Origin of the sequence: Pseudomonas syringae (genome assembly GCF_002157375.1) — a bacterium.
GTDB classification, from domain to species: domain Bacteria; phylum Pseudomonadota; class Gammaproteobacteria; order Pseudomonadales; family Pseudomonadaceae; genus Aquipseudomonas; species Aquipseudomonas syringae_T.
Genome location: NZ_MTSA01000021.1, coordinates 1 through 57671 on the forward strand (window position 1 = coordinate 1; position 57671 = coordinate 57671).

Genomic DNA, 57671 nt, shown 5'->3' on the forward strand with positions numbered 1-57671 from the left:
AGCAAGCTGGAGCGATACGTCGAGGAAGGCTACCTGCCACTCGACAACAACGCCGCTGAGCGCGCGATCCGTCCCTTCGTGATCGGAAGAAAGAACTAGCTGTTTAGCGACACGCCCAAGGGCGCAACGGCCAGTGCTCAACTTTACAGCTTGGTCGAGACTGCCAAAGCCAATGGCCAAGAGCCTTATGCGTGGCTGCGCCACGCACTGGAACGCCTGCCGGCGGCCTCATCAGTTGAAGACTACGAAGCGCTGCTACCGTGGAACTGCTCGCCGGTATCACCTAGCTAAGCGCACCACCCATCATGAAGCCGGTGGGGTTTATGGAGCGCTTACGATTGTCTTCGGCGTGTAGATACGAATCTGGGAGCAATCCGCTTCGTTAGCACGAACATTAATGGAAGGCTCCATTGAGATGCGCCTCGTAGATGAAAACTTCCGACCCATAGTGTGTAAAAAGTGTTTTGCCAAAATTGAAGTATGCACCTCCACGTTAAATCTGAAATTTATCGCCAAGCGAGCAGATACAGATTCTGCGTAGGGACGAGATTTTCAGATCTTTTTTACACACTTTTGACCCAATTCAGCCGATGTATAAATAGCTTCTCAATTGTGGACTCAGAAGTTATGCGACCCACAGACCATCAGTATTGCTAAATTTAAAAATCTGACTGAATTCGACTTTTTAAGGACGCAGTCAGATTTTTTCAAAAATACTAGTCGAAAAGTTCAAGTTGCGGCTTAACTGTCAACTTTACGGCTATTAGCGAACAGTCATCCGTTGGTTCCAGTCGAACAATCCGTCTGCGGAGATTTGCGGCAAAACGGTTGGGATCCTCTAGAGTACTCTCCAAAAAGCGCGGCCTCAACTCCCAAGAATGATAAGCGCCATCCGACATTATAAATAAATTAACACTTCCATCATGTGCGCAGATTTGATCATACCGCAAGAAAACCTCTTGAAAATGAAGGTTGATTTTCTTTGATATGGCTGAAAATAGCGTATTCTTTCCGCTAGCCTCTTTAAGTTCAGAAGGCTTGTATAATCCTTCGTCTATCAGCATCTGATGCTGGGTATGATCTTTAGTAATCTGAAGAAGCTTGCGATCCAACTTCAGATATACCCGACAATCGCCTACATGACCAATTTTTATTCCTTTCTCTCCCGCATAGCAAAAAGTCAAAGTCGTCGCGGCATCAAAGTAGCTAGGATTTTCATGGATCAAATTTGAAACGCGAATTTTGATCTGATTGAAAATTTGCTCAACGGCGTCAGCACTTTCAAATGCCGTCGATTGCAAGCTTGTCAAATATTCAATAGCTGACTCTGATGCGCTGCTTGCACCAGCATAAGAGCCTACACCATCTGCTACAGCCATCAGAAAACCGCCACCTAACTTGCGTGGAGGCAGAATAGAGTCCTCATTTTTTCGCGCTAGCTCTTTGGGAAATGAGAATACACTTGAGCTTAAGAGCTTGATCATATGTGTACTCCTGAGACGGCGGCAAGAAATTCATTTCGCATATCTTGGACTTCTGAATAACGATCTAGAGGACGACGAGCAGTGCTCTTCTTAAACACTTCATGTACGCCTGAATCATCTAACATATCCAGATCTTCCAATAGGACACCTAGCGCAAAAATATCGGTTCTCTTGCTATACTCTCCCGCAATTGCTATCTCGGGAGCCATGTACTTCGCGGTGCCCATCGCTGTTGCGATTTTAGTGATAACCTCGGACTCGGAGCTTTTGTCTAAGTTTTTCACTAACCCGAAGTCTGACACCTTATAAACTCCATCCTTGAATCTCAGAATATTGGATGGCTTTATATCGCGATGGAGATAGCCCAAAGAATGCAAGTAAATAAGACCATCCGCCACCATGAGCAGCACACTGATTTTCTGGGAGGTAGTGAGGTGCCCCTTATCAATATCCTTTTGCAGATCTCCTGCCGCAAGATCCATAATAAACCACGGCTGATCTGACTTTAGATCGCACAGATAGATGTTGGCTACATGGGTGTGTACGCAAGACGCTTGGTATGATACCTCACGTGCAAAACGTCTTCGAAATTCTTCGCGGAGATCAGGTTCTAGATCACTAAGCGACTTGCGGGCATACTCGCCACATCTGTGGTCGGCAATATTGAACAGCTCAATTTTTTCTACAAACCCAAAGCCGCCTTCGCCAATTCTGCCAACTATCTTGTATTTGTAGTTTCCGTGATAGCCATCCATTCCCTGATCCACGCTATAAAAGTTCAAGCCGATTAAAATAAAACGCGATGATGCTGATGTTGGTACCCCTGGGTAGACAGGTGCGCATACAGACAGTGTCATGATGCCACACTTCACGTGCGCTGGGTGCCAACATAAGAAGCCCCAGTCACCACCCTCGTTTTGCGCCCCGGACGAGTCGGAGAATTTCACCATGCCGGATGCATGTCGTAGCCTGGCCGAACTGAAAAATTTGCTGCTAACAGACGTCGATAGCCAAGTGCCCGAACGCCTCGGTTTCCTCTGCGAGGATGACGGTTTTGGCCGAAGACAGCCACAGTACCGTTTTGCTTCGGGTGACATAGGTAAGAGCGACGTTACACAGTTACGCGTTGTTACATGAGATACGTCAGAACTTTTACAGTGGTGTAACGGTAATTTTATCCTTTTATTTCAATAGGTTAAAAAATAATTACACTCGTAACACCTGTTACACTGCATTTTTCATGCATCTCCCCCCCCCTAAGAAACAGGCTCCACCAGCGGAGTGATCCAACAGCGACCGGGGACCCTAGAGACTTACGCTGCATACGGGGCAGGGAACCCGCGCATCTTGAGTAGCCGACGTTTTCACAGCTTAGTGAACTGGTGAACCCAGATGTTCATTCCTTCAGCTACTGAACTGCTGCTGTCAACCCGTCAACTGTCAACCAACGTCAACCGATCAGTAGCTACCAAAGCCACGCGGGTTTCCGCCCCCGTATCATTCGAAAATACTCAGGGTCCCTGGCACGTTTGGGAACCCGGTCGGATCAAGCCAAGCGCTTAAGAACGTTGAAGCCTGCGTATCCATGTGTCCCAGGACTCAACCCTGATTGGTGGAGTGAAGTGGTGTTCGTAGTCGTGCCTTTTAGCACTTTCCGCACGATCATCCCCCGTCCGTCCTCCTATAAGCACAGTACGAATGTTGATGTCCTTCTGAGGGTCGACCTCGAGCCCATCGTGCGGCCCTACGAAAGCGTTGTGAGTTAGATCTCCTCGCTCAGCTCGTGCCCTCGCGGAATGGACGTGATCTCTGAAGGTTGAGAGCTCTCGATAAATGTGACCTAAGCGGTTCCTCAGTTGGCCTGCTGCCTGATGGATCTTGTAATTAAACTCCTTGTAATGATCCGAATTCAGCAAGTTGAAGTCAGCTCCCTTTATCTCGATCAGAATTACGTCCATACGCGATCGCCCGGTCAGCACCACAAAGTCAACGTATCCGTCTGCTAAAGGAAACTCCGAGAAACAAATGTATTCATCATCTGGCTGAGCGTAGGTCTCTGCGAAAATTGAGAGGTCCTTTTTCAAAAGACATTGGAGATCTCGTTCGCCCGCACCTGCACTGATCAACGCCTGAACTTCCGCCCTAGAAATCATTCCACCCTCGATTTCCAGGCGACGTTTTATTACCGCATTGCTCCCTCGATGAGGAGAGTCGAAAAATCGGTTTCTAGAAAAACGTAGCCGATCCGCTTCCTCAACGATGCGACCGTTTGCCCAGCTCCGTTCATCCAACTCGACTGGTGGACACCCCATCAATCGACATGCCTCCTCACGACTAATCGTTTCCCAATGCGTCCCACCAGGAGAATTCACGGTGACGATGTCAAAGGTATCGCCTCGAGGGTCTTCCCGCTCGTAGTGTTCCAAAAATGTTGCCGGTCCAATGACAACACCTAGTACATGCAGCGAATTAATAATGCACTCGATGGCATTAGTAACTGACTGGCCATCATTTTTATTGCCCAAGTCAGTAAGCAGAACCACTATTCCTGATTCGTTCACGAATGATCTAACCCGACATAAACCTCGAGCCAAGCGCGAGCCATCAGGGTAGTTATGGACAATATCCGTTACCTTCATACGTAGAGTCTCCTTCTCCATGGTGTGGGCCAAGCGAAAGCTCATCGACGATGCGCAAAACGCAGGCGATATGCAGAATCGCTGATCAAGGATCAGTTAAGCAAACACCAGCGTGTATCCCTAAGAGTTACTGAAAGCACAAAAACCAATGAATACAGCCAATTCTGGGTCCAGTTCAAATGACCCCGGCCCACCAAATTGCAAATGAAGACGCCCTAGGGCGTCTTTTTTTGTGGCTGGGATTCGGTGGGGACGGCCAGGATCTGCACCAGAAGTCGACGAGCGAAGGTCAGGCATCGGAGTCGCACACGACCCTGTTTTTTACGAGCTCAACCACTTTATGTCCTGAGCCTGGCTTGCGCGCCGCACGCCGCACGCCGCACGCCGCACACGAAGCATTCGGGCTTCATCGCACGGGCAACGCCAGTTATCGAATGCTCCTATACTGCATATGAACTTGGCAACATGCAGATAAACAAGATCAGGCTTAAAAAAATGGGTAAAGGCGATCTAAATTACGAAATAATTAACTATCTCATAGAGAGCATTAACTCTTATGCAGGATTTGGCCGAAAAGCATTTGAGACCCTCAGCCTCGCTACTAGAGTCAGCTGGGATCTAGGACTGGACGGTGACGACGCCAGTGACTTTATGGAGGTTTTTTTTGACCACTTTGGCATTGCCAACGGCGACTACGATCACTATCGTTACTTTAAGCCTGAAGGGACTGATATCTTCGTATTTTTCAGATCTAAAGATCGACGCGCCAAGACGGAAATGACGTTAGGCATGCTGTATACCGCTGCTCACATGAAAGCATGGGACTGTAGTATTCTTGAAAAGACAACCTCTAGCACTTTGCCAATCTACAATCGAACTGAAGATATCCCTATTGATGGTTTTAGCATAAGGTGACTTCACAGATAACTGAGCGGATAGTCGAAGAGCGCAAAATGAGCCCACTTGAAATCAAAGTCTACGAGGCAGGAGACTCGACGGTGTGGATCCCCGTCAGCAGCCGATCCCCTGCGAAGGAAGCTCGAGCACTTCTGCCGTTTGCAGGATTGACGGGGCTCTACAATCACGGCTTTAAAGCTGCTCCTGAGTCGTCTACGTTTTTCAAAGCACTTGCATCCGTACAGAGTGCATACCTTCGGAAGGAGAAAAAGACCTTTAAAGTGGAAAAAGGCCTAGAGTCTCAGCGACGGGACGCTTGGCGTCATGGCCAATCCAGCTCTTCCTCGCTTAGCCCTACGCTTGGATGGGTAGAAATCCCCATCAGGCAACTGATGGATATGTCCCAAGAGGAATTGGCATCTGAGCTCGAGCGCTCGGAAGATAGGTTGGTCTCTTCAACACGAATTCAGAAAGATCCTGAGGGCTCGATGTTTCGTCAGGCTGTTAGAGAGGAGCGGACATTTCAGCTCGAATTCAGGACGCGAGCCCTAGACGTGTGGGAAGCCAAATGCGCTCTATCGGGTGCAACATGTATGTTGGAGGCAGCTCATATAAAAGGGGTTGCCGCATGCAAATCAGATCTCATCGCCGAAGCGAAAGACCCGTTTAACAGCATTATCTTGAACGTAGCACTGCACGCTTTGCTTGACGCAGGCTTAATCTCATTCACTGACGATGGGACTCTATTGGTGTCAGAAAATATCAATACACATGATCGAACGGTTTACGGTTTAGAGCAGCCTCGAAAGGTTCGCTTCCACATCAAAGCCCTTCCCTATATCCAGTATCATCGAAACCATGTTTTTATGAGTAGCTCTTAAGCCTTCATTAGCAAAACGGCTTCTAACTCCAAGAAACATGTGTCCCCAATAAAATCAATACCCTTTTTTGCCAATGAAAGCCGGGGGTTTTGAGCTGATTTCAAACGACCCCGGCAATTCGCAGAGAAAGGCGCCTTGGGCCGTTTTTCTTTACCCCAGATCGACCTGAAGCCGCTGGCTACATGAACGGACACTACGATGGCGAACGGGCATGTTATGTGCCGACGCGCACCCCGATGGACTTCCGAAGCGCGCACCCAATAACCCGCAGCCCCTCACCCCCCACAACCATTAACCCCCGGCACCCGCCCCCGCCAAGGCCTCACCCGCTCCAACTGCCCAGCCAATCCCAACAACACCCCCTCCTCCCCAAACCGCCCAGCAAAATGCGCCCCCATTGGCAGGCCCGCAGCACTCCAGTACAGCGGCACCGACATCGCCGGTTGACCACTCGCATTAAACAGCGCTGCAAAAGGCGAATACCGATGCGAACGCTCGATCATGTCCTCAAGGCTCAGGCTCATGTCTGGCACAACAAGCTCACCAATCCGCGCCGGCTCGCGTGTCAGCACGGGCGAGAGGATCACGTCGTAATCCTGCATGAACGTTGCCAGTTGGCGGCCCAGGGCGTGCATCCATTCGACGGCGGCGGTGTATTGCGCGCCGCTGACGTTGCCTTTGTCGCGCAGGATGATGCGTGTGCGGGCTTCCAGTTCGGCGTCCTGTACGTCAAAGCCGCGCATGCGGCCGAGCATGTCGACGTGGTTGCGGGTGTTGGCGCCGATGATGGTGAAGACGTGGTCGAGGAACTCCGGCAAGACGACCGGCAGGCTGACCGGTTCGACTCGGTGCCCGAGGGACTCGCACAATTGCGCGGCTTCTCGCACGGCGGCCAGGCTCTCGGCCGAGGTGGGCCAAGTGCCTGATTGTTCGATCAGTGCGATGCGCAGGGTTCCGGGGTCGCGTTGGACGGCGCTGACGTAAGGCAGGTTCTGGACAGGCCCTGCGTAAGGCGCGCCAAGGTCCATGCCGGCGGTAGCGTCCAGCAAGGCTGCGCTGTCGCGTACGGTCAGGGTGATGGCGTGCGCGGTGCTCAGGCCGGCCCAGCCCTCGCCGACCATCGGGCCGGAAGGCATCAGCCCGCGACTGGGCTTGAAGCCGAATACGCCGCAGCAGGACGCCGGCACTCTCAACGAGCCGCCGCCGTCGTTGCCGTGGGCGAAGGGCACCACTCGCGCCGCCACGAGTGCAGCAGCCCCGCCACTTGAGCCTCCGGCGCTGTGATCAAGGCTCCACGGGTTGCGGGTCGCCCCGAAGCGGGTGGACTCGGTGGAATAGGACGTACCGAATTCGGGCGCAGTGGTCGTCCCGGCGAACACGCAACCGGCACGCCTCAGGCGGCTGACCACTTCGGCTTCGAAGGGGGCACGAAACTCGCCCATGGCCAGGGAGCCATTGCTCATCCGTGCGCCGTTGACCGGGGTAAACAGGTCCTTGATGAGCGTCGGTACGCCCGCAAAAACGCCTTGGCTTTTTACAGCGTCCATAGCCGCGCTGCGGGCCGAGTCATACAGTCGCTCGGCGACGGCGTTGAGCTGCGGTTCGACGTGCTCGATGCGCTGAATCACCGCCTCCAGCAATTCGACCGGCTGGACCTCGCCGCGCCTGACCCATTCGGCCAGGCCGGTCGCGTCTTCATCGTTCAACAGGTTCTGAATGTCTTTCATATGAAGGTTCCTGATGGTCTGGATTCGTGCTGAGAAAAAATCGCCTATCTCGCAACCGCTCTAAAAACTGTGGCCCACACGCAACGCCACGGTGTAACCCTCTGAGCGGTTGCGCGCGTCGAATTCCTTGTAGAGGTGAAACCACGCCGCAGGCATGCCGGGCGTGAAGTAGCTGATCGCAGGACCGGCGGCGACCACTCGGGCGCGGTTGCCGGTTTCCAGCCCTGGCGCATCGTCGTCGGAGAACTGCCGGTAATAGAACCCGCCCAATCCCAAGGTAAAAGGACCGACGTGCTGGCCCACGGCAAACTCATGGCGGTATTCGGTGCCGCTTCTGTAGTCAGTCGCAGGATTGCGGGTGTTGAAGTCAGTCTGAAAGCTGTTGGACACTTCGAAACCACTGTCAGTGATATAGGTCGCGTTGACGGTGGGAGAAAACGTCCAGTGATTCAGCCCCGGCGAAATCGGACGATTCTTGTCGTAGTCGCCGGTAGGGGCCTGAATCTGCATTCGTGCGTTCACGAACAGGTTGGGGGAAAGGTCCCATTGCAGTATGAGCGGCGAGACTGAGATATCGGCCATCCGGAACGGGTCCGCCTTCAGGTCCAGCGGGCCGCCCGGCGTCTGGACCCGGAACGAGGCGTCCATCTGAAAGAAAGGCACCGCCACGCCGTAGCCGTAGCGCGCACCCAGTATCTGGTAGTCGGTCATGCGGAAATAACCAACGCCGATGGACAGAACGTCCAGCGAAAAATTGTTGTCCAGCGAACGACCGTGGCGGTCTTTCTGCACATTGGTCGAATAGAACGCCACGCGCATCCCCAGCGTCCCCACGGGCGTCGACGGAGGCATCATGCCGGCACCGAAATCGTAAACGCCGAAAGACGTAGTGGGTGCTCCGTTTTCAGTTGCCTGAACGGTGGCGCCAAGGCTCATCAAGCCGAGCGTCATTAAGGTGAAGCGTCTGATATTGGAATTATTGTTATGACTCATCGCATGCCCCTGACCACGAAGGTGGTGGGGTCATGCTATTGAGTCATGCTTTCTGCCGTTATCCGTTTTCAGCAAAGATGCGTGCGCTGTAGTGTCTGCGACGGTGTTTCCCCGAACAGTGTCCGGTAGTCACTGGAAAACCGGCTCAAATGCCAGAAACCCCAACGCGCGGCGACCGTCTGCACGCGTTCGATCCGGCTGCTTTCGCGCAACTCGCGCCTCGCGGCGTTGAGGCGCAATGTGCGCAGAAAAGCCACAGGGTTGATGCCCAGCGTTTCCTGAAAACAGTATTGAAGTTTGCGGCGACTGGTGCCGATGTGGTTGCACATGTCCAGGATCGACAGCGGTTCGTCCAGATGCGCCAAGGCATAATCACGGGCCCGATCCACCATTCTCTTGCGCGCTGTCGAATTGAGAAGCGGCGCCCGATCAGGCGCTACAAGTTCCAGCACCTGCAACATCACGGCATCACGAATACCACGCCGAATCGAATCGTGTTCAAGCTTCTGCAGGCACGCCTGCTCACCATTCAACAGATTATCGAACAGCGCGGCGAACCTCGTTCTGACCGTCAAATCAGTCAAACGGTAACACTTGGGAAGATCGGTAATTTCGAAACGACTGCCTTGGCGTTCCAGCGCGTGAGCCAAGGGCCCCTCTTCAATCGCCACCCCCAAGGCATCCAGCTGCAACGGCGTGCTCAATTCCGGAAGGTTCTCGCCGTGCGCAACGATCAGGCTGGGTTCCTGAAGCGTATGCCCGGCACAGAAAGCCGGACCATTGGCGCTCAAGGGCAATGCGAAAATAATTGCCCCCTTCCAGGCGACGCCACTCTTGATCAAGGCCTGATTAGAGCGGTCGCGGACCAGCTGCAGCCAGTCGGAGCGGAACTCCGTCAACTCGCCTTCGAAGCCGCCGGGCGTCAACTGATCGTAACGGACCTGCCATCCGCCAAGGTTGCGGCCGTGCTGGTCGATGTCACAGGTTTGGAAACGCTGCAGATGAGGCAGGGGTGTCGCGTCATTCGAGGCGGTTTTTATTGCTGCATTATTGTTATTCATCGGCCTTGCCCTTAATGCGTTTCAAGGTCACAAGGCCAAGTGGACGCAAGTTTCATTCCGGCAGAACGGCACTTGGGCGATTTGTGCCGAAAACGGCTAGTGCCTACTATGAAAGGACCCTACGGGTGGTGTTTAACCCGCCGACATTAACTCAGACATTCCCACTGCCTCGCCGCACCATCGAATACCGATCAATATCCTCCCGCAACACCCAGCCTTGCCCCGACCAATAGCGCCCGGCCGCCTCATTCTCCTTCATCACATCCAGATGACACTTATAAATCCCGATTCCCTCCAGGCACTCAAGACACCGCTCGACCAGCGTCCGCGCTATTCCCTGTCGCCGATACTCGGGCAGGACGATCAAGTGCTGCAGATAACCCCGGCGACCGTCGTGCCCGCACATGACGCAGCCGCACACAACGCCGTCCGCTTCAGCCACAAAGCTCATATCGGGGTTGCGCGCCAGATAGCGTGCGGTCGACTCCCGAGAGTCAGCGTCGCGGATTGAGATACCCGGTGTGTGGCGCATGAGTTCGATGACGGCGTCGTAGTCGTTCATTGTCATGGTGCGGAGGGTGATCATTGATATATCCAGTCTGCGGTCCGAACAGCAGCACAGGCTAGCAGAATGACTGGGCATTTCGATGACAGCGCCACCCAGATTCGCCAGCACAGCCCCCACCAAATATCCCTATCACCTACCAACGTTCTTTCTATTAGAAATATCCGCCAAGAAGGCTAATCTAGAAAGCGTCGGCGGAGGCCGCACGGTTTTACCCTGATGAGGAGATAAGAATGAGCTCAGGTTTACTGCGCACGTTGTGGGCTCGCATCGCGGCAATCTGACTGTCGCCACGCGGCGTATCTGTAGCGTCGGCCTGATCGTTGTTCGAACGGCCGACATGAACCCTGTGCTATGAGTTCTTTCAGCGTTGTCCAGGTCCCAGCGGACTGGATAGCCGGACGAAAATGACAAAAGGTGTATCAAGCATGTCAACTGAATCGAAGTGTCCCTTCAACCATGCTGCCGGCGGCGGCACAACGAACCGTGACTGGTGGCCGAAGCAGCTGAACCTGAAGATCCTGCACCAGCACTCCCCGCTCTCCGACCCGATGGGTGAGAGCTTTGACTATGCCAAAGAATTTAAAAGTCTCGATTTCGAAGCGGTCAAACAGGACCTGCGCGATGTCATGACTCAGTCTCAGGACTGGTGGCCGGCTGACTTTGGTCACTACGGCCCGCTGTTCATTCGTATGGCCTGGCACAGTGCCGGGACTTACCGGACCGGTGACGGTCGTGGCGGAGCAGGCGCCGGTCAGCAGCGGTTTGCGCCGCTCAACAGCTGGCCTGACAACGTCAGCCTCGATAAGGCTCGCCGCCTGATCTGGCCGGTCAAGCAGAAGTATGGTCGCAAGATTTCCTGGGCCGACCTGATCGTGCTCACCGGTAACGTTGCGCTGGAGTCGATGGGCTTCAAGACCTTCGGTTTTTCCGGTGGTCGCCCGGATGTCTGGGAACCGGAAGAAGACGTTTACTGGGGTTCCGAAACCACTTGGCTGGGCGGTGAAGAACGTTACGGCGCGCAGAAGAAAATGCAGCAGCCTGGCGACGGCACACTGGTGGCCGAGCCGGAGAATCACGCTAACGAAGAAAGCCGCACCGACAACGGTGAACGTACTCTGGAAAACCCGCTCGCCGCCGTGCAGATGGGCTTGATCTACGTGAACCCGGAAGGCCCTGAAGGTGTTCCTGATCCGGTTGCTTCGGCGAGGGATATCCGCGAAACCTTCGGTCGCATGGCCATGAATGACGAAGAGACTGTCGCGCTGATCGCCGGTGGTCACGCCTTCGGCAAGACTCACGGTGCAGGCCCGGCTGACAACGTCGGTCCAGAGCCGGAAGCGGCCGGTCTTGAGCAACAAGGTTTTGGCTGGAGCAACAAGTTCGGCACCGGCAAAGGTGGTGACACGATCACCAGCGGCCTGGAAGTCACCTGGACATCGACGCCCACCCGGTGGAGCAACGAATACCTCGAAAACCTCTTCGGCTTCGAGTGGGAGCTGACCAAGAGCCCGGCAGGCGCGCATCAGTGGACGCCGAAAAACGGCGCGGGCGCTGGCAAGATTCCGGATGCCCATGACCCGAGCAAGCGTCATGCACCCAGCATGCTGACCTCTGACCTGGCGCTGCGTTTCGACCCGGCCTACGAGCAGATTTCACGCCGCTTCCTGGCCAACCCCGAGCAACTGGCCGACGCATTTGCCCGCGCCTGGTTCAAGCTGACTCACCGTGACATGGGCCCGCTTGCGCGCTACCTCGGCCCGGAAACACCGACCGAAGAACTGTTGTGGCAGGACCCGATTCCAGACGTCAATCATCCGCTGGTCGATGATCAAGATGTTGCGGCGCTCAAGAGTAAGATACTGGCTTCGGGGCTTTCGGTTTCGCAACTGGTTTCGACGGCGTGGGCCGCAGCGTCTACCTTCCGTGGCTCTGACAAGCGCGGAGGTGCCAACGGCGGGCGTCTGCGCCTTGCGCCGCAGAAGGACTGGGCTGTGAACCAGCCTGCGCACTTGGCGAACGTGCTGAACACCCTTGAAGGTATTCAGAGCGAGTTCAACAGTGCGCAGTCGGGCGGCAAGCAGGTTTCCATTGCCGACCTGATCGTTCTGGCGGGCAGCGCAGGCGTCGAGCAGGCGGCTAAAAATGCGGGTCATCAGGTAACCGTTCCGTTCACACCGGGCCGCGCCGATGCCTCTCAAGAGCAGACCGACGTCGAGTCGTTCAGCTTCCTGGAGCCGATTGCCGATGGCTTCCGCAACTATCAGAAGGGCCATTACAAGGTGTCGGCTGAATCGTTGCTGGTCGACAAGGCACAGCTGTTGACCCTGACGGCACCGGAAATGTCCGTGCTGCTGGGCGGTATGCGGGTCTTGAATACCAATGTCGGGCAAAGCAAACACGGCGTGTTCACTCACAACCCGGAAAGCCTGACCAACGACTTCTTCAAGAACCTGCTGGACATGGGCGTTGAGTGGAAAGCGACTTCGGGTGCCAACGACACCTTCGAGGCACGTGACCGCAAGACCGGCGAAGTCAAATGGACCGGCACCCGTGTCGATCTGGTCTTCGGTTCACACGCTCAATTGCGTGCGATCTCGGAGGTGTACGGCAGCTCCGACGCGAACGAAAAGTTCGTCAAAGACTTCGTGGCCGCCTGGACCAAGGTGATGAACCTGGACCGCTTCGACCTCGCGTGATGCCTTAGCCGTGTGCTGAGTACAAAAAATAACGCCTCCCTTGTGGAGGCGTTTTTTTGCGGCGTGTGGATCGTGCGCGGTCAGCACGGATGTATCGATATTGAATGCATACACATCGTGTTTCGGGTCATCGAGCGAAGGCTCGGTTCGCTCCGGCGTCTCAAAACCTGCGCAATAACCGCACATTAATGGGACGCAGAGCGTCCAGAACTGCATTCCCACGCTGGAGCGTGAGGAACGAGAGGTGCCGAGAGAAACTCACACCCGCGCCCCGAACCTGCGCAACACCGCCACTCCCAACAGGGCCGACAACACCGACCCGATCAGCACGCCCACCTTGACCTCGTCCACCAGTTCCGGCGCGCCCGGGAAGGCCAGTGCGCCAATGAACAGGCTCATGGTGAAGCCGATACCGCACAGTGCCGCGACGCCGTAAAGCTGGCCCCAGTTGCTGCCGTCAGGCAAGCGGGCCAGACCGGTGCGGATGGCCATTGCCGCCATCGCGAAAATGCCGACCTGTTTGCCAACCAGCAATCCCAGCGCGACGCCGAGCGGGACCGGGTCTACCAGTGTGTCAACGGTGATGCCTGACAGCGACACGCCCGCATTGGCGAATCCGAAGATCGGTACAACCGCAAAGGCGACCCACGGGTGCAGTTTTTCTTCGAGGTGCAGCAGCGGCGAGCTGGCTTCTTCATCGGGTTTGCCCAGCGGGATGCACAGCGCCAGCGCCACGCCAGCGAGGGTGGCGTGGATGCCGGACTGAAGCATGAAGAACCACAGCAACGCGCCGACCATAAGGTACGGCAACAGCTTTTTCACGCCCAGTCGATTCAGTGCAGCCAGCACAGCGATGCTGGCAAAGGCCACCAGCAACATGGGGATCGAGAGATCGCTGGTGTAGAACAGCGCAATGATCAACACAGCGCCGAGGTCGTCGAGAATCGCCAGTGCAGACAGGAAAATCTTGAGGGACAACGGCACGCGCTTGCCCAGTAATGACAACACGCCCAGCGCGAAGGCGATGTCGGTCGCCGCCGGAATGGCCCAGCCTCCAATGGTGTCCGGCTGCCCCCAGTTGAATGCCACGTAAATCAAGGCGGGAACCACCATGCCGCCCAGTGCTGCGAAGCCTGGCAATGCCCTCTGGCTCCACGAAGAAAGCTGGCCTGCAAGGACTTCACGCTTGATTTCCAGCCCGACCAGCATGAAGAAGATCGCCATCAGGCCGTCGTTGATCCAGTGCTCCACCGACAGCCCGGCGAATACGGTGTGCAGCGCGGCAAAGTAGCCGTCGGCCAGCGGCGAGTTGGCCACGATCAGAGCCGCCAGCGCTGCGGCCATCAGTACCAGCCCGCCAGCAGATTCAGCGGCGAAGAACCGCGTGAGGAACGCCAGTGCGTTCGGGGATTGGGGGTGAGGGGTGGGGTTGTGCATGAAGGCTCCGCGGGGGTGCAGCGTAAAAAGGCGGCGATTTTACCACCCGCTGCCCCCGTCAAAGCCCCGGTAAACCTGAGGATACAAATTAACGTACGTGGCGCTTATCTCGTGAGAAACAGGGGCGCCAGCCGTACGGCAAAGCGCCCTGCCCGACTCACTTCTTGACGGTTTCCTCAAGCGTGAACCGGCCCAGCGGGTTCTGCCCGAAATGCTCGATATTCTTGCGCGAGACACTGATGTAAGGGCTGTAATACAGGTCGATCCAGTTGACGTCGGCTTTGGCCATTTTCTGCAGATCGATGTACATCTGTTCGCGCTTTTTGGGGTCCATCTCAACCCGTGCGGCGGCGACCAGTTCCTTCACCTTGTCGTTCTTGTAACGGGTCATGTAGTTCATGTTGGTGTCGTGGCCGAGCACAAACGTGGTCTTCTGGTCAGGGTCGAGAATGTCGTTGGTCCAGTACATCACGGAGATGTCGTAGTCACCGGCAATCAGCATGTCCCAGCTCTGGCTCGGGTCGACTTTTTGCAGCGTAGTGGTCACCCCGACCTTGGCCAGTTGCTGTTGCAGCATGACGGCGATCTGCTCGTCGACTTCGTTGCCAGCGTTGACCACGTAATTGAGCTTCAGGTCCGACGCACCGGCGTCAGCCAGCATCTTTTTGGCTTTGACCGGGTCATACGGGCGTTGCAGGTTGTCAGCGTAGTGATACAGCGCGCCCTTGGGAATGTACGAGTTGGCCACGGTGCCCTGCCCGAACGTCGCAGCATCGACCAGGGATTTCTTGTCGATGGCCATGTCCAGCGCCTGACGCACTTCCGGTTTGGCCAGCGCACCGTGCTCGTGGTTGATCAGCAAATGATCTTCACGGGTGGACGGGTCCAGATGCACCACCAGATCGGGGTTCTTCTTCAGGTTTTCGATCCGCGAGAACGGCACCAGAATCGCAGCGTCCAGTTCGCCCTTCTGGACCATCAGCACACGCGTGTTGTCGTCCGGCACCGAGATCCACTCGACGCCATCCAGGCTGACGCTCGGCGCCTCCCAGAAGTTGGGGTTCTTGGCCAGAATCACGCGGTCACCGCGCCGCCATTCTTTCACCGTGAAAGCACCAGAACCGACAGGCTGCTCGGCATAGGCTTCTTCACCCAGGCTTTTCATGGCTTTCTCGGAAAGAATCGAAACGTTAGGCAACGCCAATTGCGAGAGGAATGAAGCCGAAGGATGCTTCAGCGTGATGACCAGCGTATGCGGATCGGTCGCGACGACGTTGTCGATGATCTTGTAGGAATCGCTCCACAGCGAGCCTTTATCGTCGCGGATCCGCAGCAGGCTGAAGACGGCGTCACTGGCGGTCAGCTCTGAACCGTCAGAGAACTTTGCCTCCCGCATCTTGAGCGTATAGGTCAGACCGTCAGGCGAGATCGACCAGCTTTCTGCCAGCCCGGGCACCAGCTTTGTGCCTTTGTCGTCAACCCGGATCAGCACGTCGTAGACGTTGGAAAACACCCAGTTGTCGATGTTTTGCGCGCTCTTGATCGGGTCGAACGTGGTCCCGTCCTCGCGACGGCCGATGGTCAGTACGCCTGCCGCTTCCGCCACGCCCGCTGCCAGGGAACAGGCCGCCAGCATGGCGACGGTCAGCATTTTCATTGGTCGAGCTTTCATACACATGAACTCCTTGCCGGTGTCGAAAAAATGAGGGTGTCCGTCACAATCAGAAAACAGGTGCATCCAGTACGCAGTCGTAGCGTTGCTCACCGGCATGCCGGGTGGGCGGTGCGTGGCTGGCGCAGGTCGGCCGGGCAAACCGGCAGCGCGGATGAAAAGCGCAGCCATCGGGCAAATGCAGCGGGCTTGGCGGCTCTCCCGGCAGAGGTTCCGCAGGCAGCGGACGATCCGGGTCGATTTCGGGAATCGCCTGGATCAGCGCAGCGGTGTACGGATGGCGCGGTTTTAGAAAAACGTCCTCAACCGGCCCCTCTTCGACGATCCGGCCCAGATACATCACCGCCACCCGGTCGCACAGCCGCCGCACGATGGCCAGGTCGTGAGCAATGAACAGAATCGACAGGTTCATGCGCTGGCGCAGTTCCAGCAGCAGGTTGATGATCTGCCCCTGAATCGACACGTCCAGCGCCGCCACGCATTCGTCGGCGATGATCAGACGCGGTTCGATGGCCAGCGCACGGGCGATGCCGACACGCTGACACTGGCCGCCACTCAACGCGCCGGGTTTACGGTTGGCAAATTCGGGGCGCAGGCCAACCATGTCCAGAAGCTCGATGACCCGGGCCGGAATCTCAGAGGACGCCACCTTGCGTTGTACGCTCAACACCTCGGCCAGCGTGGCACCGACGGTCATGCGCGGGTTGAGCGACGAAGACGGGTCCTGAAAGACCATCGCCGTTTCGCTGCGCAGGCGTTGCAGGTTGATGCCGCTGCCTTGAGCCACATCGACATCATCGAAAACGATCTGCCCTGAGGTAATGTCATTCAGCCGCAGGATGGCGCGACCCAGGGTGCTTTTGCCGCTGCCGGACTCACCGACCAGCCCCAGTGTTTCGCCCGCAGCAATGCGCAGTGACACGCCATTGACGGCATGTACCCAGCGCTTGTTCAGCCCCAGAAAACCTGATCCGGGGGCCGGAAAACGCACGACCAGATCGTTGACGCTCAACAGCGTGGGGCCGCTCATGAAACGGCCTCTTGATAACCCGTCAGCGGATTCAGCGGATAATGGCAAGCCGCGGCCTGCGCAGGCCCCATCGGGCGCATCTCGGGTAATGTTTCGGCGCAGCCTTGTCCGGCGTGAGCGCAACGGGCGTGAAAACGGCAGCCTTCGGGCAAGGCATCAAGCAGTGGCGGTTGGCCGGGAATGGTGCGCAACAAACCGCCTCCTGCGCTGCTCGCGGGCTGGCACTCGATCAGCCCGTGTGTATAAGGATGACGTGCGCGAGCCAGCACATCGCGCTTGCTGCCATGCTCGCACAGCCGGCCAGCGTACATCACCGCGATGGAATCGCAGGTTTGCGCCACCACGCCAAGGTCGTGGGTAATCATGATCAGCGACAGCCCGTGACGATCCCGCAGGTCCAGCAGCAGACGCAGAATCTGCGCCTGCACTGTCACATCCAGCGCCGTGGTCGGTTCGTCGGCGATCAACACCTGCGGGCCGCAGCCCAAGGCGACGGCGATCATGGCGCGCTGCCGCATGCCGCCGGAAAACTCATGAGGAAAGTTATCCACACGCGACGCGGGATCGGGAATACCCACCTGACGCAGCAGATCAATCGCCTGCGCCCGCGCTTCGCGCTTCGATGAGCCCTGATGCAAGCGAAAGCCCTCGGCGATCTGCTCGCCGATACGCATCAACGGGTCCAGATGACTGCTGGGGTTCTGGAAAATCATGCCGATCCGGCGCCCGCGCATGGCGCGCATTCCCGCAGCATCCAGCTTCAGCAGATCGACATCATTGAGCAACACCGAGCCGCCGCGCACCTCCAGGTCCGGCGACGGCATCAACTGCATCAATGCCCGGCATGCCATCGTCTTGCCCGAGCCGCTTTCACCGACCAGCCCGAGAATCTCGCCCTGTTGCAGATCGAACGACAACCGGTCGACCAGCGCCACTTCATCGCCGCGATGGCTCGCCAGATGGGTCGCCACCACGCTCATTTCGCGGACTTGCAGCACTGGCACACTCATCGACGCTCTCCCAGCACTTGCGCCACGCCGTCAGCCAACAGGCTGAAACCCATCGCCAGCGTCACGATGGCAAGGCCCGGAAAGGTGCAGATCCACCACGCCGAGGTGAGAAAGGCCTGGCCTTCGGCAATCATGGTGCCCCACTCCGCCAGAGGCGGTTGCACGCCCAGGCCCAGGTAACTGACCGCGGCGCCACTGAGCAGCACCAACACCGCATCGGACATGGAAAACACAATCGAGCCGAACATCGCGTTGGGCAGCAGATGACGAAACAGAATACGCAGATGACCGAAGCCCAGGCTCCTGGCCGCCAGTGCGAAGTCACTTTCCTTGAGGACCAGAATCTGTGAGCGAATCAAACGCGCATATGACACCCATCCCACCAGCGCCATCGCGATGTAAAAGCTGCTCAGACCCGGCCCCAGAATCGCGATGATCGCCAGCATCAGCACCAGAAACGGAAACGCCAGCACGATGTCGATGACCCGCATGCACAGGTTGTCGAACCGACCGCCGATGTAGCCTGACAACGCGCCGACAAAGGTGCCGATCATAAACGGGAAAATCACCCCGATGACGCATATCTGCAAGTCGATGCGCGCGGCCCAGATGACTCTGGACAAAATGTCCCGGCCAAAATTGTCCGTACCAAAAGGGTGTGCGGGGTGCGGCGCCAGCATGCGCATGTCGGTGTTCTGGTAAATCGGGTCATACGGCGCCAGCCACGGTGCAAACAGGGCCAGCAGCAACCACAGCCCCAGCAATGAAGCACCCAGCAGCATCGCCAGCCGACCATTGCGCAAACGCAGACGCAGTCGCGAACGCCATTGAGGGCGCAGGTGAGCCTGCGCGACGGTCATTTGATATTCACCCGTGGATCAACCGCAACGGTGGCCACATCCGCGAGGAAGTTCACGATCACTGTGGCACAGGCCAACACCATAGCCACGCCCTGCACCACCATGTAATCGCGGCTGAAAATGCCCCGCACCAGCAACTGACCGATACCGGGAATGGCGAACAGGCTTTCGATCACGACGGTGCCGCTGATCAGCCAGCCGATGTTCACGGCCAGCAGGTTGATCGAAGGCACCAGCGAGTTGGGCAGCACGTGGCGACGAAACAAGGCACCTTCACTGACACCTCGCGCTCGCGCGGCGGTGACGTGATCGGCCTGCAACTCCATGAGCATGCTGGCCCGCAGGTTGCGAATCAGCACCGCGGACAGAGCCAGCGCAATGGTCAGGCACGGCAGCACCAGATGATGCAGCTTGTCCAGCCAGTCGCTGCCGTAGCCCGACACCGGAAACCAGCCGAGCCGCACACTGAACAGCAGAATCAGCATGATGCCCAGCCAGAACGCCGGCATGCCCAGCCCCGTGGTGGTGAAGACCCGGATCAGGTTATCGCTCCAGCGGCCCTTGTTGCGCGCGGCGACCGTGGCCAGAGGCACGGCGATCAGCAGGGCCAGCAGAACGCTGCCCAGGACCAGAAACAACGTGGGTTCGATTCGCGTACCGATCAGTTTGAGCACGTCGATCTTGTACAGCAGCGATTTACCCATGTCTCCCTGAAACAGGTTTTTCATGAAGTACAGGTACTGCGACCACAAGGGTTCATCCAGCCCATACTGGGCGCGAATATTCGCCAGCGCCTGCGGTGTGGAACGGGAACCGAGCAGGATCCGCGCCGGGTCACCGGGAATTGAACGTACCAGAATGAAGGTCACCAGACTGATGCCGAACAGCACCGGCAACAGCTGCAACGGACGCTGGAGGATGAAGCGATAACGACCCAGATTCATCAGACGCCCCGATGCTGTGACAGAAAATTCAGCAGGACCGGAAAGTGAGCCGCTACTTCGTCAAGGAAAAAAGCCAAGGCGAAGTTGTAGTTGAACATCGGCCTGCCGTCGAGTCCGGTTTCAGCACGCTCATCCCGCTCACTCCCCATCGTGTTCCCCTGCGACGCCACTCATGGCATCCACCCTATCGCGCAAAACGCAGGCAGACATCTAGCAATTCTTATAGGTTTTACGGCGTTGACAACAAATCGGACGGGGTGCGTGGCACTGTCTTTGCTAATTGCTATATTACGACCCCGGATCGGCTCAATGACAAAGGAGGTCACGCCATGCAAATCAGTCTGTCGAATTTCAATTCGCGTCTGCAATCAGCCTCTACGCTGGATCAGCAAATAGATTGCGCGTTGCAGCTGGCATCGAACCTCGGATTCGATGCCGTGATTTACGATTACAGCCCCGTCCCTGTGTCCCATGATGGAGCACTGATCACCCCGTCTTTGCTTTCATTGCGCAATACGCCCGACGACTGGCATTCACTCTGGTGCAGTCAGGGCTATTACCAGATCGACCCGGTTCAGCACCTGGCCGTCGCCAGCGTCTCGCCGTTTGTATGGTCATATCAGCCCAAGGCCGAAACTGTCTTGCAGACCTTCATCACCGATCTGCACACCCCGGTGGTGCGTTACCTGCATGATTCGCACATGACGTGCGGCGTAACAGTGCCCATTCATATGCCCAAGGGCGGTTTTGCCACCCTGACAGGGCTGCGCTCGGACGGTGGCCATGTTGCGCTGGAGGACGCGCGGCAGAGTCTGGCCGAGTTCGGGCTGCTCGCTCATGCGTTTCAGGAAGCGGCTTACCCTCTTTTTGACCAGAAAACACGCTCCTGCAACGCGATCAAGCTGACGCCTCGCGAGCGCGAGTGCATGAACTGGGCCGCAGAAGGGCTGACCGCCAGGGAAATCGCCGACAAACTCAGTCGCTCGGTCGCGACGGTCACGCTGCACCTGAACTCGGCCATGCAGAAGCTCGGTGCCAAAAACCGTGTGCAAGCCGTGGTGCGTGCCGTGCATTATCGATTACTCGACGGGTGACCGGTTTCAGCGCCAAAACCTATTACTTTCTATAGTTATGAGATGTTGCCCGTAGCGCTATGGTGCCCCGAACTATCCAGCAGGGACCGGCGACATGGCAGACATGACGAGCAAGGAAGGTTTCGCACCTTTTGGCGACTATCAAACGTGGTATCGCATCACCGGCGACCTGCGTGGCGGCAGTACACCGTTGGTCATCCTGCATGGCGGCCCGGGCTGTACCCATGATTACGTGGACTCGTTCAAGGATATCGCCAGCACGGGGCGAGCAGTCATCCACTACGACCAGCTGGGCAACGGCCGCTCGACCCCCATTCGCGATAAAAGCGCTGATTTCTGGACAGTCGACCTGTTTTTGAAAGAGCTGGACAACCTGCTTGAACATCTGGAAATCAATGACAACTACGCGCTGCTGGGCCAGTCCTGGGGCGGCATGCTGGCTTCAGAGCATGCGGTACTCAAGCCAAAGGGATTGAAGGCGCTGATTATCGCCAATTCGCCCGCCGACATGCGCACCTGGGTAAGCGAAGCCAATCGCCTGCGCAGCGAGCTGCCTGAAGGCGTGCAGGAGAAACTGCTGAAGCATGAAGCCGCAGGCACGTTGTCCGATCCGGAGTACCTGCAAGCTTCTCGCGTCTTTTATGACCGCCACGTATGCCGCATCACGCCTTGGCCAGAAGAAGTGAAACGCACTTTTGACCAGATCGAAAAAAACCCGACCGTGTACCACGCCATGAACGGTCCCACCGAGTTTCACGTGATCGGCACACTGAAAGACTGGAGCATTGTTGATCGCCTTGACCGGATAGAGGCGCCGGCCCTGTTGATTTCCGGAAAATACGACGAGGCAACGCCGACGGTAATCGAGCCTTACGTTAACCGGGTTCGTGGCATCCGCTGTGAGGTATTCGAAGAGTCCAGCCATATGCCACATGTGGAAGAACGCATGGCCTGCATGGGGTGTATCGCGAACTTTCTGGATGAGGTTGCGACGCCCAGCACATTAGAAAGTGCTGCACTAAAGACCCGCCGTGCGCTGGCGCAATAGTTAAAGGAAACTATTAAGTACGATAGAGCCTATCAATGAGTTGATCGTCACCCTCTGTTCAGTGGCATCATCATAAAACGTGATAACTTTTTTCGGCACATGAACAGGTGAGCCGTATAAACAGGCATGAAATAAGTTTCACGATGATTTATTAAAGCTACCCCCGCTCCGGCAGAGAAACAGTCATTGGAAAGTCATTATTTTCCTTCCGCTTTTGTGACTGCCGGAGACACCCCATGAACCTCAGATCGTTGAATATTTCTCGCAGGGCCTTCCTGTGTTTTGGCCTTATTACCGCCCTGCTTATCGGTCTGGGCGGGTTTTCCTATGTACAGATCGGGCACCTGCGCGGTGCCGAGCAGAACATCGAAGAAAACTCACTGCCCAGTGTACAGGTCGTTGATGACATTCAGATCGCCTTGTTGCATGCCCGCCTGGAAAGCATCCGCATGCTGGCCAGCACCGACCCCGCGATTCGAAGCGCCGCTGCAGCTAACGCTCAAGAAGCCATTGGCACGTTGCAGTCACGCAGCGAGTTCTATCGACAGCATCTGATTTCCGGCGAGCAAGACCGGATCCAGTTCGAAGTCGCCCACAACAAAATGGACACTTACGTGGACGGCGTGAAACAGATAATTGCCACCGACGCCACCGATCACGAGAAAGCGCTCGCATTCGCCAACAATGAACAAGTGCAACGGGCCAATGCCTACCAGGCAGACCTCAATACACTGCGTGGGCAGAACGCGAAAGAAGCCGAGCGTTCCGGCAGTGACGCAACGGCGGTGTATAACCACAGCGTCAATGTATTGCTGACGGTGGTCATTATCGCGTCCCTTCTGACCGTGGTCCTTGCCGTCGCATTGACCCGCAGTATTGTGGACCCTATCAGCGCCTCTCTGAAACTGGCAGAAGACATTGCGGCAGGCGATTTGACCCGACAGCTTAACGTGACGGGAAACGATGAAGCGTCGCGCCTGATGAGTTCGCTGAACCAGATGTCAAACAACTTGCGCGGCACTATTCAGCAAATCTCCGGGGCCTCGGTTCAACTCAGCACTGCCGCTGTCGAAATGACCTCGATCACCGAAAGTGCCGACCGCACTTTGCAACAACAAAACAGCGAAATCGAACAGGCCGCCACGGCTGTAAACGAAATGAGCGCGGCCGTGGAAGAAGTTGCTCGCAATGCCACGTCCACATCAGAGGCCGCCAGGCAATCCAGCCTTTCAGCAAACCTGGGCAATCAACGCGTCTCGGAAACCCTGACCGCCATGCACAACCTGACCGGTCTGGTAGAGGGGTCCTCGGTACAGGTCACTGCACTGGCGGGTCAGGCGCAGGACATCAGCAAAGTGCTGGGCGTGATTCGCGGGATTGCAGAACAAACCAACCTGCTGGCTCTCAACGCAGCCATTGAAGCGGCACGGGCGGGTGAACAGGGACGCGGCTTTGCGGTGGTGGCCGATGAAGTCCGGGCCTTGGCGCATCGCACCCAGACGTCCACCCAGGAAGTCGAACAGATGATCTCGGCGATTCAAGCCGGTTCGTCTGCCACGGTAGCGTCAATGCAGCGAAGCACTCAGGAAGCCCACAACACACGCAAAACCGCTGAAGATGCAGGACAGTCGCTGCGCCAGATCACCGACTCGGTGCTGGAGATCAACAACCGCAACCTGCAGATCGCCGCCGCCTCCGAACAACAGGCGCACGTAGCGCGCGATGTCGACAGAAGCCTGGTCAGTATCCGGGACCTGGCCGTGCAGAGCAGCGAGGGCGCCCGACAAACATTGGTCGCCAGTAACGAGCTGTCGCAGTTGGCGGTCAACTTGAATGATCTTGTCGTGCGTTTCAGAACTTGATGCGTTAACCGGGCTGTCAATAAATAGACACGCTGATACGTCAGGAAAGTTGACAGGTGCGTTTAACCCACTAAATAGTTACGGCCCTGACCAAGATATTCATGTAAGCCACGACCAGGTATGTCAGGATCACGTTCTGCACCGCATCGACAGCGCCAGGCGTACTGCCAAGGCTGCATGAGTGCTTTTATGACCAGGGTGACGCATTTTGAACAACAACCTGACTTCGGCAGAGCTGGCAGTCATCAGTGAAATCGAAGCCACTTCCAGCCTTTTACGGCTGGTAACCCGGCTGACCGGGCTGAGATTCGCGGCTATTGCAAAAGTAACCGACAGCAGCTGGACGGCCTGCGCGGTGTATGACGAAATCCAGTTTGGGCTGGAGCCCGGTCACGAGCTCAAACTGGAAACCACGTTGTGCAATGAGTTGCGTCAGCACAGGCAGCCTATCGTGATCAACGAACTGGCCACTGATGCGGTTTACGCAGAGCATCCGGTGCCGAAACTCTATGGCTTTCAAAGCTATTTTTCGTTGCCGATCATTTTCCCCAACGGGGATTTCTTCGGCACGCTGTGCGGGCTTGATACCCTTCCGGCGCAGCTCGACGATCACGACACGCTCGACACCCTGAAAGTGTTCTGCACATTGATCGCCAGCACGCTTTATGCGCACTACCAATTGCAGGAAATCCAGGAACTCACCGCCTGACGAGCAACTCGGCTCAGACGCGCAATGACCGCTCCATGATCAATGTGCGCTCTTCGCCCTCTTGCTGCTCGCGCACAACCTTGAAGCCCAGTGCGGCGTAGAACGCCTGCGCAGTCAAGGATGACGGCACAACCAGCCGATCTTCGCCCGCTTCACGGGCTGCGCCCTCAATCGTTGCCATCAACAACCGGCCGACGCCCTGACGATGCCAATCGGGGTCCACGAATACTGAACGAATGGCACCACCTGCCAGGCTCGCGGTTCCGATAACGCGTTCTCCCGCCACCGCCACAAACATGTGACGCTGGTGCATAAGTGCAGCAATTGCAGAAGGGCTGAAGCCCTGCGCAACACGCTCAATCACATCGGCGGAGTAATCTCTGGCATTGCTGGTGCGCAAAGCCGCTATGACCACCCGACTGATGGCGTCAGCATCTGCCTCACAGGCGGGTCGAATCAGAACGTTCATCCAGGGTTCTCGGTTTGCTTGCAGTTGGGAGCTTGTTCCAGGCATGGGGTGCCGCACACTCCGAAAGCCCCGCTCAAAAAACCGGACCTTTCTGTGCATTGCACAGCTGTGGACCACCCGGAACGTAAAGCCGGGCTGCCCACATCGGGATTTCTCTCGTCAAGCGACGAATGGCAACGCTCGCCACACCCTGTGAATAAAAGAATACATCCTCTACCCGTCTGGGCTGCAAGGCTCTTTGCGCTCACAAATCAAGGAGGGCAGCCGATTAACTGATAGCGCGCATTCATGGTTGAAATCTTTTCATCTGCTAAAGTGCGTTTTGTGATGTCAAATGGTCATCACCGCACACCCTCGAGAATCTTATGAACGCCAGTGCCCCTATCCCGCTTAATGAAACGCAACGCTTGTTGCGCATCAGGGAGCTGTGCGTACTCGAAGACACGTCAGACGACGTCCTCGACGAGATCGTGGAGATGACCGCCGAATTTTTCCAGTCCCCTATCGCACTGATCTCCATTGTTGACGAGAATCGTCAGTGGTTTCGTGCCAGAGTCGGCCTGAAAGCGCGAGAAACGCCGCGCAATGTTTCGTTCTGCGCGTACACGATTCTCTCCGACGCCCTGTTTGAAATTCCCGATGCAACGCTGGATGAGCGGTTCATGAACAACGGGCTGGTCACCGGCCACCCCGATATCCGTTATTACGCCGGTGCTCCGCTGATCACCGACGACGGCATTGCGCTGGGCAGCCTGTGCGTGATCGATACCCAGCCACGCGAGCCGATGAGTGAGCATCAGACACAGATGCTCAAGCGCTTTGCTTCGCTGGTCATGAAGCGCATCGTCAACCTGCGACTCAGTTGCTTCATCGATCAGCCTACCGGGCTGTATAACCGCTCTCGCCTTCAGGAAGACATTCATCAGGCCGTGGCGTCGCATATCGACTACCAGTTGATTGCGGTGGACATGATCACCTCCGCGTTCCTGAATGACATTGTCAAAGCACTGGGCTACAGCTTCTCCCAAGACCTGGTGACGGCGATCAAGAGTCGCCTGGAAAGTCTGCTGCCGGCGAGCTGTTCGCTGTACAAGGTCAGCCCGACCCGCTTCGGTTTCCTGTTGCCGGGCGACCAGGTGCCTGATTACCTGCTTCGCATCATTCTTGAAGATTTCGAGACACCTGTGGAGTGCCGGGGTATTCCGGTTCAGATGCAAGTAGGCCTGGGCGTCGTGACGCTGAATCGTGACCTGACCGAAGAACAGGACTGGATGCGCATGGTCATCAGCGCCGCCGATGACGCGCGTGACCGCGACCTTGGCTGGGCGATGTACGAGCCGCATTTCGATGCCGCCCAGCAACGTGCCTTCAAATTGCTCAGCTCATTGACCACCGCCGTGCATGCTGACGATCAATTGCGTCTGGTTTATCAGCCGCGTATTGATCTGGCGTCCGGTCTCTGCACCTCGGTAGAAGCCTTGCTGCGCTGGAATCACCCGACGCTCGGCCCCATCGGGCCTGCCGAGTTCGTGCCGCTGGCCGAGAAGACAGCCCTGATGCGCCCGCTGAGCCTGTGGGTGCTGAAGAGTGCAATCGAGCAGGCCTCACAATGGCAGCAGCAGGGATTCGATTTCCGCATTGCGATCAACGTCAGCCCTGAAGACCTTGCAGGCCCTGCGTTCACCGACCGGATGATTCGCCTGCTGAGCCAACACAAGATCGACCCTACCCGCTTCGAACTGGAATTCACCGAAGGCGCACTGATGCACAACCCGGCGGAAGTGCGACATCAGCTGGAACGCATGCGTCAGATGGGCATGGACGTTGCTATCGATGACTTCGGCACCGGCTACAGCAACTGGAGCTACCTGCGCCAGTTGCCCGCTACCACGGTCAAGCTCGACCAGTCGCTGATCCGTAACCTGGCGTCCGACAAGACCGATCAGCGCCTGGTCAAAGCGTTGATCGGTCTGGCCAAGAAGCTGGGCTATTGCGTGGTGGCCGAAGGCATCGAAACGGATGACATTCGCCGTCTGGTCAAGCAATGGGGCTGCGACGAAGGCCAGGGCTATCTGATTGCCAAACCCATGGAAGCCGACGCGCTGGTGGACTGGCTCGGCCCCACCCGACGCTTGCAGAGCGTTGCCGAAGCCGCTGAAGCCGCCGTCATCCGAGACAAACGGTTATAACCTTAGACCACATCTTCATAACCGCTTCAGGCATAAGCCGTTATGCTGCCCGCCACTTTTTACCTGATGCGTTTGCTTGACAGGGTTGGATATGGAAGCGGGTGGTCTGGGGTTTGTAATTGCGGGGCTGGTGGTCGGTTTTATCGTGGGCATGACCGGGGTCGGCGGCGGCTCGCTGATGACGCCCATCCTGTTGTGGTTCGGCATCAACCCGGCCACGGCGGTCGGCACAGACCTGCTGTACGCGGCGATCACCAAATCCGGTGGCGTGCTGGTTCACCGCAAAAATGACAACATCGACTGGAAAGTCACGGGCCTGCTGACAATGGGCAGCGTCCCTGCCGTTCTCCTGACCCTGTGGTTTCTGAGTACCCTGCATGCGGCCCCTGAAGCCTTGAACGCGATCATCAAGCAGGCGTTGGGCTTCGTGCTGCTGCTCACTGCCATGGCGGTTCTGTTCAAGAAAAAACTGCTGGCATTCGCCCACGGGCGCGGCGATGGGCACTCGTTTTTCAGTGGCACGAGCCTGACGGTCCTGACCGTCATCACGGGCCTCATCCTGGGCACTATGGTCGCGCTGACCTCTATCGGTGCCGGCGCGCTGGGCACCGTGGCGCTGTTTATCCTTTACCCGCTGCTGCCGACCCGGCGTCTGGTGGGCACTGAAATCGCGCACGCTGTGCCCCTCACTCTGGTTGCAGGTCTGGGCCACGCGAGCATGGGCAACATGAACTGGGAGCTGCTGGGCTGGCTGCTGACCGGCTCGTTGCCGGGCATTTATCTGGGCAGCCACATGGCGGGCCGTGTCTCCGACGACATCTTGCGGCCTTTCCTGGCCATCATGCTGGGCACCATCGGCTTCAAACTGGCCTTCTGACCCGCACCCCATCAGCCTGTCATATTTCTGCGTCAGGCTGCCCGCAGGCAAACAGAATCAAGACCTCCTGCGGTCGTTCTGTTGCGGGCCGCTGACATTCATCGGGAAGTGTAATTTTTTGTAGCCCGACACAGGTTTTCGGCGCAGGATTTCGTCCGTCTGCTTTCACGCCGATGACCCGGCACAGATTTACCCTCGCTAACAGGAGATGCAACAATGCTTATCCGAATTGAAGAAGGTTCATACGGGGCTGATTGGGTTGTAAAACTTGACGATTATCCGGTCAAGTGCCGGAGTTGGCAGGAAGCCAGAGAATTTGCAGATCGCATGAAATCCAGAATCGATGCGCCGCATTCGCTGCCGAACATGGCACGTCGCGCAGCGCCCGAACGAAGTGCAAGCGCGATGGCCCGCTAAGCGGCCTTCGCAGGACATGCCTCAAACAGCGTTATCACCAGGCTGACGACGCTGTTTTACCCCGCCTCTACCCCGCCGACACGTTTTTTTCCGGATTTAAACACTTCTCGTTTCCATGACATCCGTTTCACATCCTCTTCACGTCTGGCTGGGTAAATTGAACCCACTCCTTTGATGAATCCCATTTGGCCCACCCTGTTGTGGGCCATTTTTTTGCCTGCTGAAAAGTGCCGGCATTAACCGCTTTCTGGCGTGGTTACTGGCCTTGCACACTCGTTGAGCGAGCATTGTTCACGACGGGGCTGCTCAGCACGCCCGCATTCAACTCGGCCAGACGATCATTGCCAGTGCCACTGGCAACGCTGCTGTTCCAGCTTGCCGTCACTGTCGCCATCCAACCCAGAACAACCAGTGCCACCGCCTGCAACGCCCACTTGGTAATGATAGACATGTGCTCTCTCCTTTTCGGGTCTGAATGGCGAGCATGTAAACAGCTCCCCATGTCAGAAGAATTGCAGAGATTTAAATTTTTGCCAGCCGACCGCTCATCTTTAGCGTGAAGATGTTTTCGCGGGAGAGAAATGCGCGCGTAAAAAGAGAAAAGCCCTGCTCAAGGGCAGGGCATTTCTGGAAGACGGGGTTAGTACTTTGTGCTTTGCTGTTCAGGCCGCGCAGGGGTGTCCACATGGCGCGGCCCCGCAATAACGAGTGCCAGAACGCCCAGAACAGGCACGGCAACCACGACGATGATCCACATCAGCTTGTTGCTGGACTCAGTCTTGCTTTTGCGAATGCGCATGACCGCCCAAATGTCCGAAATCACGACCAAAGCAGTCAGCGCTGCAAACAGCCATAGATGATTTTCCGATATCCAACCCATTTGAAATCTCCTGCACGTTCCACGAAGGCAGCCAGACCGGCCACCCTTATTGTAGAAGAGGCCTGACAGTGCCTTAAAGTTCAGAGAATGTTCGAATCGGGCCTGATCCAGAACAGCTTGCCCACAATGGGCATCGGGACGATCAGCGTTTTTGCAAACGCCGCTCGTTCCTCGCCCAGCGTGGAGATGCCTTCCGTGACGCCGCGCTGTCAGGTAATCGGGGCCGGGTTGAACAGGGTGATGTCGTTGTGCAGCCGGTAGTGTTCGGTCCAGGTTTTTTTCTTGCCGCTGGCCACGTCCAGGTAGAAGTGAAACAGCTCCCAGCCCAGATCCTCGATGCTCGCGCGCCCGGTCGCGATACGGCCGGCGTCGATGTCGATCAGGTCAGGCCAACGCTGAGCCAGCTCGGTGCGGGTCGAAACCTTCACCACCGGAGCCATCGCCAGCCCGTAGGGAGTGCCGCGCCCGGTGGTGAACACGTGCAGGTTCATCCCGGCAGCCAGTTGCAGCGTGCCACAGACAAAGTCACTGGCGGGCGTGGCGCAGAAGATCAGCCCCTTGCCGTTGACTCGCTCGCCAGGGCCAAGCACGCCATTGATGGCGCTGCTGCCGGACTTGACGATGGACCCTAGCGACTTCTCGACAATGTTCGACAAACCGCCCTTCTTGTTGCCCGGTGTGGTGTTGGCGCTGCGATCCGCCTCACCTTTGGCCAGGTAACGGTCGTACCAGTCCATTTCCCGTACCAGCGCCTGTGCGACGTCCTGATCCTGAGCGCGGGACGTCAGCAAGTAAATGGCGTCGCGCACTTCGGTCACTTCGGAAAACATCACCGTGGCACCGGCCCGCAACAACAGGTCCGAAGCATAGCCCAGCGCCGGATTGGCGGTGATGCCGGAAAACGCATCGCTGCCGCCACACTGCATGCCGAGGATCAACTCGGAGGCCGGAACCGTTTCGCGACGACGCACGTCCAGTTTCTTCAAGCGAGTCTCGGCCAGTTCCATGATCTGCTCGATCATTTCATTGAAACCGTGACTGGAATCCTGAAGCCGATATAACCACGGCTCGCTGAGGTCCACCGAGCTGTCGTCCTCGTGCATCACCTGCCCGGCCTGCAATTTCTCGCAACCCAGACCGATCACCAGCGCCTCGCCTCCCAGGTTCGGGTTACGCGCCAGATTGCGCACGGTGCGGATCGGGATGTAGGCATCCGTGGCGGTGATGGCCACGCCGCAGCCGTAGCTGTGGGTCAGTGCCACCACGTCATCGACATTCGGGTACTTGGGCAACAGTTCGTCACGGATGCGCTTGACCGCATGGTCCAGCACGCCGGTCACGCATTGCACGGTGGTGGTGATGCCCAGAATGTTCCGGGTGCCCACCGTGCCGTCGGCGTTGCGATAGCCCTCGAAGGTGTAACCCTCCAGCGGCGCCTGTTTCTCTGGCACGGCATCGGACATCGGCAGGCTGTCGAGCGCAGGCGCAGACGGCATGCGCAACTGGTCTTCCCTGACCCAACTGCCACGCGGTATCGGCTGCAGAGCGTAACCAATGGTGTGGCCGTAACGAATAATGGCCTCGCCCACCGCCAGGTCAACCGTGCTGACCTTGTGGCTCTGTGGCACGTTATCGACCGTCACCAGCCCGTTATCGAATTCGGTTCCGGCCGGCACGCCCTGATCGTTGACCACGACCACAACGTTATCCAGCGGGTGCAGCCGGATGTAGCGCGGAGAATCGGCATGTTGAATCAGGTTCATCACGGTTTCCTCAGGATTTTGCTTCGGAAAGGTCGCTGACCGAGTCGTTCAGCAATGGCCCCTTGGCAGGCGGCTCTTTCAATTCCACACGCTTGATTTCGCCCACGATGAAAATGTAACTGATCACTGCCAGCAGCGCGTTGGCGCCCACGAACACCAGCGCCCATTTGAACGAGCCGGTGCTGCTGATGATGTAACCAATCACGATCGGGGTGGTGATCGATGCAATGTTACCGAAGGTGTTGAACAGGCCGCCGCTCAAACCGGCAATCTGCTTGGGCGAAACATCAGACATGACAGCCCAGCCCAGTGCTCCCACGCCCTTGCCGAAGAAAGCCAAGGCCATGAAACCTACGACCACCCATTCAACGTCGACATAGTTGCAGGTCACGATAGAGGTCGACAGCAACAGACCGCCGATGATGGGTGCCTTGCGGGCGAAGGTCAGCGAATGGCCCTTGCGCAGCAGGTAGTCGGAAATGATCCCGCCCAACACGCCGCCGATGAAGCCGCAGATAGCCGGCAGAGACGCGATGATGCCCGCTTTGAGGATCGTCATACCGCGTTCCTGAACCAGGTACACCGGGAACCAGGTCAGGAAGAAGTAGGTGATGCCGTTGATGCAGTACTGGCTCAGGTAGATGCCCAGCATCATGCGGTTGGTCAGCAACTGGCGAATGTAATCCCACTTCGGCCCGCTGCTGGCTGCCTTTTCCTTGCCTTTGCCTTTGTCCTGATCCAGATCGACCAGCGCACCGTTGCTGGAGATGTGCTCGAACTCGGCCTCGTTGATCATCGGGTGATTGCGCGGGCCGTAGATGACCTTCATCCAGATCATCGAGAACACGATACCGACGGCCCCCATGACCACGAATACATGCTGCCAGCCGTACGTGTAGACGATCCAGCCCATCAGCGGAGCGAACAGCACAGTGGCGAAGTACTGCGCCGAGTTGAAGATCGCCGAGGCAGTGCCGCGTTCGGCAGTCGGGAACCAGGCCGCCACAATGCGAGCGTTGCCCGGGAAGGAAGGCGCTTCGGCCAGCCCCACGAGAAAACGCAGCATGAACAGTGCAACGATGGCCGTGGAAATGCCGAACTCACCGACATAGCCTTGCAGCAGGGTGAACAGCGACCAGGTGAAAATGCTCATGGCATAGACTTTTTTCGACCCGAACCTGTCGAGCAGCCAGCCACCGGGAATCTGACCGGCCACGTAGGCCCAGCCAAATGCAGAGAAGATATAGCCCAGAGTGACGGCACTGATGCCGAGGTCCTTCTGGATGCTGGAACCAGCGATAGCGATGGTGGCACGGTCGGCGTAGTTGATCGTGGTGACCAGGAACAGCATCAACAGGATCAAATAGCGGACGTGCGTCGGCTTGGACTTTTGCATGGTAGAGCTCCCACTGATTATTTTTTTACGCGGGTAAAGCTGTTTTTTTGGGTGTAGCGTCACAGGCCCCTTGGCAGCGTCGCGGCGACGACACCTGCCACCTGCAATGTCATGCACTCCAACGAAAAAACCGCTGATCGCTCAGCGGTCTCGTAGCCGGTGGTGTTATTGCTTGCCTTGCTTGTCCATCAGTGCGGCGAGCATGTCGCACTCTTCCGCCGTCAGGTCGGTCAGCGGTGCGCGAACCGGGCCAGCGTCGTAGCCCGCGATTTTCGCGCCGGCCTTGACGATGCTCACGGCATAACCGGCTTTGCGGTTACGAATTTCCAGGTAAGGCAGGAAGAAATCGTCGATGTACTTGCCGACAGCCTCGTGATCGTCACGGGCAATAGCGTGGTAGAAGTCCATCGCCAGTTTCGGCACGAAGTTGAATACGGCCGACGAGTAGACCGGCACGCCCAGCGCCTTGTAGGCCGCGGCGTAGACTTCAGCGGTCGGCAGGCCGCCCAGGTACGAGAAACGATCCCCAAGGCGGCGACGGATCGAAACCATCAGCTCGATATCACCCAGGCCATCCTTGTAACCAATCAGGTTCGGGCAGCGCTCAGCCAGTTTTTCCAGCAGCGTCGGCGTCAGGCGGCAGACATTGCGGTTGTAGACGACCACACCGATCTTGACCGACTTGCAGACGGCTTCAACGTGGGCGGCAACGCCGTCCTGGCTGGCTTCGGTCAGGTAGTGCGGCAGCAACAACAGGCCTTTGGCGCCCAGGCGTTCGGCTTCCTGAGCGTACTCGATGGCCTGACGGGTCGCACCGCCTACACCGGCGAGAATCGGCACGCTGGTGGCGCAGGTATCGACGGCAGTCTTGATGACTTCGGAATATTCGCTGGCTGCCAGGGAGAAGAACTCACCTGTACCGCCGGCAGCGAACAGAGCGCTTGCACCGTAAGGGGCCAGCCACTCGAGACGTTTGATGTAGCCAGCGCGATGGAAATCACCTTGGGCATTGAAATCGGTCACCGGGAAAGACAGCAGGCCGGAAGAGAGGATGGACTTCAGTTCTTGTGGATTCATTATTCGAACACCCTGGGGGACATAATTGTTAGAGGATCACCGGGTCATTGCCGATGTCGTAAGTCATCGTACAACTGATAATAAAATCACTCAACAGGGATTTTCGGTTTTTTCAGCGGGAAAGGACGGGGGCCGGTTTTGACGTCTGCCGTGGGGATCAGATTTGTAACGTGGAGCGGGCTTCTGCCCGGACGACCTCGGCTGCGCCTATGTGGGAGTGACCGGGACGGCAATCCGCATGGCTCATGAAGAGGCCATTACAGCCTCTGGAGATCGCTGATCTGTCAGACCGCCTTCGCGAGCAAGCTCGCTCCCACAAGGTCAGGAAGGTCAGGTGTTCTTCACGCGCGCTGCGATTCGGCTTCTTCGTGGGCGCGAGATCGCTGATCTGTCAGACCGCCTTCGCGAGCAAGCTCGCTCCCACAAGGTCAGTGTTCCTCACGCGCGCTGCGATTCGGCTTCTTCGTGAGCGCGAGATCGCTGATCTGTCAGACCGCCTTCGCGAGCAAGCTCGCTCCCACAAGGTCAGGTGTTCCTCACGCGCGCTGCGATTCGGCATCTTCGTGAGCGTGAGATCGCTGATCTGCCAGACCGCCTTCGCGAGCAAGCTCGCTCCTACAAGGTCAGGTGTTCTTCACGCGCGCTGCGATTCGGCTTCTTCGTGGGCGTGGCGCAGGCGTTCGCGGCTGTTGGTCAGGTGCAGGCGCATGGCGGCGCGGGCGGCGTCGGAGTCCTGGCGAGCAATGGCGTCGAAGATTTCCTCGTGCTCACGGCTCAGCCTGTCCATGTAATGCTGCTGATCATCATGGGCCAGCCGCGCCGAGTTCAGGCGGGTGCGCGGAATGATGCTGGTGCCCAGATGGGTCATGATGTCAGTGAAATAGCGGTTGCCGGTCGACAGCGCGATCTGCAGGTGGAACTGGAAGTCCGAGGCCACCGCGTCTGTCGCATGGGCTGCACTTTCGTTGAGCGCGTCCAGCGCAGCGCGCATCGCGGCCAGTTGCTCGTCACTACGGCGCTGAGCGGCCAGCCCCGCTGACTCGACTTCCAGGCTGATGCGCAATTCGAGAATCGCCAGCACATCGCGCAGGGTGACAATGGTCGCCGGATCGATCCGGAAGCCACTGGGGCTCGGCGTATCAAGCACAAAAGTGCCGATCCCGTGACGGGTCTCGACCAGGCCGGACGCCTGCAAGCGCGAGATCGCCTCACGCACCACGGTGCGACTGACGCCCTGCTCTTCCATGATCGCGGATTCGGTGGGCAATTTATCGCCGCGCTTGAGCTGGCCGCTGCGAATGCGCTCGGACAACTCGGTCACCAACTCCTGCGCGAGGCTGCGGTGTTTTCTACGGGCGCGGGGCGGAGCGCTTTGGTTTTCCATCCAACATCGATCTCTGGACTGCTAAACAAGGGCTAATCATAGCTCAGCGGTTGTATGATCACACCCTCAAAAAGTACCGCGTACGGGACAGAATCCCCGTCAAACCGCCCCGACAGCCCCTTGATCGACCAACTTCCCGTCCTCGACGCGCACATGCCGCGCATGAAAACGTTGCAGGCTGCTGCGATGGCCGACGCTGACCAGCGTCAGGCCGGGCAAACCTTCGATGATCGCGTGATGCATGGCGGCTTCGTCATCCTCGTCCATCGCCGAAGTGGCCTCATCCACATATAACCAGCGTGGTGCAATCAGCAATGCGCGAGCAAACGCCACCCGCTGCTGCTCGCCCGGCGACAGAAAACGTTGCCAGTGGTTGCTTTCGTCTAGTCGAGGGATCAAATGCTCAAGACGGCACTGATTCAAAACATCGGCAAAACGCTCGGCAGGATAATGATCCGCAGGCTGTGGATAACTCATTGCTTCGCGTAGCGTGCCAATAGGCAGATAAGGCCGCTGCGGCAGAAACAGCGCCGGCCCGGCGGGCAGACGGATCTGCCCTGAGCCCTTTGGCCACAAACCGCCCAGAGCCCTCAACAACGAACTTTTGCCGCTGCCCGAACGACCGCTGAGCATGACCCGCTCGCCTGCTGCAATGCGCAGACTGGCTTCACTGAACAATTGGCGACCGCCGACAATCTCCAGATTCAGGTCCTGCAATTCCAGCGCGCCTTCGGTCGCAACCCTTTCGATGGCAGGCTGTTGCGCTTCGTGGTCGGTCATTGCCTGGCGGAAACTCAACAGACGGTCACAGGTCGCGCGCCATGAGGCCAGCGTGCCGTAGGCGCTGATGAACCAGCTGAAGTTCTCCTGCACGTTGCCGAATGCCGAGTTGATCTGCATCAGGTCACCCAGTTCGATCTTGCCTGCAAAATACCGTGGTGCCGCCACAATGAACGGGAAGATCAACGCGATCTGCGAATAACCGGAAGTGAAGAAGGTCAGCCGCTTCTGCACTTTCATAGACGTCCGGAAGTTGTTCCAGATCATCTGGAAGCGCCCGCTGAGCCGCTGGTTTTCATTACGCTCGCCTTCGGACAAAGCGATGCTCTCGGCGTTTTCGCGCACCCTGACAAGCGCGAAACGCAGGTCTGCTTCAAATCGCTCTTGCTGGTTGTTCAGCGGGATCAGCCGCTTGCCGATCCAGTGTGTCAGCAAGCTGCCGACGATGGCGTAGAACATGGCGGCCCAGAACATGTAGCCGGGAATCGTGATACCAAACAGTTCGATGCTGCCCGACACGCCCCAGAGAATGACTGAAAACGACACCAGGCTGACAACGGAGCTCATCAACCCGAGCCCCAGACTGAGGGTGCTGGTGGTGAACTCGTTCAGGTCTTCGGAAAGACGCTGGTCGGGGTTGTCGGTGTAACCGCCCTGCTCGAGGTGATAGTAATTCTTGTCTGCCAACCAGCGCGCGAAATGCTGCTCTGTCAGCCAGCGGCGCCAGCGGATCGTCAGCAATTGGGTCAGGTACAGGCGATACACCGCCGCCAGAATGGCGATGGCTGCAATGCCGCTGAAATACAGGATCAGGTGGGTGAACGCCGCCAGGTCCTTGTTCTGCAGGGCGTTGTAAAAGTCTCGATACCAGCTGTTGAAGAAGACAGACACCTGCACGCTGAACAGCGACAGCGCAATGACCGAGATCAGCAACAGCCAGGCGATGGCTTTTTCTTCGCTGCGCCAATACGGCGTTATCAGCTTCCAGACGCGGCGTAAAAACGCCCCTTTTACCGTGTCGTTGACAGCAGAATATTCAGCATTGCGATTCATGTGGTTCAGGCTCGCTCTCTTTGAAAGTACGATGCCTGAGCACAATGAAGCAAAAAAACGCCTACACGATCACTATGAAAAAACCTTCATCAACGCCGTACGGGGCGCTTCTGCAACTTGCGCTGCAAGGTCCGGCGGTGCATGCCCAACGCGCGGGCGGTCGCTGAAATGTTGCCTTCGTGCTCGGTCAGCACACGCTGGATGTGTTCCCACTGCAAGCGATCCACCGACATCGGATTCTCAGGCACCAGCGTGTCGAGATTGGCGTGTTCGGACAGCAGCGCCGCCAGCACGTCGTCGGCATCGGCCGGTTTGCACAGGTAATTGCACGCGCCACGCTTGATGGCTTCGACGGCCGTGGCAATGCTCGAATAACCGGTGAGGATCACCACGCGCATGTCCGGGTCCATTTCCAGCAGTTTGGGCAGCAGCACCAGGCCGGAATCGCCATCCATTTTCAGGTCCAGCGCGGCGTATTCAGGGATGTCCTGCTGCGCCAGCGCCAGCCCTTCTTCCGCCGAGCCGGCCGTACTCACGCGAAAACCGCGACGGCTCATGGCCCTGGCCATCACACGGGTGAATGTCGCGTCGTCATCGACCAGCAACAGATGGGGCAGCTCTTCGCCTTCGACCTGGATGTCATCGTCACTCATGTTTCTTCTCCTCGCGTGTCTCGGGGCAGGCGCAGCTCGGTGAGCGTACCGCCTTCTTCATGACTGTAGAGTTTTACCGAGCCACCCGCACGGGTGACGCTGGCCTTGCTCAGAAACAGACCCAGGCCGAAACCTTTGCCCTTGGTAGTAAAGAACGGTTTGCCAATCTGCTCGGCGATGGCCAGCGGCACACCGGCGCCGTGGTCGCGAATACTGATGCAGACTTCCGTACTGTCCCAGTCCAGATTGACTTCCAGCCCGTCGGGGCAGGCATCGGCGGCGTTGTTCAGCAGATTGAGCAGCGCCTGAGTCAGGTCGGGCGGTGGCGCCAGCGTGGGCACTTCGCCTTTGCCCAGCTGATAGAAGCGGTAGCTCACTTCGGGGCGCATCAGATGCCAGCGATTGAGCGACTCGTCCAGCCAGTGTGTGGCGGTCTGAAGCTCGACGGCCATGCGCCGGTTCGCTTCGGCGGCCCGCACCAGTTGCTGAAGGGTCTGTTTGCATTGCTTGACCTGTTCCTGCAAGACCGACAGATCTTCCTGCAACGCAGGGTCGCTGTGATCCTGGCGCATTTCCTTGAGCAGCACGCTCATGGTCGCCAACGGTGTGCCCAGTTCATGGGCCGCGCCTGCTGCCTGGGTGGCAACGGCGAGCAACTGTTGATCACGCAGCCCTTCCTCACGTCGCTCGGCACGCAGTTGCTCTTGACGCCGCAACTCTTCGGCCATCTTGGCGGCAAAAAAGGTAATGACTGCCGCTGCCAGCGCGAAACTCAGCCACATGCCGTAGACCTGCATGTTTTCCCGGGCAATCGAGTCGGTTTCCAGCGGGTAGGAACGCACCATCAACAGGGTATACATGGCCAGCGCAAAGCCCGACAGAATCAGCGAATACCGCCACGGCAAGGTCGCTGCAGCAATGGTCAGCGGCACCAGATAATAAGAAACGAACGGGTTGGCCGAGCCGCCCGAGTAATACAACAGCGCACTGTGAATCAGCAGGTCCAGCGCCAGTTGCAACGCGTATTCCAACTCGGTAAGCGGCAGAGACGTGCGCAGGCGGATGACGGTCAGACCGCACAGCACCAGCGAGCAACCCAGCGTGATCGACAGCTGCAGCCACGGCAGCGGCAGAAAGTCGAACAACCACGCGAAGCCCACTGACCCCGCTTGCGCGGCCAGCACCAGAATTCGGATGAATGTCAGGCGCCACAGGTTTTGACGTGTGGCTGAAAGCATTTGAACGGGGGCGAGCATGAGCTCTCCTGATGAGTGCTCCAGGTGGATCGTTGCGAGTATAACCAAGCGAGAGGCAAAACTGGAAAAGTGCGTCAACGCACCGCACACCGTGACGCCCGCGCCTGAACGTCAGGTCATCACTGGAACCGGTGTATAAAGGCTACAGTCTCAAGGCTTTGCACCATCCGGCAACTGTCGGGTGGCCGTTTGATAACAAGGAGCTCACATGTTCAATCTCCGCCCTGCTGCCGCGCTTGTCGCACTGGCAGCCGCCCTGTCCAGCCTGCCGGCTATGGCTGAAGAAGCCCGTTACAACCAGATTTCGCTGCGTGCCGAGGTCAATCAGGAAGTCCAGCGCGACCTGATGATGGTCACGCTTTACACCGAGGCGCAGGACAGCGACCCGGCCAAACTGGCGGCGCAGATCACCGAAACCCTGAACAAGGCGCTCGGCCAGGCGCGACAGGTCAAAGACGTGAAGATTCGTCAGGGCAGCCGCAACAGCTACCCGGTCTACGACGACAAAGGGCAGAAGATCACCGGCTGGCGTGAGCGCGCCGAGCTGCGCCTGGAAAGCGCCGACTTTGCGGGGCTGTCCAAGCTGACCGGCGAGCTGCTGACAGACCTGAAAATGGGCGGCATGGACTTCTCGATTTCGCCAGCCACTCGCAAGACCAGCGAAGACGCCCTGCTCAAGGACGCGGTGACCGCTTTCAAGGCCCGTGCGCAACTGGTCACCGAAGCGCTGGGCGGCACCGGTTACAAGCTGGTCAACCTGAACCTCAACACTTCGGGCTACCCGCAGCCCTACCTGCGTGCGCCGGTCATGATGATGGCGAAATCCTCGCGTGAAGACTCGGCCCCCACGCCCGATGTCGAAGCTGGCACCAGCCAGGTCAGTGTTGCCGCTGATGGCGTGATTGAAGTCGCGATCCCTTGATGCACCAGGCGGCAGTGTCGACTGCCGCCGCTTCTCACGCGCATCTCCCCCTTCGGTCTCTTTGAGCCGGGCTTTCTCCTACGTGTCCCGGTGCGTTGCCTGATTGTCGGCGGCCGGGCTGCGCGTGAAACTTACGCCCTCATTTCACGTAGTTGCTCCAGGCAAGCCGGAGCACATCGACACCCAAGGAATCAAGGATGAATCCCCCAAACGGCGCGTCTCAACGCCATGCTGCGGCAATTGACCAGGCAGTGAATACGAACGGCGAACGGCTTCCGAAACCGGAACGATTTGAAGCCGGAGACGGAGACAAGCATAAACACACTCACGGCTCCATCGAAAAGGTTCTCGAATCTGCCGGTTTCAGGCATGACGAGATCCGGGCGATCTATTACGGCAACTGGCTGAGGGACTATTCGCAGTTACTCGACCCGAAGATCGTGCGGGCCACGACCATGCCGAAAAACTTTCCGGACCTGCTGTCCCGCGACGCCCTGACCCGCATCGTGGATGTGCTGGCCGTCAAGGAATTCACTGATCTGATGTTGATCGACCGTCCGCTTTTTGTCGTCACACCCGAGCGACTGGGCGTTTATCGTCCCAGTGAACATATCGACAATCCCAAGACCGTCAATCCCGATCCGGCCGACCCCAAAGAGCGGGATGCCGACTTTGAAGACTGGGTGCTGCCTGACGATCCGGCGTTACAGGTCGACTACGACACGTCGATGAAGCGCTACATCCAGCGTTCGGCAGACGTCATGGCTGCCGGTCTGGAGATCGCCGCAAAGGCAGGTCCCGAGTCCACTGACGGCCTCAGAAACATGGGCGCGGCGCTGCACATACTCGAAGATTTCTTTGCCCATTCGAACTTCGTCGAGCTGAGCCTGATCAAGCTCGGCTATACCGATGTGCTTCCCTGGACATCGAAAGCAGACTGCAAGCACCAGTTGCCGCTCGTCACCGGCATGTTCAGCAGCAGCGACATCATCGCCAGCCTCGCAGAGCCGCTCGGCAAGATCCTGTTTGCTACAGACGAGCAACCGTTCGAACCCATCAAGGCGGGCGAGCGCTACGAGCGCGACGAGATCATGCAGATTGTGCTCAGCGAACACCCTGACCCGCAAATGCTCGCGGCTTACGAAGCGTTCCTGGCTGCTCGCGACCAATGGGCCGAGCTGCCTTTTTCCGAACAGGTCGAAGAGTTCTCCGATTTCATCGGAACGCCAGGGCGACTGATCGGCAACGCTTTCGGTTTTACCATGCAAAGCATGACGACCTGGTTCGGCAACACCATAGACGACTTGCAAACCCTGTTTGGCGATGATCCGAACAGCAGCGGCTCCACCGACCCGACACACTCACAGCTGGCCAAGGATCATGCGGAGCATCCACTCCACGCGCTGGCGGCCCTGCTTGCCAGAAAAGCGGTGCTTCAAGTAGGCCAGTCAATGTTGGGCCAGTGGCACGGCAAGGACCAGGCTGACCATCCGGCAACCGTCGCCGCAGGATTCTTTACTCACCCGATGGACAGTGACTGGCAAGACGAAAGTGTTCAGGAATGGGCCAAGGCTAATTTCAATCGGGTCAGGCAGGCTGGCAACAGGAGCGCGCTGGAGAAGGCTCAGACCTACATACTGGACACCGTGCGCGAGGACGTGAACAGATTTAGTCAGGACAGCACCGGCTTGTTGTCCGTTTTTCTGGGCGGCGGCCCCACTGTGCTTGGCCTGCTGGGCAGCATTTTAGGCAGGTAAGCGTATTGTCCGCCCCGGCCTGGTACGGCACTATCCGTCGTCTATCTGACTGTCGATATAACGCACGGTTATTGCCGTACCACGCGAGGGATCCATGGGACATACACTTTTCAAACCGCTGCTCCTGACCACCGCGCTGCTGGCCTGCGCCCCCCTGGCACAGGCGGCCAGCACACTGGTGTATTGCTCGGAAGCCAGCCCGGCCGGGTTTGACCCCAGCCAGTACACCAGCGGCACCGACTTCGATGCCTCGGCCGAAACCGTTTTCAATCGCCTGACCCAGTTCAAGCGTGGCGGAACCGAAGTGGAGCCCGGGCTGGCGACCCGCTGGGATGTCTCGCCTGACGGGCTGACCTACACCTTCCATCTGCGCGACGGCGTGAAATTCCACACCACGGATTACTTCACGCCTACACGCACGTTCAACGCCGACGATGTGCTGTTCACATTCAATCGCCTGCTCGACGCCAATCATCCGTTCCGCAAAGCCTACCCGTCGGAGTCGCCCTACTTCACGGACATGGGTTTGAACACGACGATCAAGAGCATCGAGAAAGTCGATCCACAGACCGTCCGCTTCACCCTGAACAATATCGATGCGGCGTTCGTACAGAACCTGGCCATGAGCTTTGCCTCCATTCAGTCCGCCGAATACGCGGACAAGTTGCTCAAGGAAGGCAAGGCTGAAGAGCTGAACCAGAAACCGATCGGCACCGGACCGTTCGTGTTCAAGCGTTACCAGAAAGACTCGCAGATCCGCTACGTCGGTAACACCGACTACTGGAAACCTGAGGACGTGAAGATCGATAACCTGATCTTTGCGATCAACAGCGACGCCGCGGTACGCATGCAGAAGCTCAAGGCCGGCGAATGCCAGGTCAGCGGCTACCCACGCCCGCAAGACATCGAAGAGATGAAAAAGGACCCGAAACTCAAGGTTCTCAGCCAAGCCGGTTTCAACCTGGGGTTCGTGGCCTACAACGTCACCCACAAGCCGCTCGACCAGCTCAAGGTGCGTCAGGCGCTGGACATGGCCATCGACAAGCCGGCCATTATCAAGGCGGTCTACCAGAGTGCGGGCCAACTGGCCGAGAACGCGCTGCCGCCAGGCCAGTGGAGCTATGACCAGACGATCAAGGATGCGCCGCACGACCTGACCAAGGCGAAACAGCTGCTCAAGGAAGCAGGCGTGGCACCGGGTACCAAAATCGATCTGTGGGCCATGACGGTTCAGCGCGCCTCCAACCCCAATGCGCGTATGTCTGCGCAGATGATTCAGTCGGACTGGGAGAAGATCGGTATCAAGGCCAACATCGTCAGCTATGAATGGGGCGAGTACATAAAGCGCGCCAAGGCCGGCGAGCACGACGCGATGATCTACGGCTGGACCGGTGACAATGGCGACCCTGACAACTGGCTCGGTGTGCTTTACAGCTGCGCAGCCGTCAAAGGCAGCAACTACGCCAAATGGTGCGACCCGGCTTACGACAAGCTGGTGCAGCAGGCCAAGGTCACGACCAACCGCGATGAACGCATCAAGCTCTACCAACAGGCTCAGCACATCCTCAAGCAACAAGTGCCGATCACGCCCATCGCCAACTCCAAGGTGTTTCAGCCAATGCGCAAGGAAGTGCAGGACTTCAAGATCAGTCCGTTCGGTCTGACCCCCTTCTATGGTGTCAGCCTGCAGACAGCGAAGTAACAACATGGCCCCAACCGGGTGCATTTTTCTCACCCGGTTGCGCCTTAACGGTGCGCGAAACGCTTCAAAATACGCCGCGCAAACGATCAACTATCAAGAAAATTACACTTTCGCGACATTCCTGTACGATCGTGCCACTCTTTGTTGCTTCTTTGACGTCATTGTCTTGCTTTGGGTATGGCCCCTGCATAAGTATCGGACGGATCGGCTCACGAGGTCGTTCCCTCTAATCAAAAATGACAACAACTGAGGCAACCATGCTCAAACACGCGGTCATTCCGTTTCTGCTCGGCGCCAGCTTGCTTGCCAGCGCACCTTTCGCCCACGCAGCATCGAACCTGGTGTTCTGCTCCGAGGGCAGCCCTGCCGGTTTCGACCCAGGCCAGTACACGACTGGCACTGACTTCGACGCCGCGGCAGAGACCATTTTCAACCGCCTGAGCCAGTTTGAACGGGGCGGCACCGCCGTCGTACCGGGCCTGGCGACCAGCTGGGACATTTCACCGGATGGCCTGAGCTACACGTTCCACCTGCGCGAGGGTGTGAAATTCCACACCACGCCTTACTTCAAGCCGACCCGCGAATTCAATGCCGATGACGTGTTGTTCACGTTCAATCGCATGATTGACAAGGACATGCCTTACCGCAAAGCGTATCCGACCGAATTCCCGTACTTCACCGACATGGCGATGGACACCAACATCAAAAAGATCGAAAAACTCGACGACCACACCGTCAAGTTCGTTCTTGGCACTGTTGACGCCGCGTTCATCCAGAACATGGCCATGAGCTTCGCATCGATCCAGTCCGCAGAATATGCCGCCAAGCTGCTCAAGGAAGGCAAACCGGAGCTGATCAACCAGCAGCCGATCGGCACCGGCCCGTTCGTGTTCAAGAGCTACCAGAAAGACTCCAACATCCGTTACACAGGAAACAAGGACTACTGGAAGCCTGAAGACGTCAAGATCGACAACCTGATCTTCGCCATCACCACCGACGCTTCGGTGCGTATACAGAAGCTCAAGAAAAACGAATGCCAGGTGACTGCGTACCCGCGTCCTGCCGACCTTGCATCCATCAGGGGCGACGACCTGACCAAGGAACAGAAGGAGAAAAATCCTCTGAAAATGCCTGATCAGGCCGGCTTCAACCTGGGTTACATCGCCTATAACGTGATGGACCAGGTCAAGGGTGAAGACCACCCGAACCCGCTGGCTCAGCTGAAAGTGCGTCAGGCGCTGGACATGGCGGTCAACAAGCAGCAGATCATCGACTCGGTTTATCAGGGCGCAGGTCAATTGGCAGTCAATGCCATGCCGCCGACCCAGTGGTCTTACGACACGACCATCAAGGATGCCAAATACGATCCCGAGAAGGCTCGCCAACTGCTCAAGGAAGCCGGCATCAAGGAAGGTACCGAAATCACCCTGTGGGCCATGCCGGTTCAGCGTCCCTACAACCCCAACGCCAAGCTGATGGCCGAAATGCTCCAGGCCGACTGGAAGAAGATCGGTATCAACGCCAGGATCGTCAGCTACGAATGGGGCGAATACATCAAGCGCGCCAAGAACGGCGAAAACGGCGCCATGCTGATTGGTTGGAGCGGCGACAACGGTGACCCGGACAACTGGCTCGGCACCCTGTTCGGCTGTGACGCACTGAACGGCAACAACTTCGCCAAGTGGTGCGACAAGCCTTTCGACACGCTGATCCATCAGGCCAAGGAAACATCTGATCAGGCCAAGCGCATCGAACTGTACAAACAGGCGCAACACCTCCTGAAGGACGCAGTGCCGATGACGCCTATTGCGCACTCGACTGTCTACCAACCCATGCGCACCACCGTGCAGGACTTCAAGATCAGCCCGTTCGGCTTGAACTCCTTTTACGGTGTCAGCGTGAAGTAACAGCGGTATGACTGCGCGGCGCATGCGGCGCAGTCCACGCTTTACCTGAGCAAGAGACCTGTTGGTTAGTTGAAAAGTGTCGTTATCGGCACTTTTCAGCTATCACTAAGATATTTCCTACGCACTTTGCTGCCTGCGAGCCTATATACCGCGTGCCTCTGACGGCCTACCGTCCTGAGTCAGCGGCAGCTGGCAGGAAGCCAGCCGCTTCGCGGCCGTTGTAACAATGTGTGGCGGACAGGTTATTCGGAAACCTTTCAGGTTGACGCCTTAGCGTTAGTCAGACATTCGAGCTAAGGCTCGTCCTTTGAAGGATAGGGATCATCATGCGTAAAACTCTTGCGGTGACGTCGTGCCTGGGGCTGTTTGCTCTGGCTCCTTTTGCCCAGGCGGCAAGCAATCTGGTGTTCTGCTCGGAAGCGAGCCCGGCAGGCTTTGACGGCGCGCAATACACCTCATCGACCGATAACGACGCTTCAGAGCCGATCTATAACCGCCTGACCGAATTCAAACAGGGCGATACCACTGTGGTGCCAGCCTTGGCGACCTCGTGGGACGTTTCAGAGGACGGTCTGACCTACACGTTTCATCTGCGCGAAGGCGTGAAGTTTCACAGCAACAAGAACTTCAAGCCCAGCCGCGACTTCAATGCCGACGACGTGCTTTTCACGTTCAATCGCATGCTCAAAACCGATCACCCGTTTCGCGTTGCGTACCCGACCGAGTTCCCTTACTTCACCAGCATGGGCCTGAACAAGAAGATCAAGTCTGTCGAAAAAACCGACCCGCTGACCGTGGTGTTCACCCTTAACACGGTGGATGCAGCGTTCATTCAGAACATCGCGATGAATTTCGCCGGCATTCTGTCCGCTGAGTACGCCGAACAGTTAATGGCCAAAGGCGATGTGCGCGACATCAATCAACAGCCTATCGGCACCGGGCCGTTTGTGTTTCAGCGTTACCAGAAGGACTCGCAGATTCGCTACAAAGGCAACAAGGAGTTTTGGGACCCGAGCCGCGTGAAGATCGATCAACTGATCTTCGCCATCGTGACCGACGCTTCTGCGCGCATGCAAAAGCTCAAGGCCAACGAGTGCCAGGTCTCGGTCAACCCGCGCCCTGCAGACCTTGCCAAGCTCAAGGAAGACAAAAGCCTGCAAATCATCGAAAAGCCAGGCTTCAACCTCGGTTACATCTCCTACAACGTGCGTCACGAGCCATTAGGCAAGCTGGAAGTGCGTCAGGCGCTGGACATGGCCGTCAACAAGAAAGCCATTATCAATGCGGTTTATCAGGGCGCGGGGCAACTGGCAGTCAATGCCATGCCGCCGACCCAGTGGTCTTATGACGACAGCATCAAGGACGCGCCGTACGACCCGGAAAAAGCCAAGACCCTGCTGCGCGCCGCCGGAGTCAAAGAGGGCACTGAACTGACGCTCTGGGCCATGCCGGTGCAACGTCCGTATAACCCCAACGCCAAGCTGATGGCCGAAATGCTTCAAGCTGACTGGGCCAAGGTGGGCATCAAGGTCAAGATCGTCAGTTACGAATGGGGTGAACACCTCAAGCGCACCAAGAACGGCGAGCACGATATCTCGCTGATCGGCTGGACTGGCGACAACGGTGACCCGGACAACTGGCTCGGCACGCTGTACAGCTGCGCTGCCATCGGCGGTAACAACTACTCGATGTGGTGCGACGAGAAATACGATCAGCTGGTCAAGGCCGCTGTCGCAACCACTGACCGCGAGAAGCGCACCGACCTGTACAAACAGGCGCAACGTTACCTGAAGGAACAAGTGCCGATTACCCCGGTTGCCCACTCGACCGTCAATCAGCCGTTGCGCGCCGAGGTCAGGGACTTCCACGTCAGCCCGTTTGGCCGCAACAACTTTTCAGGCGTGAGCATCGCCGACTGACCCGACATCCAGCTTGCTTTCGCCACCTTGCAGGGTGGCGAACGTCAGCACTTGCGCATCGATAACAACGCAGGGCCTTAAACCCTGCATAACCAAAAGCCAGACCTTAAAGAACTGGCATTTATAAAAGTGATAAAGGGAGCTGCACATCGTGAAAACAACAAGTACTGCATTATTGGCCTTATCTCTCTCGTCGTTCGGCGCGATGGTTCAGGCAGACCCAGCCAGCCAGGCCTTCGTGCCGACCCAGCTGAGCACCAAGAATGCACAAGCCGACGCCAATGGCTTTTTTGAAGACCAACACCTGACCGGCACGACCCGTAACTGGTACGCCAATGAACTCAAGCGTCGCGACGAGGTTTTTCGCTACAACGACAACGGCGTCGCTGAGCAGACTTCGCGTCGCATCAACTGGCAGCAAGGCACCATCGTCAACTACACCTCGGGTTATACCCAGGGCGTTGTAGGTTTCTCCACGGAACTGGCGCTGTACAACGCCATTGCGCTGGACCGTGACACTGATGACTTCGCCGGCAACTCCAACCGCACCCTGGCTCACCGTGACGGCGACGCAGTCGGTCAATGGAGCAAAATGGGTCTGGGCAACGTCAAGGCCCGCGTTTCCAACACGGTCCTGACCATGGGTCGCCAGTCGGTGAACACCCCGGTTATCGCCTTCATCGGCAACCGTGCCCTGCCTTCCAGCTTCCAGGGTTTTGCCGTACAGAGCGACGAGTTCAACAACCTGTCCCTGCAGGGCGGCAGCTTCGACCGTGTATCGCCACGTATGGAACAGAGCCTGGACAAGTTCCGCTCCGAATACGGTGATCGCAGCAAGACCGCTGATCGTCTGGACATGTTTGGCGGTGACTACAAACCCACCGACAGCCTGACCGCCAGCTTCTATGCGTCGAACCTGGAAGACTTCTGGCACCAGTACTACTTCGGCTTCACCCACGAACTGGGTGACAGCAAGGCCCTGGCGCTCAGCACCAACCTGAATTACTACAAAACCAAGGATGCAGGCCAGAGCAAACTGGGCGCGATCGACAACGACACCTACAGCCTGTCCTTCACCGGTACACACAATGCGCACAGCGTGAGTGTTGCGTACCAGGAAGTTAACGGTAACGAGTATTTCGACTACGCCCACGACACCAACGCGATCTTCCTGGCCAACTCCCTGCTGTCGGACTTCAACGGCCCGAACGAGAAATCCCTGCAGATCGCTTATGTGCTGAACATGGCCGAATACGGCGTGCCCGGCCTGAAGTTCAATATCTACCAGGCTCGTGGCTGGGACATCGACGGTACGCATTACAAAGGCACCGGCTACACCGACGTACTGGCAATGGACGGCGAGACCCACTACGAGTACGGCATCGGTTCGTCCTACTCGGTGCAGTCCGGCCCACTCAAGGCCACCGCCATCCGCGCCACTTACACCACACACCGCGCCAGCGAGAACCAGGCTGATGGCAACATCAACGAATTCCGTCTGGTAACCACTGTCCCGTTCAACATTCTCTGATTCGCTGAAAACCGCTCTGGCGCACGGCAGCCGCCCTGCTCCAGAGCGACCACCATCGGCGTCAACTCTATGGAGGGTTCATATTGAAACTGTTATCGCTACGCAACTCGATCGCCCTGGCCCTGCTCAGCGTCGCCGTCAGTGTTTCGGCAAAACCCCTGGTGGTCTGCACCGAAGCCAGCCCCGAAGGCTTTGACATGGTGCAGTACACAACTGCCGTCACGGCCGATGCCGTGGCTGAGACCCTGTTCAACCGTCTGGCCGATTTCGAGCCAGGCACGACTAAAGTCATTCCCGCACTGGCTGAATCCTGGGAGATCAGCGACGACGGCCTGACGTACACCTTCCACCTGCGCAAAGGCGTCAAGTTTCACACCACCGATTATTTCAAACCGACCCGCGACATGAACGCCGACGACGTGCTCTGGAGTTTTCAGCGTCAGCTGGACCCGAAGCACCCGTGGCATGACAAGTCGAGCGTCGGCTTCCCCTACTTTGAAAGCATGGGCTTCAAAGAACTGCTGAAAAGCGTCGAGAAAACCGACGACTACACCGTCAAGTTCACCTTGACCCGCCGCGAAGCGCCATTTCTGGCTGACATCGCGATGGCTTTCGCCTCGATCTACCCGGCTGAATACGCCGACCAGTTGTTGAAAGCCAACAAGACCGGCGACCTCAACAGCAAGCCGATCGGCACCGGCCCGTTCATCTTCCAGCGTTACGCGAAAGACGCCCAGGTCCGCTTCAAGGCCAACCCGGATTACTTCCGTGGCAAGCCACCGGCCGAAGCGCTGATTCTGGCCATCGCCACGGACAACAACGTGCGCCTGCAGAAGCTCAAGGCCAACGAATGCCAGATTGCGCTGTACCCAAAGCCGGACGATATCCCGAGTATCAAAAAGAACGATGACCTGAAGATCGCTGAACTGGATGCCATGACGACGTCCTATATCGCGATCAATACCACGCATAAATACCTGAGCGACGTGCGGGTACGCAAAGCCATTGACATGGCGTTCGACAAAGCAGCCTATGTCAATGCACTGTTCGGTCAAGGCAACGCAACCGTCGCGGTAAACCCTTATCCGCCGACCCTGCTGGGTTATAACAAGGACCTGAAGAACCCGCCTCTGGACCTGGACAAGGCACGCGCCTTGCTGAAGGAAGCGGGTGTGCCGGAAGGCACCGTGTTCACCCTTTACACCCGAAACGGCGGTGGTCCGACCAATCCCAACCCGATGCTCGGGGCACAGATGATGCAGTCTGACCTGGCCAAGATCGGCATCAAGATCGACATTCGTGTCATGGAATGGGGTGAAATGCTCAAACGCGCCAAGAATGGCGAACATGACATGGTGTCTGCCGGCTGGGCAGGCGACAATGGCGACCCTGATAACTTCCTGACCCCGATGCTCAGTTGTGAAGCGGCGAAAAACGGCGAGAACTACGCTCGCTGGTGCAACGCCGACTTCCAGAAGTTGATCGATCAGGCGCGCGAAACAGTGAACCCGCAGGAGCGCGCCGCGCTCTATGAGCAGGCGCAGGTGATATTCAACAAGGACCAGCCGTGGATCAGCATGGCTCACACCCGAATGTTCACGGCCATGCGTAAAGACGTAACGGGCTATGTGATCAGCCCGCTCACCACGAACAATTTCGCCAACACCCAGGTGAAATAGAAAAATAATCCGGCGGGCTCGTAACCCGAGACTCGCCGGAGTACGCCTAACCGGCTGATGAGGTACACACCAAGATGTTTAGTTTTATCGCCCGCCGAGTGGGGTTGCTGATACCCACTTTCTTCGGCATCACCTTATTGACGTTTGCACTGATTCGTCTGATTCCGGGCGACCCGGTCGAAGTCATGATGGGTGAGCGCCGGGTCGATCCGGAAATGCACGCTCAGGCCATGGAACGTCTTGGCCTGAACAAACCGCTTTATGCCCAGTACATTGACTACATCGGCAAGCTCGCCCAGGGCGACCTCGGTGAGTCGCTGCGTACGCGCACCAGTGTCTGGACCGAATTCACCTCGTTGTTCCCGGCAACCCTGGAGCTGTCGCTGGCCGCGTTGATCTTCGCGGGTATCCTGGGCCTGCTGGCGGGTGTCATTGCCGCGCTCAAGCGAGGGTCCCTGTTCGACCATGGGGTCATGGGTATCTCCCTGGCCGGTTATTCCATGCCTATTTTCTGGTGGGGCCTGATCCTCATCATGTTCTTCTCGGTCACGCTGGGCTGGACGCCAGTGTCAGGACGGATCGACCTGCTGTACGACATCCCGCCGGTAACCGGCTTCATGCTGATCGACACCCTGCTCAGCGATGAACAAGGTGCATTTCTCGACGCCCTGCATCACCTGATTCTTCCGGCCATCGTGTTGGGTACCATTCCGCTGGCGGTGATCGCCCGGATGACCCGTTCGTCGATGCTTGAAGTGCTGCGTGAAGACTACGTGCGTACTGCGCGAGCCAAAGGCCTGTCGCCCGCCCGCGTGGTGTTCGTTCACGGCCTGCGCAACGCGCTGATTCCGGTCCTGACCGTGTTCGGTCTGCAGATCGGCACCCTGCTGGCCGGTGCGGTTCTGACCGAGACGATCTTCTCTTGGCCCGGCATCGGCAAGTGGCTGATCGAAGCCATTGGCGCCCGGGATTATCCGGTCGTGCAAAACGGCATTCTGCTGATCGCCTGTCTGGTGATCCTGGTCAACTTCGTGGTGGACATCCTCTACGGCTTTGCCAACCCACGCATTCGTCACCAGCGCTGAGATTATCGATATGACCTCCCCCACTCCTGCGGTAGCAGTCGATCAAAGCCTGCTTTATCCGTCCCCGTACAAAGAATTCTGGCAAGCGTTCTCGAAAAACAAAGGCGCGGTTGCCGGCCTGATGTTCATGATCCTGATCGTGTTCTGCGCCCTGTTCGCCCCTTGGGTCGCGCCGCATGATCCAAGCGAGCAATACCGTGATTTCCTGCTGACCCCTCCGGTCTGGCTTGAAGGCGGTCAATGGCAGTTCATCCTCGGCACCGACGAACTGGGCCGTGATCTGCTGTCGCGCCTCATTCAGGGCTCGCGCCTGTCGCTGCTGATCGGTCTGGCATCGGTTGTCATGTCCTTGATCCCCGGCATTTTCCTGGGGCTGCTGGCGGGCTTCTTTCCGCGCATACTCGGCCCTTCGGTCATGCGCCTGATGGACATCATGCTGGCCCTGCCGTCGCTGCTGCTGGCAGTTGCCATCGTGGCGATCCTCGGCCCTGGCCTGATCAACACCGTGATCGCCATCGCCATCGTGTCGCTGCCTTCGTATGTTCGTCTGACCCGCGCTGCGGTGATGGGCGAACTGAACCGCGACTACGTGACCGCTGCGCGTCTGGCCGGCGCAACCTTGCCGCGTCTGATGTTCATTACCGTGCTGCCCAACTGCATGGCACCGCTGATCGTCCAGGCAACGCTGAGCTTCTCGTCAGCGATCCTTGACGCCGCCGCACTGGGCTTCCTGGGGCTTGGCGTACAACCGCCGACGCCTGAGTGGGGCACCATGCTCGCCTCGGCCCGCGACTACATTGAACGTGCCTGGTGGGTCGTGAGCCTGCCGGGTCTGACCATTTTGCTCAGCGTGCTGGCAATCAACCTGATGGGCGACGGTCTGCGCGATGCGCTGGACCCGAAACTCAAAAACGCCGCCTGAGGAGATTCGCATGTCACTTCTTGAAATCAAGAATCTCAACGTTCGCTTCGGCGACGCCAAGGCCGTACCTGTTGTGGACGGCCTGTCCCTGAGCGTAGACCGGGGTGAAGTACTGGCCATCGTGGGTGAGTCGGGTTCCGGTAAATCCGTGACCATGATGGCGCTGATGGGGCTGATCGATTCCCCCGGCATCATCACCGCCGACGCGCTCAATTTCGATGGCAACGACCTGCTCAAGCTCAACTCCCGGCAGCGTCGTCGCATCATCGGTAAAGACCTGGCGATGGTTTTCCAGGACCCGATGACGGCTCTGAACCCGAGCTACACCGTAGGCTTCCAGATCGAGGAAGTGCTGCGTCAGCACCTGAACATGTCCGGCAAGGCTGCACGTCAGCGGGCGCTGGAATTGCTGGAAAAGGTCGAAATCCCGGGCGCCGCTGCGCGTCTGAATGCCTACCCGCATCAGCTGTCGGGCGGTATGAGCCAGCGTGTGGCGATTGCGATGGCCATCGCCGGCGAGCCAAAACTATTGATCGCCGACGAACCGACCACCGCACTGGATGTGACCATTCAGGCACAGATCATGGACCTGCTGCTGAGCCTGCAGAAAGAGCAGGACATGGCGCTGGTACTGATCACGCACGACCTGGCCGTAGTGGCCGAAACCGCGCAGCGCGTCTGCGTGATGTATGCCGGTCAGGCCGTCGAAGTCGGTCAGGTGCCCGGTCTGTTCGACGTGCCCGCCCATCCTTACAGCGAGGCCCTGCTGGCCGCCATTCCCGAGCACAGCATGGGCGCTGAACGCCTCGCCACGTTGCCGGGCATGGTCCCGGGTCGCTACGACCGTCCGCAGGGCTGCCTGCTGTCGCCGCGCTGCCCGTATGTGCGCGACAACTGCCGGACCCAGCGTCCGGACCTGGCACCCAAGGCGCATAGCCTGGCGCGATGCTTCTATCCTTTGAATCAGGAGGTGGCGTAATGAGCGTCGTACTTACCGCGCGCGACCTTACCCGTCACTACGAAGTCTCCCGCGGCCTGTTCAAGGGAACAGCGCTGGTGCGTGCGCTTAACGGGGTGTCTTTCGAACTGGAAGCCGGCAAGACCCTGGCTGTGGTCGGCGAGTCCGGTTGTGGCAAGTCGACCCTGGCCCGCGCGCTGACGCTGATCGAGGAGCCTTCGTCCGGTTCGCTGAAAATCGCCGGCCAGGAAGTGGCCGGTGCCAGCAAGTCCGAGCGCAAGCAATTGCGCAAGGACGTGCAGATGGTTTTCCAGAGCCCTTACGCGTCGCTCAATCCGCGCCAGAAAGTCGGTGATCAGCTCGGCGAGCCGCTGTTGATCAACACCCAGCTGTCAGCAGCAGAGCGCCGTGAAAAAGTGCAGGCCATGATGGCTCAGGTCGGCTTGCGCCCTGAACACTATCAGCGTTACCCGCACATGTTTTCCGGTGGTCAGCGTCAGCGTATCGCGCTGGCCAGGGCGATGATGCTGCAACCCAAAGTGCTGGTGGCGGATGAGCCGACTTCGGCGCTGGACGTGTCGATCCAGGCTCAGGTGCTGAACCTGTTCATGGACCTGCAGAAGGAATTCAACACGGCTTACGTGTTCATCTCCCATAACCTGTCAGTGGTGCGTCATGTCGCGGACACGGTGTTGGTGATGTACCTGGGTCGCCCTGCGGAAATGGGTCCCAAGGACGAGATCTATAACCGCCCGCTGCACCCGTACACACAGGCACTGTTGTCAGCGACGCCGACCATTCACCCGGACCCGCTCAAGCCGAAGATCAAGATCGTCGGCGAGTTGCCCAACCCGCTCAACCCGCCAAGCGGCTGCGCTTTCCACAAGCGCTGCCCCTACGCGACCGAGCGTTGCGCAACCGACGTGCCGGAACTGAGGCTGGTGGATAATCGCCAGGTGGCGTGCCACTACGCCGAGCAGTTTGTGGCGGCGTAAGCGCAAGCGACAAGACTATCGTGCCTACGCTCAAGCGTAGGCACGCGGTTCTGGACACTCCGCGTCCGATCTTCGCCAGTCAATACACATCCCGCCGATACCGACCCTGCTCGATCAGTTCGCTGACCGCCGCCGCGCCCAAGACCTCGTTCAACACCTGATCCACGCCCGCCGCCATCCCCAGCAAGCTGCCGCAGATGTAGATCGCCGCGCCGTTATCCAGCCATGCACGCACGTCATCCGCAGCTTCGTGCAAACGGTCCTGCACGTAGATTTTTTCAGCCTGATCACGCGAGAACGCCAGATCCAGTCGTGTCAGGTGACCCGACTCAAGCCAGCCCTCAAGCTCAGCGCCACAGTGAAAGTCGTGTGCGCGGTTGCGTTCACCGAATAGCAGCCAGTTGCGCACCTGCCCTTGGGCGATGCGGGCCTTGAGCAGGCTGCGCAAACCCGCCAACCCCGTGCCGTTGCCCAGCAGAATGAGAGGGACAGGTTCTGCCGGCAGGTGAAAGCTGCTGTTGCGACGTAGCCGCAGGTTGACAGCACTGTCGAGTGACACATGCTCGGTCAGCCAGCCGGAGCCAAGCCCCAGGCTGCCGTCAGGATGAACTTCCTGGCGCACGACCAGTTGCAGGCAGCCGTCCTCGGGGATCGACGCAATGGAATACTCACGGGCGGACAGCGGTGCCAGCGCATCCACCAGCGCCTGCGCATGCAGCCCCACAAAATGCGCCCGGTTCTGCGGCAACTGGCGGCTGGCCAGCGCCTGAACAAGCGGCTCCTGCAACCCGTCGACCTGAACGTGAGTCAAAGGGTCGATGCCCAACCCGTTGAGAAACTGCTCGATCACAGACGCCACGTTTCGAGGCATGACTTCAACCAGATCGCCCGCCTGCCACGTGGCTGGCCCGGAGGCAATCAGGTCCAGCAGGTACACCTTCGAGCCGCTGCTGCCCGGATTCAAATGCTCGCGACGCGCCAGGGTCCAGTTCTCGAAAACCGGGGCCAGCCAATGGCTCGATTGTGGTACGGAACCGGTCAGTTGCCCGAGTTGCTGCTGCCACTGCTGCAAGGCTGCGGGATCGACTTTGTCCACTTCCACAGGCGCGAACAACGTAAGCGCACCGCACTCCGTCAGCCAGTCATGCAGACGGTGGGCAAAACCGCAGAAATGCGGATACTGCCGGTCCCCCAGTGCCAATATCGCGTAATTGAGTTTGCCCAGCGACAGCGAGCGCCCCAGCAATCTGCGCTCGAAGCCTCGGGCGCTGTCTGGTGCCTCGCCTTCACCGAACGTGCTGACGATAAACAGTATGTTATGGCTTTTGCCGAGGTCATCTTCGCTCAGGTCACCCAGGCGTTTCACGCGCACCGGCAATCCTGAAGCCTGCACCTGGCCGGCAGTCTGCCAGGCCAATTGCTCGGCAAAACCGCTCTGACTGGCAAAACAGATGAGCCATGAAGCTGCGTCATCCGGACCATCAACCGCCACATCACGACGTGCGCTTTCGATATCACGCTTCTTGCGCCGTCGATCCAGGTACAGCAGCCACCCGGTAATAAAAAACACCGGCATCATCAGCGCTGCACCCGTCATGATGAGTCGGCCGACCAGGCCGAAGTAGCTGCCCACGTGCAGCGCGTAATTGCTGGCCAGCAATTGCTCGCCGAAGCGGTGCTCGGCATAGCGCGACACCGCGCTGACCTGGCCGCTGGCCGGATCCAGCGTGATGCTGTTCAGCGCACGCGAGTGGGGCGAATCTTCAAGCAGGTAGAAAACAGTGGCAGGTTGACCACCTGCAGCCGGCAAACGCAGGTTATAGGCGCGCAGCCCAGGCCCGGCAGTTTTCTGGATGCTGTCCCAGACCGCCGCATAATTCACCGACAACGGTTTGTGACCCACGCTAGTAGGCGGTGCAGCGCCGGCCTCCTCCACCGCCCCGCGCCCCAGCAACGTGTTCAGGCCATTGCTCACCCAGTCGTAAGACCAGGTCAACCCGGTGATTGCGAACAGCAAGTAGAACAACAGGCACCATGTGCCGAAAACAGAATGCAGGTCCCAGTTGAAACTACGGCCCTTCTTCGCCCAGTCAACGGTCAGCCAGACGCGCCAGCTCAGCGTCTGGCGAGGCCAGCGCAGGTAGAGCCCGGACAGGCAAAAAAACACCAGTATCAGCGTACAGGCCGCCGTTATTTGCTTGCCAAACTCGCCCAGCGCCAGATAACGATGCAGTTTCAGAACGAAATCGAAAAAGCCTTCACCCACGGCATTGCCTTTCAGCTCGCCGGTGTAAGGGTCGAAGTTACGTTTGGGGCCTCGGCGCTCGCCGGGTTGGGGGGTAAAAAACACTTGGGCTACACGGTTACCGGTCGTTTCGACCCGCAAGATGGCGACAGTAAGGCCGGTAGCGGCTTCCAGTTTACGCACCAGCTCAATGGGCGGCAGCGTAGTGCCCTGCGCGTCGACGAACAGCACATCCGGATTCAACGCATCCAGAATCTCGTCCTCGAACGAATACAGCGCGCCGGTAATGCCCATCAGGGTCAAAACCAGACCTGCCGTGATTCCAAAGAACCAGTGCATCTGAAACAGGGCCTTTTTCAACACACTCGTTACTCTCACTCACCTGCGCGGCGCAATTAATGCACTGACGAGGACTGAAGTGCCTGCATCAGCGCCCTTGATGAAAAGACGACAATAACGTCGTCATTACCGTACTTCTCAGTACTTCGAGGCTTGAACATCTATTTTTTCGAACAAAAAAAAACCCATTTTCATGGGTTTTTTTCTGACACCAGGTTTTACAGGTAGAACGATTTCAATGGCGGGAAACCGTTGAATTCCACGGCGCTGTAACTGGTGGTGTAGGCACCGGTCGACAACCAGTACATGCGGTCACCGATGGCCAGGTTGAGTGGCAGGCCATACTTGTAGTTCTCGTACATGATGTCGGCGCTGTCGCAGGTCGGGCCGGCGATGACCACTTCTTCCATCTCGCCCTTCTTCTCGGTCCAGATCGGAAACTTGATGGCTTCGTCCATGGTTTCGATCAGGCCGGAGAACTTGCCCACGTCGGTGTAGACCCAACGCTCGACGGCGGTACGCGATTTGCGCGCGACCAATACAACTTCGCTGACCAGAATACCGGCATTGGAGATCAGCGAACGGCCTGGCTCCAAAATGATTTCCGGCAGGTCATCACCGAAGTCTTCCTTCAGGAAGCGGATGATTTCTTCGGCGTAGGTTTCCAGGCTGTTGGTCCGGGTGATGTAGTTGGCCGGGAAGCCGCCACCCATGTTGATCAGCTTGAGAACGATGCCGTCTTCTTCTTTCAGGCGTTCGAAGATCACTTTGACCTTGGCGATGGCAGCGTCCCATACGCTGATGTCGCGCTGCTGCGAACCCACGTGGAACGAGATACCGTAAGGCACCAGACCCAGGTCGCGAGCGAGAATCAGCAGGTCCATCGCCATGTCGGTCTGGCAGC

The 57671-nt window shown here is 57.9% G+C and carries 46 protein-coding genes and 2 pseudogenes (1 of these 48 running past the window's edge); 23 read left to right on the forward strand and 25 right to left on the reverse strand.

The window, feature by feature from the left end; all coding sequences use genetic code 11:
* Window positions 1-291: pseudogene (locus BW686_RS22500) on the forward strand (transposase domain-containing protein); the annotation flags it as partial.
* Between the two features lie 425 nt (window positions 292-716).
* Here BW686_RS22500 and BW686_RS22505 read toward each other — a convergent pair.
* The 3 genes from BW686_RS22505 to BW686_RS22515 all read right to left on the reverse strand — a co-directional run bounded on the left by BW686_RS22505 (window position 717) and on the right by BW686_RS22515 (window position 4123).
* On the reverse strand, window positions 717-1484 hold the full coding sequence (locus BW686_RS22505; RefSeq protein WP_084919660.1) for a PP2C family protein-serine/threonine phosphatase: 768 nt from the start codon (window positions 1482-1484) through the stop codon (window positions 717-719).
* Window positions 1481-2341, reverse strand: a complete 861-nt coding sequence (locus tag BW686_RS22510; RefSeq protein ID WP_179149359.1) for a protein kinase domain-containing protein — start codon at window positions 2339-2341, stop codon at window positions 1481-1483. The genes BW686_RS22505 and BW686_RS22510 overlap by 4 nt, the downstream gene beginning before the upstream one ends.
* 702 nt (window positions 2342-3043) lie before the next feature.
* Window positions 3044-4123 carry a Shedu immune nuclease family protein gene (locus BW686_RS22515; RefSeq protein ID WP_158102000.1) on the reverse strand — a complete coding sequence of 360 codons (1080 nt, stop codon included), beginning with the start codon at window positions 4121-4123 and terminating at the stop codon, window positions 3044-3046.
* A 495-nt stretch (window positions 4124-4618) separates the two neighbouring features.
* On the opposite strand from BW686_RS22515, the gene BW686_RS22525 reads away from it, so the two are divergent.
* Together BW686_RS22525 and BW686_RS22530 are read left to right on the forward strand one after the other, a co-directional pair.
* Window positions 4619-5038 (forward strand): DUF1493 family protein, encoded by a 420-nt coding sequence (locus BW686_RS22525; RefSeq protein WP_084919748.1) that lies wholly within the window; start codon window positions 4619-4621, stop codon window positions 5036-5038.
* A 38-nt stretch (window positions 5039-5076) separates the two neighbouring features.
* The gene (locus BW686_RS22530) at window positions 5077-5901 is read left to right on the forward strand and encodes an HNH endonuclease (protein WP_084919664.1); all 825 of its coding nucleotides are present in this window, start codon (window positions 5077-5079) and stop codon (window positions 5899-5901) included.
* A gap of 275 nt (window positions 5902-6176) precedes the next feature.
* Here the strand turns inward: BW686_RS22530 and BW686_RS22535 are convergent, their stop codons facing one another.
* The 4 genes from BW686_RS22535 to BW686_RS22550 all read right to left on the reverse strand — a co-directional run bounded on the left by BW686_RS22535 (window position 6177) and on the right by BW686_RS22550 (window position 10268).
* A complete protein-coding gene (locus tag BW686_RS22535; RefSeq protein ID WP_084919665.1) occupies window positions 6177-7628 on the reverse strand; it encodes an amidase in 1452 nt (483 codons plus the stop codon).
* Window positions 7629-7688: 60 nt separating this feature from the next.
* Window positions 7689-8621 carry a SphA family protein gene (locus BW686_RS22540; RefSeq protein ID WP_084919666.1) on the reverse strand — a complete coding sequence of 311 codons (933 nt, stop codon included), beginning with the start codon at window positions 8619-8621 and terminating at the stop codon, window positions 7689-7691.
* A 68-nt stretch (window positions 8622-8689) separates the two neighbouring features.
* Window positions 8690-9682 carry a helix-turn-helix domain-containing protein gene (locus tag BW686_RS22545; protein WP_084919667.1) on the reverse strand — a complete coding sequence of 331 codons (993 nt, stop codon included), beginning with the start codon at window positions 9680-9682 and terminating at the stop codon, window positions 8690-8692.
* Between the two features lie 151 nt (window positions 9683-9833).
* Window positions 9834-10268 carry a GNAT family N-acetyltransferase gene (locus BW686_RS22550; protein WP_084919668.1) on the reverse strand — a complete coding sequence of 145 codons (435 nt, stop codon included), beginning with the start codon at window positions 10266-10268 and terminating at the stop codon, window positions 9834-9836.
* Window positions 10269-10675: 407 nt separating this feature from the next.
* Here BW686_RS22550 and katG point away from each other — a divergent pair, with 407 nt between their 5' ends.
* Window positions 10676-12946, forward strand: coding sequence for a catalase/peroxidase HPI (katG, locus tag BW686_RS22555; RefSeq protein ID WP_084919669.1), 2271 nt, complete (start codon window positions 10676-10678; stop codon window positions 12944-12946).
* A gap of 258 nt (window positions 12947-13204) precedes the next feature.
* Here katG and nhaA read toward each other — a convergent pair whose 3' ends face one another.
* The 6 genes from nhaA to BW686_RS22585 form a co-directional block, all read right to left on the reverse strand.
* Window positions 13205-14383 carry a Na+/H+ antiporter NhaA gene (nhaA, locus tag BW686_RS22560; protein ID WP_084919670.1) on the reverse strand — a complete coding sequence of 393 codons (1179 nt, stop codon included), beginning with the start codon at window positions 14381-14383 and terminating at the stop codon, window positions 13205-13207.
* A 157-nt stretch (window positions 14384-14540) separates the two neighbouring features.
* On the reverse strand, window positions 14541-16055 hold the full coding sequence (locus BW686_RS22565) for an ABC transporter substrate-binding protein (RefSeq protein ID WP_084919671.1): 1515 nt from the start codon (window positions 16053-16055) through the stop codon (window positions 14541-14543).
* Between the two features lie 49 nt (window positions 16056-16104).
* Entirely contained in the window at window positions 16105-17085 is a 981-nt protein-coding gene (locus BW686_RS22570) for an ABC transporter ATP-binding protein (protein WP_084919672.1), read from the reverse strand.
* A complete protein-coding gene (locus BW686_RS22575) occupies window positions 17082-18095 on the reverse strand; it encodes an ABC transporter ATP-binding protein (protein WP_084919673.1) in 1014 nt (337 codons plus the stop codon). Before BW686_RS22575 ends, BW686_RS22570 begins: the two co-directional genes overlap by 4 nt.
* Window positions 18092-18955 (reverse strand): ABC transporter permease, encoded by an 864-nt coding sequence (locus tag BW686_RS22580; RefSeq protein ID WP_084919674.1) that lies wholly within the window; start codon window positions 18953-18955, stop codon window positions 18092-18094. Before BW686_RS22580 ends, BW686_RS22575 begins: the two co-directional genes overlap by 4 nt.
* Window positions 18952-19899, reverse strand: coding sequence for an ABC transporter permease (locus tag BW686_RS22585; protein WP_084919675.1), 948 nt, complete (start codon window positions 19897-19899; stop codon window positions 18952-18954). The genes BW686_RS22580 and BW686_RS22585 overlap by 4 nt, the downstream gene beginning before the upstream one ends.
* A 329-nt stretch (window positions 19900-20228) precedes the next feature.
* Between BW686_RS22585 and BW686_RS22590 the strand changes: the two genes are divergently transcribed.
* From BW686_RS22590 to BW686_RS22605, 5 genes and pseudogenes are all read left to right on the forward strand, one after another.
* Entirely contained in the window at window positions 20229-20993 is a 765-nt protein-coding gene (locus BW686_RS22590) for a LuxR family transcriptional regulator (RefSeq protein ID WP_084919676.1), read from the forward strand.
* 94 nt (window positions 20994-21087) lie between these two features.
* Window positions 21088-22041 carry a proline iminopeptidase-family hydrolase gene (locus BW686_RS22595; RefSeq protein WP_084919677.1) on the forward strand — a complete coding sequence of 318 codons (954 nt, stop codon included), beginning with the start codon at window positions 21088-21090 and terminating at the stop codon, window positions 22039-22041.
* Window positions 22042-22277: 236 nt separating this feature from the next.
* Window positions 22278-23045: pseudogene (locus tag BW686_RS27605) on the forward strand (MCP four helix bundle domain-containing protein); the annotation flags it as partial.
* Window positions 23046-23114: 69 nt separating this feature from the next.
* Complete coding sequence (locus tag BW686_RS27610) at window positions 23115-23903, forward strand: methyl-accepting chemotaxis protein (protein ID WP_373271055.1); 789 nt, start codon at window positions 23115-23117, stop codon at window positions 23901-23903.
* A 208-nt stretch (window positions 23904-24111) separates the two neighbouring features.
* Window positions 24112-24612, forward strand: coding sequence for a GAF domain-containing protein (locus tag BW686_RS22605; protein WP_084919679.1), 501 nt, complete (start codon window positions 24112-24114; stop codon window positions 24610-24612).
* A gap of 13 nt (window positions 24613-24625) precedes the next feature.
* Here the strand turns inward: BW686_RS22605 and BW686_RS22610 are convergent, their stop codons facing one another.
* Entirely contained in the window at window positions 24626-25081 is a 456-nt protein-coding gene (locus BW686_RS22610; RefSeq protein ID WP_084919680.1) for a GNAT family N-acetyltransferase, read from the reverse strand.
* Window positions 25082-25446: 365 nt separating this feature from the next.
* Between BW686_RS22610 and BW686_RS22615 the strand changes: the two genes are divergently transcribed.
* The 3 genes from BW686_RS22615 (at window position 25447) to BW686_RS22625 (ending at window position 28564) form a co-directional block, all read left to right on the forward strand.
* Window positions 25447-27270 carry a sensor domain-containing phosphodiesterase gene (locus tag BW686_RS22615; protein ID WP_084919681.1) on the forward strand — a complete coding sequence of 608 codons (1824 nt, stop codon included), beginning with the start codon at window positions 25447-25449 and terminating at the stop codon, window positions 27268-27270.
* A gap of 91 nt (window positions 27271-27361) precedes the next feature.
* Window positions 27362-28147, forward strand: coding sequence for a sulfite exporter TauE/SafE family protein (locus BW686_RS22620; protein WP_084919682.1), 786 nt, complete (start codon window positions 27362-27364; stop codon window positions 28145-28147).
* Window positions 28148-28363: 216 nt separating this feature from the next.
* A complete protein-coding gene (locus BW686_RS22625) occupies window positions 28364-28564 on the forward strand; it encodes a hypothetical protein (RefSeq protein WP_084919683.1) in 201 nt (66 codons plus the stop codon).
* Window positions 28565-28820: 256 nt separating this feature from the next.
* On the opposite strand, the gene BW686_RS22630 is transcribed toward BW686_RS22625, so the two are convergent.
* The 9 genes from BW686_RS22630 to BW686_RS22675 form a co-directional block, all read right to left on the reverse strand.
* Window positions 28821-29015: a hypothetical protein gene (locus BW686_RS22630; protein ID WP_084919684.1), complete on the reverse strand. Its 195-nt coding sequence runs from the start codon at window positions 29013-29015 to the stop codon at window positions 28821-28823.
* A 189-nt stretch (window positions 29016-29204) separates the two neighbouring features.
* Window positions 29205-29444, reverse strand: a complete 240-nt coding sequence (locus BW686_RS22635; protein ID WP_084919685.1) for a PLDc N-terminal domain-containing protein — start codon at window positions 29442-29444, stop codon at window positions 29205-29207.
* Between the two features lie 209 nt (window positions 29445-29653).
* On the reverse strand, window positions 29654-31207 hold the full coding sequence (gene garD / locus BW686_RS22640; protein ID WP_084919686.1) for a galactarate dehydratase: 1554 nt from the start codon (window positions 31205-31207) through the stop codon (window positions 29654-29656).
* 10 nt (window positions 31208-31217) lie between these two features.
* Window positions 31218-32603 carry an MFS transporter gene (locus BW686_RS22645; protein ID WP_084919687.1) on the reverse strand — a complete coding sequence of 462 codons (1386 nt, stop codon included), beginning with the start codon at window positions 32601-32603 and terminating at the stop codon, window positions 31218-31220.
* Window positions 32604-32768: 165 nt separating this feature from the next.
* Window positions 32769-33680 carry a 5-dehydro-4-deoxyglucarate dehydratase gene (kdgD, locus tag BW686_RS22650; RefSeq protein WP_084919688.1) on the reverse strand — a complete coding sequence of 304 codons (912 nt, stop codon included), beginning with the start codon at window positions 33678-33680 and terminating at the stop codon, window positions 32769-32771.
* Window positions 33681-34314: 634 nt separating this feature from the next.
* Window positions 34315-35064, reverse strand: a complete 750-nt coding sequence (locus BW686_RS22655; protein WP_007243745.1) for a FadR/GntR family transcriptional regulator — start codon at window positions 35062-35064, stop codon at window positions 34315-34317.
* 99 nt (window positions 35065-35163) lie between these two features.
* The gene (locus BW686_RS22660) at window positions 35164-36897 is read right to left on the reverse strand and encodes an ABC transporter ATP-binding protein/permease (RefSeq protein ID WP_084919689.1); all 1734 of its coding nucleotides are present in this window, start codon (window positions 36895-36897) and stop codon (window positions 35164-35166) included.
* 89 nt (window positions 36898-36986) lie between these two features.
* Complete coding sequence (locus BW686_RS22670) at window positions 36987-37550, reverse strand: response regulator transcription factor (protein WP_003395104.1); 564 nt, start codon at window positions 37548-37550, stop codon at window positions 36987-36989.
* Window positions 37547-38806, reverse strand: coding sequence for an ATP-binding protein (locus BW686_RS22675; RefSeq protein ID WP_084919690.1), 1260 nt, complete (start codon window positions 38804-38806; stop codon window positions 37547-37549). The genes BW686_RS22670 and BW686_RS22675 overlap by 4 nt, the downstream gene beginning before the upstream one ends.
* 208 nt (window positions 38807-39014) lie before the next feature.
* Here BW686_RS22675 and BW686_RS22680 point away from each other — a divergent pair, with 208 nt between their 5' ends.
* The 11 genes from BW686_RS22680 (at window position 39015) to BW686_RS22730 (ending at window position 54183) form a co-directional block, all read left to right on the forward strand.
* Complete coding sequence (locus tag BW686_RS22680; RefSeq protein WP_084919691.1) at window positions 39015-39728, forward strand: SIMPL domain-containing protein; 714 nt, start codon at window positions 39015-39017, stop codon at window positions 39726-39728.
* Window positions 39729-39925: 197 nt separating this feature from the next.
* Window positions 39926-41485: an HET-C-related protein gene (locus tag BW686_RS22685; protein ID WP_084919692.1), complete on the forward strand. Its 1560-nt coding sequence runs from the start codon at window positions 39926-39928 to the stop codon at window positions 41483-41485.
* A gap of 94 nt (window positions 41486-41579) precedes the next feature.
* Entirely contained in the window at window positions 41580-43187 is a 1608-nt protein-coding gene (locus BW686_RS22690) for an ABC transporter substrate-binding protein (protein WP_084919693.1), read from the forward strand.
* Window positions 43188-43444: 257 nt separating this feature from the next.
* The gene (locus BW686_RS22695) at window positions 43445-45094 is read left to right on the forward strand and encodes an ABC transporter substrate-binding protein (protein ID WP_084919694.1); all 1650 of its coding nucleotides are present in this window, start codon (window positions 43445-43447) and stop codon (window positions 45092-45094) included.
* 326 nt (window positions 45095-45420) lie between these two features.
* Window positions 45421-47013 (forward strand): ABC transporter substrate-binding protein, encoded by a 1593-nt coding sequence (locus BW686_RS22700; RefSeq protein WP_084919695.1) that lies wholly within the window; start codon window positions 45421-45423, stop codon window positions 47011-47013.
* Between the two features lie 151 nt (window positions 47014-47164).
* Window positions 47165-48544 carry an OprD family porin gene (locus tag BW686_RS22705; protein WP_084919696.1) on the forward strand — a complete coding sequence of 460 codons (1380 nt, stop codon included), beginning with the start codon at window positions 47165-47167 and terminating at the stop codon, window positions 48542-48544.
* A gap of 83 nt (window positions 48545-48627) precedes the next feature.
* On the forward strand, window positions 48628-50223 hold the full coding sequence (locus BW686_RS22710; protein ID WP_084919697.1) for an ABC transporter substrate-binding protein: 1596 nt from the start codon (window positions 48628-48630) through the stop codon (window positions 50221-50223).
* Window positions 50224-50297: 74 nt separating this feature from the next.
* Window positions 50298-51308: an ABC transporter permease subunit gene (locus BW686_RS22715; protein WP_084919698.1), complete on the forward strand. Its 1011-nt coding sequence runs from the start codon at window positions 50298-50300 to the stop codon at window positions 51306-51308.
* Window positions 51309-51318: 10 nt separating this feature from the next.
* Window positions 51319-52230 carry an ABC transporter permease subunit gene (locus BW686_RS22720; protein WP_084919701.1) on the forward strand — a complete coding sequence of 304 codons (912 nt, stop codon included), beginning with the start codon at window positions 51319-51321 and terminating at the stop codon, window positions 52228-52230.
* A gap of 10 nt (window positions 52231-52240) precedes the next feature.
* The gene (locus BW686_RS22725) at window positions 52241-53209 is read left to right on the forward strand and encodes an ABC transporter ATP-binding protein (protein ID WP_084919704.1); all 969 of its coding nucleotides are present in this window, start codon (window positions 52241-52243) and stop codon (window positions 53207-53209) included.
* Window positions 53209-54183 (forward strand): peptide ABC transporter ATP-binding protein, encoded by a 975-nt coding sequence (locus BW686_RS22730; RefSeq protein ID WP_084919706.1) that lies wholly within the window; start codon window positions 53209-53211, stop codon window positions 54181-54183. Before BW686_RS22725 ends, BW686_RS22730 begins: the two co-directional genes overlap by 1 nt.
* Window positions 54184-54262: 79 nt before the next feature.
* On the opposite strand, the gene BW686_RS22735 is transcribed toward BW686_RS22730, so the two are convergent.
* Both BW686_RS22735 and BW686_RS22740 read right to left on the reverse strand, forming a co-directional pair.
* Complete coding sequence (locus tag BW686_RS22735) at window positions 54263-56788, reverse strand: PepSY domain-containing protein (protein WP_084919750.1); 2526 nt, start codon at window positions 56786-56788, stop codon at window positions 54263-54265.
* A 197-nt stretch (window positions 56789-56985) separates the two neighbouring features.
* Window positions 56986-57671: the 3' portion of a type III PLP-dependent enzyme gene (locus BW686_RS22740; RefSeq protein ID WP_084919708.1), read on the reverse strand. It continues 478 nt past the right edge of the window; only the last 686 of its 1164 coding nucleotides appear in the window; its start codon lies off the right edge, out of view; its stop codon occupies window positions 56986-56988.

Bases quoted from the DNA above. Each gene is read 5' to 3' on its own strand.
- BW686_RS22505 (WP_084919660.1), bottom strand. From the start codon at position 1,484: ATGATCAAGCTCTTAAGCTCAAGTGTATTCTCATTTCCCAAAGAGCTA.
- BW686_RS22510 (WP_179149359.1), bottom strand. From the start codon at position 2,341: ATGACACTGTCTGTATGCGCACCTGTCTACCCAGGGGTACCAACATCA.
- BW686_RS22515 (WP_158102000.1), bottom strand. From the start codon at position 4,123: ATGAAGGTAACGGATATTGTCCATAACTACCCTGATGGCTCGCGCTTG.
- BW686_RS22525 (WP_084919748.1), top strand. From the start codon at position 4,619: ATGGGTAAAGGCGATCTAAATTACGAAATAATTAACTATCTCATAGAG.
- BW686_RS22530 (WP_084919664.1), top strand. From the start codon at position 5,077: ATGAGCCCACTTGAAATCAAAGTCTACGAGGCAGGAGACTCGACGGTG.
- BW686_RS22535 (WP_084919665.1), bottom strand. From the start codon at position 7,628: ATGAAAGACATTCAGAACCTGTTGAACGATGAAGACGCGACCGGCCTG.
- BW686_RS22540 (WP_084919666.1), bottom strand. From the start codon at position 8,621: ATGAGTCATAACAATAATTCCAATATCAGACGCTTCACCTTAATGACG.
- BW686_RS22545 (WP_084919667.1), bottom strand. From the start codon at position 9,682: ATGAATAACAATAATGCAGCAATAAAAACCGCCTCGAATGACGCGACA.
- BW686_RS22550 (WP_084919668.1), bottom strand. From the start codon at position 10,268: ATGATCACCCTCCGCACCATGACAATGAACGACTACGACGCCGTCATC.
- katG (WP_084919669.1), top strand. From the start codon at position 10,676: ATGTCAACTGAATCGAAGTGTCCCTTCAACCATGCTGCCGGCGGCGGC.
- nhaA (WP_084919670.1), bottom strand. From the start codon at position 14,383: ATGCACAACCCCACCCCTCACCCCCAATCCCCGAACGCACTGGCGTTC.
- BW686_RS22565 (WP_084919671.1), bottom strand. From the start codon at position 16,055: ATGAAAGCTCGACCAATGAAAATGCTGACCGTCGCCATGCTGGCGGCC.
- BW686_RS22570 (WP_084919672.1), bottom strand. From the start codon at position 17,085: ATGAGCGGCCCCACGCTGTTGAGCGTCAACGATCTGGTCGTGCGTTTT.
- BW686_RS22575 (WP_084919673.1), bottom strand. From the start codon at position 18,095: ATGAGTGTGCCAGTGCTGCAAGTCCGCGAAATGAGCGTGGTGGCGACC.
- BW686_RS22580 (WP_084919674.1), bottom strand. From the start codon at position 18,955: ATGACCGTCGCGCAGGCTCACCTGCGCCCTCAATGGCGTTCGCGACTG.
- BW686_RS22585 (WP_084919675.1), bottom strand. From the start codon at position 19,899: ATGAATCTGGGTCGTTATCGCTTCATCCTCCAGCGTCCGTTGCAGCTG.
- BW686_RS22590 (WP_084919676.1), top strand. From the start codon at position 20,229: ATGCAAATCAGTCTGTCGAATTTCAATTCGCGTCTGCAATCAGCCTCT.
- BW686_RS22595 (WP_084919677.1), top strand. From the start codon at position 21,088: ATGGCAGACATGACGAGCAAGGAAGGTTTCGCACCTTTTGGCGACTAT.
- BW686_RS27610 (WP_373271055.1), top strand. From the start codon at position 23,115: ATGACCTCGATCACCGAAAGTGCCGACCGCACTTTGCAACAACAAAAC.
- BW686_RS22610 (WP_084919680.1), bottom strand. From the start codon at position 25,081: ATGAACGTTCTGATTCGACCCGCCTGTGAGGCAGATGCTGACGCCATC.
- BW686_RS22615 (WP_084919681.1), top strand. From the start codon at position 25,447: ATGAACGCCAGTGCCCCTATCCCGCTTAATGAAACGCAACGCTTGTTG.
- BW686_RS22620 (WP_084919682.1), top strand. From the start codon at position 27,362: ATGGAAGCGGGTGGTCTGGGGTTTGTAATTGCGGGGCTGGTGGTCGGT.
- BW686_RS22625 (WP_084919683.1), top strand. From the start codon at position 28,364: ATGCTTATCCGAATTGAAGAAGGTTCATACGGGGCTGATTGGGTTGTA.
- BW686_RS22630 (WP_084919684.1), bottom strand. From the start codon at position 29,015: ATGTCTATCATTACCAAGTGGGCGTTGCAGGCGGTGGCACTGGTTGTT.
- BW686_RS22635 (WP_084919685.1), bottom strand. From the start codon at position 29,444: ATGGGTTGGATATCGGAAAATCATCTATGGCTGTTTGCAGCGCTGACT.
- garD (WP_084919686.1), bottom strand. From the start codon at position 31,207: ATGAACCTGATTCAACATGCCGATTCTCCGCGCTACATCCGGCTGCAC.
- BW686_RS22645 (WP_084919687.1), bottom strand. From the start codon at position 32,603: ATGCAAAAGTCCAAGCCGACGCACGTCCGCTATTTGATCCTGTTGATG.
- kdgD (WP_084919688.1), bottom strand. From the start codon at position 33,680: ATGAATCCACAAGAACTGAAGTCCATCCTCTCTTCCGGCCTGCTGTCT.
- BW686_RS22655 (WP_007243745.1), bottom strand. From the start codon at position 35,064: ATGGAAAACCAAAGCGCTCCGCCCCGCGCCCGTAGAAAACACCGCAGC.
- BW686_RS22660 (WP_084919689.1), bottom strand. From the start codon at position 36,897: ATGAATCGCAATGCTGAATATTCTGCTGTCAACGACACGGTAAAAGGG.
- BW686_RS22670 (WP_003395104.1), bottom strand. From the start codon at position 37,550: ATGAGTGACGATGACATCCAGGTCGAAGGCGAAGAGCTGCCCCATCTG.
- BW686_RS22675 (WP_084919690.1), bottom strand. From the start codon at position 38,806: ATGCTCGCCCCCGTTCAAATGCTTTCAGCCACACGTCAAAACCTGTGG.
- BW686_RS22680 (WP_084919691.1), top strand. From the start codon at position 39,015: ATGTTCAATCTCCGCCCTGCTGCCGCGCTTGTCGCACTGGCAGCCGCC.
- BW686_RS22685 (WP_084919692.1), top strand. From the start codon at position 39,926: ATGAATCCCCCAAACGGCGCGTCTCAACGCCATGCTGCGGCAATTGAC.
- BW686_RS22690 (WP_084919693.1), top strand. From the start codon at position 41,580: ATGGGACATACACTTTTCAAACCGCTGCTCCTGACCACCGCGCTGCTG.
- BW686_RS22695 (WP_084919694.1), top strand. From the start codon at position 43,445: ATGCTCAAACACGCGGTCATTCCGTTTCTGCTCGGCGCCAGCTTGCTT.
- BW686_RS22700 (WP_084919695.1), top strand. From the start codon at position 45,421: ATGCGTAAAACTCTTGCGGTGACGTCGTGCCTGGGGCTGTTTGCTCTG.
- BW686_RS22715 (WP_084919698.1), top strand. From the start codon at position 50,298: ATGTTTAGTTTTATCGCCCGCCGAGTGGGGTTGCTGATACCCACTTTC.
- BW686_RS22720 (WP_084919701.1), top strand. From the start codon at position 51,319: ATGACCTCCCCCACTCCTGCGGTAGCAGTCGATCAAAGCCTGCTTTAT.
- BW686_RS22725 (WP_084919704.1), top strand. From the start codon at position 52,241: ATGTCACTTCTTGAAATCAAGAATCTCAACGTTCGCTTCGGCGACGCC.
- BW686_RS22730 (WP_084919706.1), top strand. From the start codon at position 53,209: ATGAGCGTCGTACTTACCGCGCGCGACCTTACCCGTCACTACGAAGTC.